Below are 55117 nucleotides of genomic sequence, written 5' to 3'. Positions count from 1 at the left end.
CTGCTGAAAGCCCAGTCTTCCTTTCCGCGTTCGATTTGAAAAGGGCAAGAGAGGCAAAAATTGTCGCATCTCTAAATTGCCCATGTGTCGCATCTGTATATTGCCGTTATACACATCGATTGCATAAGCATAATTATGGAACCTCGATACGAGCTTACGCGCTTATACGTTTCAGCTACATTAGTATTTCAGATTAGGCGCCGAATGAAGAAGGTGTCGCTGTATCGCGACACCCAAATATATAAAAGAAGCTGGTCCCCCTTTTATCGCGAAATAGCTAACTGTAGTAGCTTTGGCTTTTCCGCTTTACCGTTCCCGAATAACTTCCAAAGTGCCAAATTCATTTCCCCTGTCACCCATTCAAGCTCTCGCACCAACTCTTTCGACTGAACCCTTACCTTATTGACCCAACGTTCTATCTCTGTAATTGCGGCAACATCTAAGATGTCCTCAATTGTACATTGAACCTCACCATTTTGCAGCGACATTACGAGGGAGCCCTGTTCCATTACTTCGCTCTTATCCTCTTTCGTTACGAAAGTCGCCGTGCAGTATGTCCCAGGAATAGTTAATTCATAATCTTTTCTTTGAATTTCGAGCTTCGCAATATTTTGATCTATATGAGCGGCACACCTATAAAATCTAGACACTTCGCTAATCGGTCGGAAAGTCCAACCGTTCAGATAGACTGATAAACTACCATCGACTTTTAACCAAGTCTGACAACCCATTTTGCCACGGTAATTTTGAGTATTTAGTTGTATTGCTTTGTCGGATCCTGACTCTTCGTACAATAGTAAGTTACTAATCCTATTATATTCCGGTATTAAATACTTTTCTATAACTAGATCTTCGTGCAATTCACAGCATAACTTGAATGCGGTACTGTTCTGATCGTCAGCAAATATAGTGAGTGCATCTTCCGCCTCGTCGACCATCACTCTCGTTACACACCAAGCAGCAAAATACTCTTGAAACGAGCGATGAATAAAAAAGAAATAATCACCTTCCCTCGCTATCAAGTTAACCGCTTCGATCATGTCAATTTCAATAGAGCTTTTCTTATCTTGCCCTATACCTAAGTATTTCAGAGACTTTGACAAAATTTCGTGAAAATAATTGTCACCAAATGATACTTGTTTGTCTTGATGTGTCAAAAATGAGAATACCGAAAAGACCCGTTCAAAATCTATTCTATCTAATGCTCTTTCCCGTTCGAAGGCTTGTTTCATTGCGTCGTGCTTTCTGAAAAGGGCATCGAAACACTGCTTATAAAAAATACTTAACTTACTAGGAATTTCCGCATTTTCACCAAATGAAACTAGCATCATCAGTGCCAGAAGAGGGTTCGACAGAAATTCTACATGCTTGTTAAAGAATTCCTCATCAGCACGTTTTTGAAAAGCCGCTTTCGTCGATGGTTCAAAATCTATTCGATCAATCAACTCACAGAACTGTTTATATGTCAGACCTACTACTCTAGCGCATGTGAATCTAATCCAAGAAGAAAATCGCGGATCGTGACGACCTGTTACAACAACGCTGATTGACGGAAATCGCTCCGCCAGATCTAACACCTGTTCTTCAATGATTTTCTTGTCAGCACGGCTCAATTCATCAAATCCGTCCAACAATATTACAAATCTGCCGTCTGAAAGTAAGGCGTGGAACTGATCTTGTGAAAGTGACGCGTTGCCGAAGCAAGTTTTGAGTATATAATCTGTTAGCGATCCAACTTCCGACCGTATGTTTCTCATTTCAGCGAGGAGAGGTACCTTTTCACCCCGCTTTGCTAGAGTGCGCCATAGCGTTCTTACCAGCATCGACTTGCCAGACCCGCCAAACCCTTCAATTACAAAAGATTCACCATTTTCGAGGCGCGCCAGAAGTTCTTTCTCATCTATAGTGTTATTTTCAATCGCGAGAAATGGTTGCACATACACTGACTCAATAGAAACGTTTCTGTGTTGGTCAACAATCGTCCTAACTAGGCCGAGCTGATCAAACCTGCTCCTGAGATATTCGGAAAAAGGCTCATCAAAGCCTTTCAGCCGGAGAGTAACCGAACTCGAGATTGGCTCGACTAGATTTGATATCCACTTCATAATTTAACTCCGGCGATGACAAGAATTGTTGTGAGTGTCGGCACGATAAGGAGAAATAAAGATAACGCCGCAATTACTGCGATTGGCTTCCGTATCTTGGGTAATAGTTCATCTTGAACTTTGTAATTACAGTAATATAAATCTACTTGGCGCTCTTGAGCGGCCTGCCCCATCAGATGGCGTAATCTAAGGTTTGGCTTCAAGACTTCACGTGCGATAAGCACCGCTGATAACTTCTGGTCAACTACCAGATCTCTACCTAGATTTGCCACGACGTTCCTGTTTTCGGCAATTAAAAAATTAATATCCCCAAATAGGTGATTGACTAACTCTCTTGACTGTTCGACAGCTTCCGTTAGCTTCGTTGATGAATCAGCTATAACTATTAGTAATTCTTTTAACTCGGTATCTAAACGCGCCAAGCTTTCGACAGAGGCACAATAGGCTGCGTAGCTGAACGAATCCAATTTCAGTTTCATTTGCATTGGAGACATTAATTGAAACAGGAAGGTTGCAACCCCCATAAGCAAGAGTCCGAAGTAAAGGAACTCCATGGAGTGTTGATGTAACCAAGCAACAATTCCGTAACCCCCACTGATATAATCTTCATGAAACTTCAGATCTAGTCGTCTGCCCAGAGATTGGTTAAAAAGGATAAATGTACCAAGTATTGGTGTTAATATTGTTATTTTAGCCACAGAACTGTTGCATAATGCAGCTAATTCGGACCATTTCATATCTTAACCTCAACGTCATGAACTAAATGATATATCAATCATACTTTTGATAGATTTGCTTGGTACGCAAACTTGTCCATCCGAACACTGAAAATAACAGATCTATATTTTCCTCGATACATTTTAGATGAATCATATTATTTCCCTCTGCTCAGTTTATAGATGGGGCACAGAGGTGGAGTGATTATTTCCGACTCTTGGCCCCAGCTACCCAGTACTCTCATAGAAGAAAAACTTACTGTAACCAAATGGGGATTCTAGATTTTCAGTTTTATTTTTACTAGCTGACCGGCTGCACATTCGTCTTAGTTTTAATGGGGATATTTGGCGACTATTCAGGCAATGAGGTCGACCAAACTTCTCTTCAAATCACAGACTTTTGTACGTTTATCTTGTCATGGAAATATTCGAGACAGTAGCATGAGCCGTAAACTGCGGTTTGCCATTCTCTTTGGTTTCGCCATCTGGTAAGGAATATGCCTCCACCAATGGTCGTGTAGAAGCCGTATATCTGATCCCCAATTTACATCTGCCAGATCTATAGCAGTCTCGTTAAGTGTTAACTGATGCGAAAATGAGCCGCCTTGCGGCGGGCTTAGTCTTTCAGCTGCGTGTTCCGGGACGGTTCCAGATGACGGTGAAGAGATCCGGATCGTCCTGACCGGCTGTCTGTCCGAGATTGGCGTGGACGCGGCGCGGCAGTTCCGGGTTATCGAGCATGATCGTAATGTAGGGTGCTGCGGTGATCTTGTTGATGCGGATCCTGCCGGCACCGACTTTGGCCTGTCCGGACATTATCCGGAAGTCAGGTGCTCCGCTGATCCTGCTGACGGGCATTATCACAATCGGAGCGTTGAGGGTAAGAGTGGTGTGTTTGCCGTGATAGGAACCGTCTTCTTTGCGGATAACATGACCAATGTTGGCCATTTTCTTTGTCCTTTGACCGTCGGGTGAATTCCCGTCGTGCAAATCGAATGACACGCCGCAACAGCGGGCTCTGCAGGATGCGATTAAATCAATTTTGCAGCGTGAGCGGTCGCAAAGAAGACAAAGCCGGGGAAAATTGGCGCTGCTCTGGCATAATCGTCCTCTTGCAAAGCCCGCGCGGTGTGTCAGATTTTGCAATCGTCGGAATTCATGCCTGTCGGCCAAAGAACACAACGTCAGCGTCGTGAGGAGTTCATCCAATGAGACGAGCCGCTATGCGGCGCATCGGAACTGCACGCCACAGCCTATAGCCCGTTCTGCCCCAAGACGATAGTGAACGCTTTGATCGAGTCTGCGGGAGAGAAAGTGGAGTCGGCTGTTTCTCTGCAGGAGTCGCACCTTATTCGACTTTCGCCTCGCTGCGGTAATCTGATGTTAGAGCGTGCAAGAACTAATTCCCTAGCATGCAAAGTGATCAGACAACGGCCTTTTCAGGTGAAACCGGAAGGATGCTTCTGGTAAGCATCCTTCCGGTTTGCCGGGTTGGCACATGAGCCGAGGGTTTCGCTCACTTTGGGAAAAAAACGCGGGCCTGTTGTTGCATGGCCCCTTCGCATTCCCGTTCACATAATGGCAAAAGCGAACACAGCGAAAAATCGCAGTTTATAGCTATCATTATTGCCTTGTGTATTCGTAAGATACGACGATAACTGGTTATCATCCTATCCGAGCTGCCTTGACGGTTTTAACCGGAATGAAAAGACGAAGTGGACTTGAAGGCAAAGACGTAAATCCGAATCTTTCGGTATAGAGCCTCAGCCTTCGCGCAGTGTTCTTCTCGTCGCCGCAATCTAACACATCGAGCATTATAACGCTTATGCCTATCTGGTCGGAAATCATAACGATCCGTTCCATGGCATCAACAAGAAGGCTTTCTCCGAATCCTTGCCCCTGAAAACGACTGTCCACACCAATCATTGAAATATATGCGGCGGGGATTTTGCCGTGGCTTGGTCGGTTTTTGGCATAGTGTCCGGGAAGATCGCTGTAATTGACGGAATGAACATTGAGCGCATAAAAGCCAATCAGTCTGTTTGCGGCATCCGTCAGCACAAAGACACGAATTGCATCTGCTTTAGACAGCTTGTTCGCCGTAAGCTTAAGGAAATTATCAACTTGCGGCACGCCGCAAGAAAAAGCCGATCGATCATGTTTGGCTGGATCGAACGGCTCAATAATAATCAGATCATTACTACCTTGTGTCACCTGGAAACGACCGTCTTCCTATGCCGGGCAAACGCCGCCTTTAAATCTGCGGTCGGCTCCGGAGGATTATCAAGAAGCATAAAGAATGCTTCATGGTCTACGGGTTGCAAGAGCGTGTGCTCATGCGCAGCAATGGTTTCCATCGCTGCCTTGTAAGCCGCACTCATGGTGAAGACTGAATCATCTACACCGGAAAGAGCCGCCGCGCGCTGTATGGCCTTCTTGATCCGAGGCTTGGTGCGAAAGTTCATCCTTTCGCTGCTCTTTTCGTTAATATCGCTATCTTCTTCACGGAAAGCCAACATGTCAGCCTCCTTAAATTCGTTGTTACTGCCTTTTTGTACGCCAATCAGGCGTACAAGTCAATAGCAGGCGGTATCATGCTGCCGCGTGGGGCATCTCACCCGGCCAGCGCATGTCCGCACGCCAGACTCACACAACGCCTTTAGTAGCCGAATTAGGTCAATGGTTTCAGGCACAGCATCGATCTGATCTTCAAGGTCGTCAGCTGCCGATAATGGAAAGCCAGCAGAACGACCGTCGCCGATAAGGAAACTACTCACCCTGCAGAAAAGAATAACACTGGACTAAAACCTGTATCACTGATGACGACTGACATGCCGGAAATTTTAGTCAGTAGCTAATTTTTCTAATCGCAATTATGATCCGATCGTGACGATTTTTCACGAGAACCAAGGTTGGGTTGAAGCGCATAAGCCCATTCCTATTGATGAGAACGAGCCATTCTTTTTCCAGCAAATAATTTTTCATTCGCCAGACAGTATTGTAATTGACGGCGGCCCATTTTGCGACGGAATCGGAACTGACAATTGTGGCGTCGTCATAATGATTATCGATGAGGAAATCCAACATCCCAGGCCATTTGCTGCGCTTGAACACCGGGCTTGTTTTAATTTCTTTCACGATTCTTGAATTGACGCCGCTAAAGGGCCGGCCCCAGCGCATCAGCTTGTGGTGAACCATCGAAGAACACAAGCTTATGCTTTTATTTAGATTTTTCCTTCATTGCACTCAATTCTGTGGATAGGTTGTCTATGTTGGGCAATCAGACCTAATAGACTTTCGCCTATCTCCATTTCTAAATCTCAATACTCAAAGCCATAATCAATAGCAGTTCTTGCCTTATAGCGAGGACGACAGGGCCTTAATGAGCCTGCTAATGCCGAGCGGATGGCGCGAAACGCGCTGGATGGACGATATTTAAAGAACCGCATAGCGCCGAAAGCAAATGCAGCGATAATTAAAACCGTAAACGTCCACCACCGGATGTGAAAAAAGAACAATGGTAGAAAGAGTACAAAATACCCATCCAACATAAAGAAGGATGAACTTCGCATTGTTTCACGCCATTCCACCGTTCTGCCGAAGATGTCGGAGTGATGGCTCATTCTGCTGCCTCTTGCGACTGTAATTGAACCGCGTGAGGCATTGGCACGCCCTGCAAGAACAAAATACCGATCGTGTTGCCTGCATTGAGTTTAACAAGTGGACCTTTGGGCGCTAAACGCTCGATATCCTGGGCCATGCGCTGACCGACTTTGCCTGCACCTGCATAGAGCCCTTGCTCAAATCGCGGCTTTTGCTGGTTCATCATTGCATAGCCGGGGCCATAAATGATGGAGCGACCGCTTTTAGCAAGCGTTGATCCCAGCCCCTCGATGAAAGATGCGGCGATCAAAGGCGCGTAACGCGCAAAGTAACGCCGATCGACTTCGGATTGCACGGCTATCGATCCCGTAGCGGCATCCACGGCATAGGCTGAAACCTGCGTTTCCGAGCCATCGGGGAACACCATGCGGTTAAATTGAACGATCAACGCGTTCGTTGTGTCATTCTGTTTGATTTCGCCGATCATGCGGGCTTTATACAAAGGACCTTTTTTCATGATCTCGACAACAACGGGACCGGGTGTGTCGGAGTCGGTACTGTTTATGAGACGCGCAAAAGCAAATTGGCCAGCATTGATCGCGTTGTTGGGTGAAAAATCTTCGCCCCCTATTTGCTCCTGAGCTTTTTGTGTACGGTCAAGCACCGCCTGCTTACGCTGCGCGGGGGTCTTATAAAGATCCTGATTGAGAACAATGGTGTTTGTTGATCCGGCAACACCCCAACCCCGTTCATATTCGGTTGCCTTGGTAGCAATCCGGCTCGCTAACTGATTGATCCGCGAATAGTCCACTGCAGGCTGTGGCGACGCAGCCGCCTGTGTCGTAACGACTGGCGATCTTGCGTCTTGCTCAGGCTCATTGGCTGGAGCAACAGGCTTGCGGAAATTGGTCAGTGGTTTTGGTTTGTCGTCAATGTCGCGCAATGGTTCGTCAGGTGTTGCAACGAAACTCTCGCCGTCTTGCTCGGCCTTTTCTGCATTGCGACGATTGACCGTATCAAGCGTCTCTTTATAGCGCTGGCTTTCTGCGAGCTGCTTGCCTGCCGGTGTCGTATCAACCGAGGGTGGTCTGGATATGCGGGAATTGCCCAGCTCCTCAGTATGCATTGCTTTAAGCAAGGTGAGGCCAACCCCGCAAACGAGGACGGCTCCACCGATCAAATAGAAAGTCGAATTAAAACGTGCACGATTTTGGCGATTGATAACCGACTGTTCAAGACCGGACTTTGGCGCCTCTACAGTTGGCGTTACAGGTTCTGGGGCATTTTCGGTCAATTTGAAATCCTCACACGTTCGATTGTACCGTTGCGGGAAATGAGAGCGACGGGGGATTTTTTAATTCGATAAGCGTGAACACCGCCGGGACCGGTCAACACAGATGACCAGGATGGTGAAACAAGCGTGTCCTGTGTACGGAGAAAGTAATCACCGGAATAGGTCCACACATCTGTATCGGGGTCCGTGGTGCGAAGCTGAACGGCACCCTTTGGCAACCCTGCCCCTTGAACAAAAGCCATCATGACACCGTCGCTGGGTGCGACCTTGGCGGATACTGTCGTCGGGTTCACAGCCGCATTAGGGCCATAGCCTTCGACGGTAATATCCCGTCGTGCCAAGGCTGTGTTCTGACTGGTCTTAAGATTGAGAACGATTGGCCTGCTTTCTTCAACAAGAGAGACGATCAGGTTTGAATAGCCGTGCGATTGCAAGGCGCTGATTGCGAGCTTGTTTGAGCCTTCCTGAAGTGCGTAGACCTGAAACCTGTCGGCACGTCCAACAACATAAGACGCCACAGGCCATGCTTTGCCGGTGCGATCATAAAAACTGATAACGGAAACTGTGTTGGGAGCTGTGGATATCGCGGACACAGCTTGATCAGGCTTTAAGGATAGCCGGATGGCATCGCTCATCAGTCGGGGTTGTTCGCCCGATGGTGGCTCGGATGCTGCTTTCTCAATATCATCCACACGCTTGCGATAGTCACGGATCATCTCGGGCGTCATCGGCATCAAGGATTGAACGGCTGCGCCATAGGCGGTTATCACTTCTGGTGACAACGGCTTATCGAGTTCGTCCAGCGACTGCAAAAGCCGGTCTGTGCCGATGATAGGCGGCAACTCGTCTTTCTTGGAGCCGTTCTGACTGGGACGCGCCATGGGTGCTTGTCCGAAGCGGGTCGGATCCTGCTTTGATGAAGCCGGTGGGTCAGACTTGAGGTTTTGTGGCGAAGCTTTCTGCTCCGGCAAAACCGCAACAGGGATATTATGTGTCGATTGCGCAAATGCGGGACCAGCCAGCAGGTTCAACAGTAACAGCGCGGGAAGGATTGCGGTTCTCATGTTTATGCTCCGGGAGCTGCATTGAAGTTGGCAACGGCAATGGCGCGTGGATATTCGTTGGTCTTCATCCGGGTCAGCGTCATCGTCACCATGAAATTCTGTCCCGTGATCTGACTGGATGACTGATAGGTCACGCGTAAAGGCAGCTGCACGATCCAATTGTAGATGCCCTCAGGGTTCAGCCCTTCCCTGACGATTACCGCTCTTTGTGCAATGGCTGTCGTGTTCAGTCTCTGGTTTTTGACAAGATCGATCTGACCGCTTCGATTGAGGGCATCGACAAACGAGTTCCAGCCAACTGGCACCGCGAAATAGGGCTTCATGTCTTCAAATTCGGCCCGATAATTCGAGAAAGAATATGTAAGTGCCCGCGTTGCCGCTTCGGTTGCAAAGCTGGCAATTTCTGCCGGGCTCAAATATGGCTCAGTCAAAGGAATAAGCCGCGTAATGCTTCCAGACGCATTGGTGGCAAAATAGACGGGCGTGGGCCTTGATATAGCCAGGAGCGTTGCAGCCGTCGCACAAATAGCAGTTGTGGCTGCAAGGCTGATCGCAATAAACGTCATGCGCCGATAAGCAGAACGATAGGTTTCTGCTCTAATCAGTACAGATTCAACACGCCCATAATCGTTACTGCTCATTTTTTCCCCTGCCGTCGGCTTTTCCAGCACTCACAATGGCTTTGATCTTTTCCTCGCTGATCTGACCATAGAAAATCTGGTTACCCTGATCGGTCTTGTAGAGATAGAACGGAACGCTGTTTAAGCGGTTCTTGCGAAACCATTTGACGTTCTTTGTCATGGCCTTAATGACATTCTTGTCCATCTGATTGACGGGTAAGGGTGTGCGTTCCGGCTCACCGTTGAGCATGTCTTCACTGTGCTTGATGAATGTCTCGCCGGGGTTTTTGTCTTGAACAAAACTGACGGCGAGCTGAAACGATAAGGCAGACAGAACCGGTGTCGGGATGATGCGCAATTCAATCTCGCCACGATCCAAGTACGGCTTCAGCTCAACCAGTGACTTTGCGCAGAACGGGCAACGGGGATCGGCAAACATATAGAGGACTGGCGCGCCCTCTTCGAACCTGTTCGCCTGTATCCACATGGAATAGCTATCGGCCTGATCGCGCAGTTCGGCCAGTGTATTAAATGTTGGAGCCGATGGATCATCCATGCCGCTCGCAGCGCGTGCGTCAAAGGTGGCCGTTGTCGATGCTGGTGGTAAGCCACGAATTGTTGGCACAGTCTCCGCTTCTGGCACCGGTGGCTTTGTTGGCGGTACTTTATCGTTCCGCGTTGCAGACCTTGGCTTGAGTGGATCCACTGAAGTGAGTGACGCAAAAATATCTTCCCCTTCCGGACCGAAGATCTTGCCTCGGATCAGCAAGCCCTCCTCTGTCGTAAAAGCGATTTCAGGGCGTTGATCAGGCAACAGAATGGACCAGACTTGCAGACCACCCATTTTGAACAACAGTTTTGTTTTTAAACTCTCTTCGAATAATACCCTATGAGCATAATCAGATATTTGAGTATCAATCTTGTATTCTTTTGTATTTAGTTGAGCATTTGCGTTGCTTCCGTATCCAATAAGTAGAATAATTAATAATTTAACTCCCAATTTATTGCTCATTATATATATACTCATGTATTATATTGGAATTATCTTTAAATTGATGTATTAAAAATAAATATACAAGTTAAAACTGCCGCATTGATAATTTTTAGAACCGAACGATTTTTTAATCACGATTGAGAGGCAAGCATGAGTGTTGAGTGGGAGAACGGCGACGATAGAGATGGCTTTGCCTTGCAAATGCTTGCGGTTGTCGTCGTCTCAGCAATTATTTCCGCCATTGGCGGTTGGGGCCTGGCCAAGCTCACGCATGGACCCTCCCCCAAAATGGATCGCTCAGAGATAACAGCGCTCCAGCGAAAAACAGCCGCGTTTGAAGACAGTCTGAAACAGCAGGTTTTAGAAACGGCAACGTTGCGCCGTCAGCTGGCAAACCTCACCAGTGAAAACGGCATCATTGTCCGCCTTGTCGGGCATGTGAAAGCACTCAAAGAGCGTAACCAGCTGCTGACGGAAATCGTCATGCAACAACAGGAGAATGTTGGGAGCAGAACAGGGATTTCAGCAAACGGCCTCACCATGACGGGCGCCGAAGGAGCGGCTTTAAGCGAGCAAAACATCGCTTCACCCACCCGGCTTATGGTGGTCACGCCATCAAAGAATTCGAAAGCTGAACCGGAGAAAACAACATCCACGAAAGAGGCTGTTGAAGAGGGAGAATAATGCATGGAGGGACTTGCCGGACTGATGGAGCGTGCCGCAGCCCTCATGCCACCGTTTCAGTCTTTGGTGGTTGCGATTGTCTATTGTATTGGGCTTTTGTGCGCACTTAATTCTCTGCGTGGCTTTGCGGCTGTCAGTGACCGTAGCCTTTCACCCAGGGGCTGGTCTCAAGCTGGGTGGCAGGGGCCTGCATTTCTCTTCGTGTTGGCGGTGGCGTTTGTTTCGCTCTCGAGTGTCATGTCCGTATTTCTCATGTCAATTTTTGGCATGGATCAGACATACGCTGCCAGTGAAGCTTTTGCTTATGCACCTCAGCTCCTGAAGCCTGCCAATAACGAAATGGGGCGCAAGGTTATTATATCCGTAATAAGAATAATTCAGTTTATCGGATTAATCGCATTCGTACGCGGCATATATATAGCAAATCTATCGGCAATATATCCAAACAGAGGCATGATATCAAAAGGCATGACACATATTGTCGGCGGGATATTTGCAATGAATTTAGTAGCATTTCTTGAGATTTTAGAAAAGTTTTTACTCAATACTTAGAGGCCATTTTTTATGACGAAAACCCAGGCAATTTTATTGGCAAGCACCGCGACCATTGCCAGCGCACCGGCGGTGGCTGCATCTTCTGGCGGCGTTGGCGACATGGCATCAAACCTGCGCACCGAGGCGGTTGGACCTATCGCGGATCTGATCGGCTCCCTCGCTTTCGTCTTTGGTGTGATTGCAGGGATTATAGGCTTGTGGATGTTATTTCAACACCGCCGCAATCCCCATGACCCAAACAACAGCGTCGGCAAAGCAATTATGTCGTTTTTCGTGGCTGCGGGATTGATTGGCATCCCAAGCTATCTCGGCGTTGGGGTTGCAACCTTCTTTGGCTCCGGAGCCACAACCACATCTGTTGATGGCTCTTTGCGATCGATAAACTGATGGCAATCATACGCGATACACTGAATGGACTTGCTTATCTCCTGAGCGGGTCTGTTTTGCGTAAAACTTTGGAAAGCTACTGCCGTCTTGTCACCGTGACGGGCGACCACGTGCTGGTGGCCGATGACGGCTCGCTTGTCAGTCTATTCCGCCTGGAAGGCTGTCGGTCCATAAAAGGATCGGCAGAACTTTCAGAAGATGTAGCAAAGCTACGTTTGTCACTGGCGTCACAGTTCGGCACACGTGGTTTCACCCTGCAATTCTGGTTTGGTCATCTTCCTGATGTTGGCCTCGCGGAACTTGAGAATATTCTGGCGGGAACCCTCAACATTGCGCGGGGAGCTGAGCTTGATGTTAATGACCTGATCGAAGAGCGCCAAGCCCGTTTGCCCGACAAGCTGAGCGGCGAACGTGCCTATATCGTCTTGTGGTCACGGCCGACAATGCTGTCGCGCGAAGAAAGCCGTACTTCAGCGGCAGTCCTCAATGACGAGATCAAACAGCTTCCGCCCGCAGTAACAGCACAACTCCCCATACCGGCACTGCCGGCGCTTCTAACCCGGCATGACGCACTTGTTGAATCGCTTTCACGCGAGACTAAACGATGTGATTTTGATGTTGAATTGCTGAATGTTCGTGAAGCACTAGCCGAAATCAAGGGCGTTCTGAACCCGGAGTTTCTCGCTGCTTCAAACGACTGGACGCCAGTTTTGCCTGGAGATTATTTGCGGGCAAAAATGCCCAACACCGATATCGAGCTGCAAGGCAAGGATTTCTCGCATCTCCTATGGCCGTCGCTTACCTCACAAATCATGTCCGAAGACAGCACTCTGCTCAATGACCGCGTGTTTGAATTTGGTAGTAAAATCTATTGTGGCTTTGACATTGTTCTTGGTCCCGAACAGGTCGTGAATTTCAACGATCTGATCTCGCGCATTCTTGATCAGCGCCGCAAGATTTCATGGCGGGTCTCGATGCTCGTTGATAGCGGTGGATTTCAAGGGCAAGTTTTCAAAGAGAACTATGTCAACCTGTTGAGCTTTACAGGTCGCATCACCAATGGCCGCATTAAAAAGGCTTTCGAGACGGCACGAGCCAAGGACGGCGATGGTGAAACCGTTGTTCGCTGGCGGGCATCCTTTGCCGCATGGTGTGATCAGGGCGATGAAAAGCAGCTTTTGTCCGATATTGCGACTTTGCGCCAAACCGTACACGGTTGGGGTAATTGCCAGACAGATATGCAGGTTGGCGATCCTGTTGAATGTATCATGTCATCGGCATTGGGTATCAGTGCTGCCTCAACTGCGCCCGCTGCATCAGCTTATCTTTCCGATGTATTTGCGCTGGCTCCATTTGCGCGACCGTCCAGTCCCTGGCGCCGCGGATCGATCCTGTTTCGCACGCATGACGGGAAATTATGGCCGTATAATCCCGGTTCTTCGCGCCAACTTGGTTGGGTTGATATCATCGTGGGTCAGCCCGGCACTGGTAAATCGGTGCTATCAAACTCAATGAACCTGTCGATTGCACTGTCGCCGCAAGTCGGGCGTTCAAAAACCGGCACATCCTTGCTGCCCCGTATATCGATCATCGACATTGGACCATCGAGTGAGGGGTTCATCAATCTGCTCAAAGAAGCTCTGCCGCCTTCGCGTCGTCACGAGGTTATGCATCTCCGCCTGCAAAACCGTGAGCAATATGCAGTCAATCCGTTTGATCTCCAATTGGGCATGCGCAAACCATTTGCCTATGAACTGGAATATCTGGTCAACCTCATTTGTCTTTGTTGCACGCCAGATAACCGGGAGAGCCCATATGATGGCATCAGTGCTTTGGCGCGGGCAGCCATTCTGGAGGCTTACGAATATTATTCCGATAAAATCGCACCAAAGCGCTATGCAGCAACGGATAGTGTGGATGTTGATACGGCGCTTAAAATTCTTGGCTTTGAATTAGACAGTGCGACCACCTGGTATGAAGTGGTGGACTTCCTGTTTCGGAACGGCAGATATCACGAAGCCACACTCGCGCAACGATTTGCCGTTCCGGTACTGGCCGATCTCGTCAGCATGTCCAACAGGGAAACGGTCAAGGAACCGTTTCGTGAAATGCATGTGGAATCGACCGGTGAAACGGTTGTTGTTGCATTCCAACGCATGATTACAGCGGCGTGCCGCGATTTTCCGCTGCTTGCCTACCCGACCCGTTTCAGCGTGGCCGGTGCGCGTATTATTGCCTTTGATCTGGAAGCGGTTGCCACCAATTCGGGCGCTCACGCACATCGGCAATCGGCAGTCATGTACATGCTGGCCCGCCACACCATCACAACCGATTTCTGGCTGCATGATGATGACCTGAAGGATGACAGCATCCCGCCAAATATTCGCGCCTATCACGCACAGCGCGTGAGCGATAACAAGCAGATGCATAAGCGTCTGGCCTATGATGAGTATCATAGGACGGGAGGGCTGACCTTTTTTCGTAAGCAAAATCAGAATGATGCTCGTGTGGGACGCAAAACCGGTGTTCAGCAGGTCTATGCATCGCAGCTCATTGAGGATTTTGACAAGGAAGTTCAGGAGCTCGCGAATAATTTCTTCTTCTGCAATGTGCCAACTGAAAGTAGCATTCAAGCGCTCGGCAAGACCTACAACCTTTCGGAAACGGTCAAAAATGTATTGCGTGGCCTGAATGGCCCGATCTCGGGCCAAGGTGCGCCATTTGTTGCGATGATGAAGCTCAAAACGGGGCGCTACATTCAGTCTCTCGTCAATGATATCGGCCCGATTGAGAATTGGGCCCTCTCCACCACGCAAGATGATACCGCTCTCCGCGCGCTGCTCTACGAAACCTTTGGCCCAAAAATGGCACGCCGCGTTCTCGCAAAACGCTTTCCGACCGGAACCGCTACTGAACTCCTTGAAACGCGCAAAGCAGAAATGGAAGCGCGGGGGCAGACTGTAGATGACCGCGCCAAAGACAACATTATCCGAACGATTGCCGACGAAATCATAAGAGGGTTCCGTGATGTTTAAGACGATATTTTCAATTGCAATTGGTTTCACGCTTGTGCTGGCGGGAATGACGCCAGGTCAGGCAGACACGCCAAAAAAAGCAGGAAATGAGCAGCAGTTTCTTCAATATCAGCCCGATCTGACGATCAAATTTGATGGCTCGGACCCACAAGCAACCTCGGTCGCCCGGAAAATGTACGGACACCAGTTTAGATATGTGGAAGCAAAGCGGCTGTGGCTGAAAGAGCCAGATGCGGGCTTTGAGCAAATGGTCCTGAAGCTTTCAACGGAAAAAAGCTGCACGGATGATTGCCTTTATGCTGTTTTGTTTCACGACGACAAGCAATGGCTGGAACTATGGCGCGGCAAAGCGAAGAACCTTCAGTTTGGCCCGGTTGGAGATAATGGGCTTCGCGGCATCTATGACGGAACCCGTATGTGGAAATGGACGGGTGATGAATACTGGCCTCAGCTTGCCGAAACTAAATTCGACTTTCGTCCGATTAAACCCGTCGAGAAAGCAGCTGTCGATAAAGACCTCGCAAGAAAATCCGACGATAGACGCAGCGACACAAAATACTCTGTGCTTGACCTTCCGCTTAACGATGGAAACGGAGCAATCATATCAATCAGTAGCTTATATTATTGCGGTCAAACACTCTGCACAGTGTTTGTTCTCGACGAAAGGGCGAAAATCCTTGCAAAATACGGCTCGATGGAAGGTCAAGCTGGCGCTTCCTCTCTTCGCGACGCCAACAATAATCCATTAGTTGAAACTGTGAGCTTCAACGGGCTCAACCTTTATAAAATTGGCTCTGATACCCCTGCCTATGAAATTGCGGCACAAAAGCCCACAATTGCAGGGAAGAAGCGCAAATGAACCTTCGCGCAATTTCCCTCCCCACTATCATAACCCTTCCCTTATGCGTGACAGCTGTTTCAGCACTTGCTGATTACAATCAGGATGTCGCGAAATTCGAAGGCGGGGACTCCTACTCTGTGATGAACAGTAATGCATCCTCTGCACTCGGCAAATATCAGATCACCGCTGGCACGTGGGAGAACCTCGGATATCTCACCTATAACGGTAGCGGTAGCAAATCTGATTATTCGAACTATTCCTTCACGGATAAGGCCAAGAATTCGGGCGTGAGTTCGCTCAGTGATCTTAGGAACTCCTCGGCAGGTGCTGCTTTACAGGATAGAGCCAATCAGGAATTGGCATCAAGCAACTGGGCCACCATGAGCGATCAGACGCGTGGGTTGGTCGGGCAGACTGTCAATGGTGTGGTGATGAGCCAGGATGGCTTACTGCAAGCGGCGCACTTTTTAGGTGCCCAGGGCCTCAACGACTGGGTAGCTAGCGGTTTTGACCCAAGGGTATTGCCGCCAGCGTATTTGAAGGCGAATGGCTTCAAATCCTATGAGGAATTACAAGCCTATCTGATGAACCGCATAGCAGGTGGGGCCGGTAATAGCGCACTAGCCGGTGATCAAGGGACAGGTGGCGCCCCAATGTATCAGGATACTGCCGGTTTCCCTGGCATCGGCAGTGTGCGGCCTGTTCTCATACAAGAAAGACCGCCGTTTCAAGGTGAGAAAGGGACATTATGATGCGCAATTTACTTTGCAGCATGATGGTACTTGCTGCCTGCGTTCAGGCGAGTGCCGACCCGATGGACAGCCTGTTTGCCAATTCCGGCGAAGCTTGCCTTCCTGCTGTGAAGGTCAATCTTAAAGATGCTATCCGCAACGGTATTGAAGGTGAAGTAAAGCGGCGCGAACAGGCTTTAAAAATGCCCGCACCATTGGCGGGTTTAAGCTGTCTGGACAGTCTGATGGATGTCAATCTCGATACAGCCATCCAACTACCAAGCCTCAACAGCTTGTTCAACGGGGCGCTGTCAGACGCACAAAACCAAGTCTGTTCAATGGCGCGAGATCAAATCGCAAAAGTTACAGAACCGCTTCAGAATGCCTTTAGCATTCCGCCGATCCACGGATTAAATCTACCCGGTACTGGCGCAAATGGCGGACCTGATATCGATTTCGGTGTCAGTAACGGAGCTATAGGCCAATACGGCGCCGACATTGTGAACACTGGCCCTCGTGAGAACGCCCAAACCATAATGGACGAACTCTATCGCGGTCTTTACGGAGGAGCGATGTGATGAAGAAGCGCAACTCTTATATGGCCGCATCACTGTTCTCTATTTTGGCAGGAACCAGTGCAGCCTCTGCAGCCTGCGACTGCCGAAGCATCCGCAATATCGTCAATGATGGTGTTGAACGTGTCAATGAACATACAACCGATGTCGGCAAGTCAATTTCTCAGACCATCCTTGATGGCGTTGCGCAGTTAAGTGCCTATTCAAGGCGCTCGACCGAAGCCCAGAAGCGTATCACTGAAGCCGCTCAGGTTAATGATGTGACCCGCGAAAAGCAGATTGCACGTGGACTGGCAGAGAGTGGCCGCTATGATCCCGCTCCTTCTGCCTGCGCCGATCTTTCGGGGATATTCAGCATTGGCAAAGCTGGCGGTGGCATGGGTCTGAGTGGCAAGGACATTACCAATGCCTCCAGAAACTGGTCCTACGGCAATGAAGATATCGGCGCACCCGTTGCCCAAGGTGGTCTGGCCGTTGCCAACGCGATCATTACCGACCGTGACCGATTTAAGGGCACTGGCGGCTTCGCCGATCCGACTTCAGACGCACGTCTGATCACCGATGCGATAACCCTTGATACAACCAAAAAGGAAATCGCAGGCGCACAGATCCGCCTCGTTAACAATATTGTCGACCCAGTACCGGCAAAGCCGATCACAGCGCTTGAGGCAAAGTCCCCTGCTGGTAAAGCACAGATTGCGGCGCGTCAGGTTGATGCCAGTAGACGTTCAGCCGCACACGCAATCATGAGCTACCTCGGTGATCTGGTCACACCAACCGGCAGCTCAGAACTCGCGGCCTGGGCGAAAAAGGCCGCACCCCAAGGCTATCCCTATGCGATTGGAGATCAGGTCTCGCAGCTACAAGCCATGGACATTTTTGTCCGTTCGCGTTTTTCCAACGCGAGATGGCATGAACAGATTGCCCAGATGTCACCAGATGCCATTCAACGTGAACAATTGCTGGCAACAGCCCTGACCCAGCAAATTGAATGGATGCGGTTTGATCTAGAACGACGCAACGCAGTCGCGCTTGCAGCCCTCCTCTCATCTACTCTCGACGATCGCGATACCCAAGCGACCAGCATTCCGATTGCTCCGGGATCAGGCGGCACGTGAGTTCAGACAAGTCATGCTGGAGAGGGAAATTTATATGCAGGATAATGCCAGTAAGCGACGATTTGGATCTATCCGCAGCTATTTATCATGGCGCGGAAAAACATACCGGGACATCGGGCGCGGATCTCGTTTTGGATTAAATGCAAGCGCCGGAGGTTTAAATGCATTTCGTCTGCTCAATCGGGCTCAACAGGGCAGTTTTACGTTTCAGGACAAAGACGGCGGATATGAGCGATTCTGGCGGCTTGTCGGCACATTAGGTGAGGATGCGATACAGCAAGCACTTTATAAGTGGGATCGTGAAACCCTTATATTTCTGATGGCATCTGCGATTTTTATGGCGCTCATTCCCGCATTTTATTTCTTTTTCCACCTCACACCGACTGGCTTATTCAGCCTCCTGTTCCTGGCTATCGCATTTATCATTCTGGGATGTCGTGCCTCGTACCGGGCATGGCAACTGAAACAACGGCGAATGGGATCTCTGCGCGATTTCCTCTTTGGTCAGGACCTTGGGGCAACCGAAATCAGAGGGGTTGGCGATGATTAAGCGTCTCTTGGGCTTGTTAGCTTTCTTTGCCACGATGGCCGTTTCCAGGGCTCATGCTGCCTCCGAGATCAATGTTGTCGACATTATCAGCGGTAAAGGCGATACGCGCACAAACTCCTATCTGAACATGATTTTTGGCCCCCTGTTCGATGGGCCAAACAAGGAAACACTGATTTCCGCTCTCATATTCAATTTTAACGTGCTGTTCTTCTCCATCGGCCTTGTCATCTTCCTCTATAATATTGTGACCGCCACTGTTGATACGGCCAACGAAGGAGAGGTTCTGGGAAGCCGATATTCGACCGCATGGGTTCCGATCCGCATTGTCCTTGCAGCAGCAGCGCTCGCTCCTGTCATGCCAGGCGGTTATAATTCTGCACAGTATATTTCTGCCTACGCAGTAAACGTCGGTACCGCCGCCGCAACCTTCTTTTGGGATCAGACGGCAGACATAATCGTAGAGCAGAAAATTCCGGTTTTAGCAGCCGAAACGGATGGGCCGGATGGTCAGTTCCTGCAATCCCTGTTTCGTATGGAACTCTGCCGCGCCGTCTATAATCTGGAAGTCGCCAAGGGCGGTAACAACATGGATGGTGTTGCAAGGCACTGGGTTCTCCAATCCGGTGTCCACGTTCTTGATTACAGCCTGCCGACACAAGCTGGTGCCTGCGGAAAGATTACGCTGCCGACCGAGACTGTCGGCTTTCGTCGCATCGCCGAAACCGCTCAAACAGGTAAAGACGATCTCAACAAGAGCTCCAGTGACAAGTTCAATGATTTCCTTGCTGACATGCAGAAGAACGTAGACATGATGGCCGATGAATTTGCGCCCGTAGCCGATCTTCTGGCGCAAACCGTTTCCAAGCGACAGCCCCTACCCCCTTATCGCAACCTTGCTCTTGACATGAAGAAATGGCGCGAAGCTCAAAGCCAACTGCTGCGCAGGTTCATCGGCACAGATCGTCTCAATCAAGTCGCAAAAACAACCTTCAATCAGACTGAGGACATCACCGTCATAACTCCTGGCGCAAGCACGGATCAAAAACTCTCAATCAATGTGAAGAACGGTGGCTGGTCACAGGCGGGCTTTTATTATCAGCTGATATCGCGCATGTCGTCCGACGCCAATGCGGTCGGTTCAATGATGCCAAGCGTTACGCCGGGCGGCGCTATTGGTGGCGCGGCCAATCCGCATGGTCCTGTCGTCAATGCCGTGGCGTCTCAATATGCGGCTCAGAATAGTTACTGGTTCGGCTCTGCCGAAGGTGATGCCAAGAAATTCCTCAACCAAATTACCGCGACTTACAATGGCACGGTAGACTGGTGGAATGAATCCGTCACGCGCAGCGGTATCAGAGCCTTCACCAATGAGCGTCTGGCGTTTGCCGACAATGGCGGCGATTTGGCCAATATCCTGCCTCCATCAGGTGGCCTGTTGGAGAGCATCGCGCTTTTCGCACCAAACTCATCTGTCTCAGATCCCATGAATGCCATCGTACTACTCGGCATTCAATTGACGACACTTGCAGCGGTCACAACGGCAGCAGTTGTGTTCTTCGGTGCTATGCCGTTTGTGGGCGGTGCTGCCACTACGCTCGGGACAATTATTGGACCAGCCCTGCTGGCGTTGATGGCTTTGGGGAGCACAATGTCGTTTGTTCTGCCGCTGATGCCGTCCATCATTTGGGTTCTGGCAATCATGTCGTTTATTATTCTTATTATAGAGGCCATTTTTGCAGCACCACTTTGGGCCATCGCACATCTGTCTATGGGCGGACATGGCTTTGTCGGTTCTCACGCCCGCAAGGGTTATGTCCTGCTTCTTTCCCTGCTGCTGACACCCACGCTGATGATCTTCGGACTATTAGCTGGGATGATTGTATTTCGGATTGCTGGAAATGTGCTCAATGCCGGCATGTATTACGCCCTGACATCCTCGCAATCCCTCGTCGCAGATAGCTGGGCTAGCTTCGGTTGGTATGCAGGAATTCTGGTCGTCGGCATTTTTATGGCTTTTGTCTACATAGCCATTATTGAATTATCGTTTTCTCTGATCGCGGGATTTCCAGGTCGTGTATTCCGATGGTTTGATGAAATCGGCGATCAGCTCGACAGCCAGTCATCCTTGCGAGCCGGGTTAGGTGCCGCTGCGCAGTTTAAAGGAACAAATTTTGGTGTCTCGAGTACGACGATTGGTGCACTCGGCTGGAACCAACGTCGGTTGAATGCGAACAAAGGTAAGGAAAATTCGGACAGCGATAAATCGCCCTGAACTAAGGCAGACGTGCTTTTGGCGCGCTAGTCAAATGGCAAGCAATACTTACGAACCCACATTCCACATAGGAACATAATGGGAATAACCAGAAACATGACAATCTTGAGCCAGGTCATCGTACCCGTATCATCCAAGAGAATTCGCATTGGTCCAATTCCCATCGAGAGCCCAAAGACTAAAAGCAAGCCAATACCGGGTATCATGAATACAAATGCTATTGGCACGAAGATCAAAAATCGTACTGCCTTTTCCGTTTTTGATATCGGGCCATATGCCTCACGATCAAAGACTGGCTTAAGATATTTTGGAAACATAGCAATTCATCCCGGAACAGGTTTGGTTAGCATATCCCTCAATATATCATTTTAACTTTTGTCTCGGTCAGCCCAACATCTTGCCCAAAAGACCGTCCGTCCGCCTTTCGTAAAAAGCCGATCCCAAATGTTCGCGCGCGGTTGCTTCCGTCAGAAGCCCTTGTCTGATCTTGATATCAATGCTTTGGGGGAGTGACCGGGCAATAAGCCTGCCATCGTTCTTTGCGTCTTTAAAAACGTCGCTTGCAACCTTGGTCCAGTTATCAAACGGTGCTGAGGCAAAGCGATCGCGCGCGGCATCCGTGAAGATCATGAATTCGCGAATGGCAAAGCGACCGCTGTAATCGGGCGTCGGCACCAGATGCTGTGCCACCACGACTTTCAGCGATGTGATGAGATCATAAGCGCGGCTTGCTTGTTCATCCGCTGGAAACTCCAGTACCATGCGCCGCAAAGCTTCGGCGACAGACCCTGCATGGGTCGTCGTGTTGACGATATGCCCCTGCACTGAGGCCGCAAGACAGCCTGACATCGATTCATAATCACGGGACTCACCGACATTGATGATTTGCGGCGCACGACGCAAAGAGGCCCAGATTGCCTTGCCGAAGGTTGCGAAATTCCGTCCTTCGCCGATTTCCGACTGCGCAATGAAGGCTGGTGAAGCGAGATTGTTCTCCAGGACATCACGGAACGTATATTCAATCGGTGCCTGATAATCGATGATCTTGCGTGGGTTCTGCCTGTTCTCAAGATGCGAACGTGTAATCGCTGCCATCGTGGATGACTTCCCATGCCCGGTGCCGCCCACAATGGCGATCAACCCACTTTTGGGATTAAGATAATCGCGTATCTCGTCTTCAAGCTTCACGCTATCCAATGTCGGTGTTTTTAACGGCAATGAACGGATAGAGAGTTCGAAACCATCTGCACCATTAACCGAAATACCGGTGGCGTTAATGCGATAACGGCGTCTGGACGCGCGATTAATGCCGATCTCATAGGCAAAATCCAGCGCTCGACCTTGGCGGATAATGCCTGCTGCGTCCGCTGAACGCCACAGAGCCGACAGGATCATGTCGACTTCCGATGTGTGTAAACTACGCAATGAGCCGTAATACTGGCGGCCGTTGATCTGAACATGGATGCGGCTCTCCGACATAATGGAGAAGTCAGACGCGCCTCGATGGGACGCGGCTGCAAAAAGGTGGTCGATAAGCTCGCTATTGTTATCAAAACGCTGAGGTTCATGCAGCAGCAGCGGCACAAACGTGCCGCGGGGATCGTAAGGCTCGTGCGAAATTTTGCTCAAGTCGATCATTAGGTCTGCCTATTTATCGACGCGGCGCGTGACCGGTTTCCATTTTTTTGGATTGGTCACAAAGGTTGCGTCGTTTTCGATGCGAACCCTCCGCTGACCAATGAACAGTTCTGCACGCGTTCCTTTGGAACGTACTTCACTGGAAGAAATCAGCAGTGACTTGATCAGACCAGCCTCGACCAGACGGCGGTATTCGATCATACCGGCATAGTCGCGCCGCAACAGATTGAGATTGATCTGCAGCGCTTCATCTGCCTGCGAACGGCCTTCCTTCCACCCCTCGACCATATACTTGTCCCAGATGGCGCGCTCTTGCTTACCGACCGGCAGAAACTGCTCATCAGGTTCGGCCGCCTTATCAAGCGGCATCACCAGATAATCGCGCCATGTCGGAACGATGCCGACAATCCGGCCCGGCTTTTCGATACGATAATATTCGTCAGCCGCCACACTCTCACGCCCACCCTTGGTAATGGTCAGCGCTTCACTCGCTCTGGTAACAACAGGCGGCACCACAAATCCAGCTTCTTTAGGGGCGGCATAGACGACTGCGTTGAAATTGAATTCTTCAGATAATTCCGGCGACTTCTTTTCAAGCTCCGCCATGATTTCATAAACGCGGCGCTCGTAACCAGCCTGTGCCGCGTAGGATATCGCCGCATCGCGCAGGATCTCGGATCTTGCTTTTGCAACACCGGCACCGCTGCCGGCATTGCCGGTCCGCTTGGCAAACTGTTCAAAGGTTGAAGGCACATAGGATGCACCGGTCAATCGGTCAGGTCCGCCGATCAGAAGCGTTGGCGGCTCAATATCCCGCTTGGTTGTCGTGCAACCGGCCAAACCAAGGGAAAGAAAAACAACAGGGAGAGAAAGGCGCATTTACAGCCTCGCATCGTCAATATGTGGAACGGGGCTTTTTTCCGGTCGCTTGTAACGAACCGTCATGCTCTTGTGAGCTGGATCGATGGTCAGCCGAACCAAGCCCTGTGATTGCAAAAGCCCTTCCTCTAAAATCGCATAGGCCGTGTCGCTTGACCGTTTGACCGAGACAAGAACAGGTGCACCAGGGCGCTCCCCATATTTGCGAACACCGTAACCAATCTCAGCGGCAGTGTTTCTAATCAGATCCTCAATGGGTCCCTGAAAGCTGGCACGCATTGGCATGAACAAAGAGGTGTCGGATTGAGCCGATTCAATCATCCTGATCACACCAGTCGGCCGATGATTAAAGTCCGACTTTTCCAGGTAAACGAAATTCTTTTCTTCTTTTATAGTATCAATTTTTTGATCAATAATGGGACTTATCGGCTTTGTATCCATAACGGGTTTGTTGGTGCATCCGGTCATCAATACAATTCCGGCAATTAAAATATAACGCATAAATATACTCCTGCAATGGAGCAAATTAATCATAAAATCCAATGGTTTACAATGTTCTTAAACTTCAATTATTAGGGGGTAATTTCATGCCCGTGATATGATAACTGGCTTATACTCTGCGTCTGATTGATTGCTCGCCATTGCCACGTTGCCCGAATATCGCTGGCCTGAATCTGCAGCAACTGAGCGGAGCCACATTAAGATCAAGAGTTGCTACGACACGGTTGAACCGCTCGCTTTCCGTGGGATTTATTATAAACGCACCAAACCGCTCGTTGATCCCGGTCAGAAGCCCAGTGATTTCCTTGCGCGCTATCCGGCAATCACAACTGCTGAGAAACTTCCCCATGCCGGTCTCATCATCATGCAATTTGCTGATGAAACTTTTCGTCCCCGCCGACAAATCAGCAATCGGCATTTGCATTTTATCGCGGGAAGCCACTTCTGGACTTCCCTTCAAAAGTGGAGGACTTCTGTTAGACCAGACTGACAGGAGGCTTAGAATTGAAGCAGCGAGAATTTACAGAAGAGTTCAAACGCGAAGCCGTTCGGATTTTAACGACGAGTGGTCGAAGCATTTCATCGGTTGCCGAGGACCTTGGCATTGGCAAATCAACACTTGACCGTTGGCGTCGTAATTTTGCTGAGAAAGATTTACTCTCCGGTCCGCACGAAGACATGAGCCAGGAGCTTGCTCGGCTTCACAAAGATAACGAGCTTCTACGACAGGAACGAGATTTACAAAAAAAGCGACGGCCTTCTTCGCTCGGGAGACAAGTCGATGAAGTTTGCTTTCATCGATACGGAGAAGGTCCATATGTCTCTGTCGCGTTTGTGCGCCTTCGCAGAGGTGTCAGCATCAGTGGTTATTATGCATGGAAGCATCGCGTCCGTAGCCGCCCCCAGTTTGATGACATGGTTATTCTTGCGCATATTCGCAATCAAGTTGCACTGTCACGTGAAACCTATGGCAGCCCTCGAATGCATGTCGAACTGAATGAAGAGGCATTCGAGCAGGACGACACCGCACGGCGCGACTGATGCGTGAAAACGGTCTTAAGGCCCGTCAGAAACTCGCATCAAATGCACGGCCGACAGCAATCATGGTGAGCCTGAAGCTCTCAATCTTCTGGATCAGGACTTCGCTTGCGATGGACCAGATCAGAAATTGTTGTCGATATCAGTTACATATGGACTGCTGAAGGCTTACTGTATCTGGCAATTGTAGTCGATCTTTTCTCTCGTCGTATTACCGGCTGGGAAGCACGGAATCGGATTAAAAACGATCTGGTGATCTAGGTCCTGTTGACAAAGTGGATTCCCAAATCAGTTGAAGCATGATTCAAAACTGTCTTTTAGGAGGCGGGTTTGGCGCGTGGCGATCTGACGGATTTGGAATGGAGGATCATTGAGGGGCTGCTACCTACCGAGCGCGGCAGGAAGTCTCGGCCCTCTCATGACAACCGACGATATCTCAACGGAATGCTGCATGTTCTGCGGATCGGCTGCCCCTGGCGCGACATGCACAAGCGCTACGGCAAGTGGAACTCCATCTATGTTCGCTTCCGTCGTTGGGCGGAACAAGGCGTGTGGGATGGACTTCTCGAAACGCTTGTCGAGTTGGGGCTAACCGACGACTGGCAGCACATGATCGACAGCACCACGGTTCGAGGCCATTCACAGGCAGCGGGCGCTAAAGGGGGACTTATAAGGAGGCTTTTGGTCTATCACGCGGTGGCTTTACGACAAAAATCCACGCCCGCGCAGACGGTCAAGGACGCCCTCTCGGCTTCATCCTGACGGGTGGCGAAGCATCGGACTACAATGCCATTCCGGGCTTGCTAGCAATGCCAGTTGGCAAACCGAGAATGTTTCTCGCTGACAAGGGATATGACAGCGACTTCCTGCGCGAAGAACTGCTAACCCACGGGATCACGCCCGTTATACCGCCGAAGGCAAATCGAAAAGAGCCGCCCGTCTGCGACTTTCGGGCCTATAAGGATCGAAACCGTATCGAGCGCCTGTTCAACAAGCTCAAGCAGTTTCGGCGCGTAGCCACCCGCTATGATAAAACCGAACGGTCGTTCGCTGCTTTCCTTGCTTTGGCTGACGTTCGCGTCTGGCTGCCATCATTCACCGGGATGGTCCAAAACCCATGACCTTACCGGAGCCTCCCCAGTTCGGACGTCTTTGTAGGTCGAGCTGATCTTACTCAGCACCGTCTCATCGTCCGTATCGATCTCGTAGAATGTGCTGTCGACGGCTCGGATCGTAATCCATGTCTTGTCTGACTGCATCGGTCCGGAGCCGACAAACTCGCCCCAGATAACCTGCTGCGTCTTCTCGGCCAAGGCTGCTAGATCGGAGCCTGAAAGCCGGGCGTTGTCTTGCGCCAACTCCTCCAGTTGCTCGCCGCCGTCACCTGTGGCCTCAAACCATTCGTGCCCAGGCTTGGATGATTTGACGGTCGAAACTGTCCAATTTGCCTGCAAAGATCGAGGCGTCAAAAGCCGCAGTAAGTCTCTGAGATCAAGCGCGAGGACATTATCTTTGAGATCATAAATCCTAAGTATCGCCATGACGTCCCTCTGACGGCAGGATTCGCATTGGCAGCAGCACTTTGTCAACAGGACCTAGGCTTTGAAGAAGGCTATTGCAACCGGCAACCAAAGCCGGGACTGATCCAGCACTCGGACAGGGGAAGCCAATATGCGGGTTATGAGTATCGCAAAATCCTCAAAGCTCACAGCATGCTTCCATCTATGAGCGGCAAAGGAAATTGCTATGATAATGCAATGGTGGAAACCGTCTTCAAGACGATCAAGTCGGAACTGATATGGAGAACTGTGTTCCAGACCAGAAATGACGCACCTAAAGCCATTGGCGAATACATTGACGGCTTCTATAATCCCATCCGAAGACATTCGGCCCTCGGATACAGATCGCCGATCCAGTTCGAGATGATGAAGCGAAAAATAGTGTCAGAAGCTCTCCACTAAACACGGGCAAGTCCAACGGCATGACCAACTTGGGCGACCGCCTTGCGAGCTCGCCGCAGAAATCGTTCGCCTGCATAGGTGAAGGTTACACCGCCATGTCCACGGATGAAGAGAGCCGCGCCAATCTCGTCTTCCAAGTCTCTAGTACGGCGGCTGACGGCGCCAGAGTCAACCCCAAGATGCCGCCAGGCGCGGTGTATGCCGCCAAGCTCCGCCGTGGCGATCACATAGAGAAGATGGCGGAGCTCAAATCCGAGGTCATCTGCTCTTCGCATGCACACTCGCACTACTCGTCGTTGCCAGCCGTGGACCCGCCTTGGTATCGAAAACTTCTGGATTGGAACTATCAACTGCACCATCCCAACCACCACCCAGCGCCTTGTTGAGTGCGATGAAATAAATGGCGATATCTGCGCGGCTCTGGATCAATGCTCGCTCGGCGGTGTAGAGGGACCGGTCCGCGTCGAGCACGTCAAAGAAATCGACCTCGCCAGCTTCGTTGAGGGTACGCGACAGTTTGGCGGCCTTGCGATAGGAGGCGGTCGATGAAGTGAGTTTCGCATATCGCATGCGCGTCTGTGACAGCAACACGATGGAGTTCTCGACATCTTCCATCGCTTTGAGTACGGCCGCCTGGTAGGACACGTAGTATTGGTCGCGTTGGGCATTGGCGACTTCGACAGCCGCCCTGAGCTGCCCACCTTGAAAGATCGGCACGGTGAGCGTTGGCCCGAACGACCAGCCGATCGTTGACTTCTTGCCCAGGTCGCTCATGTTCAGCGCCGAGGTAGCGATGTTGCCAGTCAGGCTGATCGATGGATAACGGTTGGCTTCGGCCTGTCCGATCTTCGCGGTATATTGCGCAAGCTGCCGCTCCGCGAGGCGCACGTCCGGTCGGTTCACCAAGACATTGGCCGGGATGCCCGTCGAGACTGATATATTCGGCAACGGGATCGCGCCGGCCGTCTTCAACCGCTCCTCCAGAGCTGCGGGCGGCTGGCCAAGGAGGATGCTCAGGCGATGAACATTTTGGGCGTATGAAATCTGATACGTTGGAATATCGGCTTCTGTCGACATCGCCTGCGCATGCGCCTTGGCATCGTCGACGCTCGTGGCCGCACCAGCCTCGAGTTGCTTGCGGGTGAGTTGCGCGGTTTCGCCCTGGGAAGCGGCTGAGCGCCGGGCGAGTACGAGGAGCGCCTGATACTCGCGCGCCTGGGCATAGTTGGAAGCCACGTCCCCGATCAGTGTCACGAGTGTATCGCGCAGTTGCTCCTCGGCGGCCTGCTCCCTGTATTTGGCGGCCTCCAGGCCGCGCCGGTTGCCGCCGAAGAGATCGAGTTCCCAACTTGCATCGAAGCCACCCTGATACTGAGTATAGACGCTCGGATCGGAACTGCCGGCCGATGCGGTCGAGCGTGTCCTCGTCACCGAGGTCGAACTGTCGAGCGAAGGCAGAAGCACGCCCGTCTGCTGCTGATAGGCGGCGCGCGCCTCGCGAATTTTCGCTTTTGCAAGGGCGATATCGAGATTGCTGTCAACTGCCTCAGCAACGAGCTTGTTGAGCAACGGATCGTGAAGCTGCAGCCACCATTGCGAGAGCTGCGGCGGCTTGGCCAGCTTTTGCTCCTCCTTGCTTCCCCAGTGTGTCGGAAGTGTAAGTCGAGGTTGCTCGTAGTCCGGTCCGACGACGCAACCGGCAACAAGCAGTACGCTCGATAGAGCGAGCGCGACCTTCATGGTTCCGGCTGTCAGAATCGTCATATCATCATTTCTCTACTAGGAAGGCGTCGTAAACTTCTCGGAAGACAGCTGGCTGCAATGCAGCCGTATGTCCGACTGCTCAAACAATTGCGAAACAACGTGTCGCTCAGCCTGAGATGCTCCGGGGATTTGCTTATGCTTCTGCCGAATTAGTCGAAAGGGGAATGGCATAGCCTGCGCGGACCCTGAGACGGCTGGAAGGTATTGTCATAAGCGCTGCACGTGCGATACCGGTTTGCGCACCAGTCATAGGTGTCTTGGGTCGTATCTTGAATCGTATCGTCGCGAGTAGTCGGGTTGCGGTGGGGGCGGCGGCGGGCCAGGCGGTAACAGTAGTGGCGGTCCCAACGGAATAGGTAGAGGGACTTGCGCCAGGGCGATCGATGGACCTGCAAGCATAAATGACGCAGCGATGAGCAACTTCAGATTGTTCATGGAGATTACCTCAATTTTTCCAGCCTGGCACACGGCGGAGCTGATGCTTCCGAGAATTTCGACAGAGTTTCTGGTCCACCCAAGGCGGCTTAAACGGACGATCTGCCCGATCCCTAGCGACTGAATTTCAGATCCGGCTTGTCGCCATCCCAACCCTGAAGCCCTCCGGCAGCCTCGCGAAACCGAAGGCACTTCGTGCCCATCTTGCCGGAAAAGCACACTGTTTCGCCCTTGACCGCCCATGTGACGGACAGGGTGAACGGCATCGGGCCGCGCATGCTGCCGGTCCCGTCCTTCATCAGGGTGACCTTGAGAGTCTTGCCGTCCGGCGCCTTGGCGGACCAGGGATGCCCATCTGCAAGAGTAGCCACAACTTGCTGCGGAGACAGAAAAGCTTGTTCTTCCGCAGCAAACGTGGGGCGTGATGCGATGACGCCGACACACGCAGCTATAAGGCGAAGATTTACTTTCATTTTCCAGATTCCATCTTTTTTGAGTGGTCGGAGAATATTTAGCGAAACTGATGCTATTCTTTTGGACGCACCGTTATCTCTTGTTTGCGGTTAGGCGGTTTCTACTGGGTGGGCGCCGCACCCTTGTCGGTCCAGGCCGGTGGCAGGCCGAGCTGGTTGGCTGCCATGCCTTTGATACCCGGAGCTGCACCGAAAGCTTTGCACGCTTCGTATTTGGGACTACCGCCGAACGACGCACTGATTTTTTGCATCGACGGTATCGCCACCCCTTTGAAGGGATCTTGACCGGTGACCAGCATGCGGGTGAAGTCGGCACCAAATCCGGCTGACAAGGTGTAAGCATCTCCAACCTCTGAAACTCGAGCCTTGTTGGTGATCATGTTCGCGCCGCGCGACCAGAGCATCGCCGCTCTTTGCGATCCATCATGGCCGATTGCCTCGGCTTCTACTGAGAGCCCGCCGAGACCGATAGGAAGCCTGGGAATTGGAACGGGGAGCACCGCCGATGCGCCCAGGGACGCGACGGTAGAGGTTGCCGCCGCCGTCCGGTTGGTCGCGACGATACCGGTGACCTTGGCATGAACCGTGAGATCCGCCGGCTGGTTTGAAGCTACGACCTTGAAGCGATCGCTGAGGCCTATGCACAGCGCGCGGTCGATGGCGTTGGTAACGAGCGCCAGATCCGTTGCTTCAAAAGCGGCGCCGCCTATCTGCTGCGTCGTCGGCACAATGCGTACCGTCTTTGCGCTTAGGATCGCAGCCGAATCCACGCGCAATCTCGCATCGACCAGCATTCCCCCGGATGCCCTCATTCCCTCATACGAGGCGAGCGACGCTCCCTGCTTTAATGGGACGCTCGCGCAAGCGGCGACCAACGAGGACAGGATCACGCAAAGTACTGCTTGCGGAAATTTTCTTGATAACTGAAATCTGAAGGTCATCCACAATCTTCCGAACCGAATTCGCAGGCTCGGAATTTAGCGACATCAGCGTTAATCGCGGTAAAGGTGATGTAAAGTTGGGTAAAAGTTCGAGGCTGCCCATTGATCGTGACCGCAGCGCCACGAACCTTCCTGCGGCCCTGTGCTCAAAGACAGCGGAGTGGGTTCGACCGTCAGTCGAGCGTTACGCCGTTTTTGGGGATCTCGAGCGTGATCGCCAGGCCGCCGGCATCCGGCAGCGATGCGTGGACACGCCCACCATGTCGTTCGATCGCCTGCCTGGCGATCGCAAGGCCAAGACCATATCCACCTTGGGGACCTGCATCCTGTCCGCGGGAGAATGGCTGAAAAATTCGTTCGAGTTCGTCTTGCCTGACACCCGGCCCCTGGTCCGAAATACAGACCTTGAGGCGCTCCGCAGATGCCTCGCAATCAACTGTTATTTCCGAAAGCTCGGCCGTGTACTTAACGGCGTTGCGGACGATGTTTTCGAGCGCCCTGTAGATCAGTTCGCCCTCGACGTCGGCCAGGAATTTGCCGTCGACATTCGCTGTGATGGTAACCCCGCGCGCCTGCGCTTCGAATGCTGCATCACTCAGAATTTCGTTCAGGAGGTCGATCACATCAAGCGACTGCGTGTTGAGTGGCCTGCCGGAGTCGGCAGTCAGCCTCGCCAGCGTCAGGATTTCGCCCACCAGATCGTCTAGCCGTTCGACCTCCCGATCCATCCGGTCCAGCATGACATCGAGTTTTGCCGGGCTTTGCCGGAGAACACCGACGGCGGCCTGCAAACGGGACAGGGGCGATCGAAGTTCATGTGATACGTCGTGGAACAACTGCTGTTGTGCATCCTGAAGTTCCTGTAGCCTCGTCGCCGTGGCATCGAAGTCATGTGCAAGTGCGGTCACCTCGTCCTTTCGGCCGGCCATCTTGTCGCCGATACGAACATTGAAACGGCCATGGGCAAGCGCGCTCAAGCCGTCGCGAAGGTGTACGACGGGGCGAATGAGGTATCTTGCAAGTGCTGCCGCAGCTATCGCGCTCGAAACCAATACAGCGAGCCAAGGCATCCCCAGAGCAAGGTAGCCGAGGATGAAACTCGCTTGTCTCGGCACGGAGACCCAATAACAACTCCCATCTTTCAGGATCACTCTCGTCTCGCCCGCATTCATTTCTGCGCAGACACCGGGCTCAGCGGCCTTTGACATTGCCAGGCCAAGCGGCAGCGTTTCCTCGCTTGCAGTCACGAACTGTCGGGCAGCATCCTCCCCGTCATTTCGAAGCACGGTCGCGGTCAGATTCAAGACCATCTCCCGCCTTTGCTGTTCAAGTTCCTGAGCAAAGGGTTCCGTTTGCGAGAAATTGACGATCAGGATAATGACCCCGACGGTCGCCGCAAGCGCCAGCCAGATTATCGTAAAAAATTTCCAAAACAGCCGGGGCATGATCAGTCCAGAAGAAGTTGATAGCCCTGACCACGGACAGATTGGATCCATGATTGCCCATCTGCCCTTAGCCCGAGCTTCTGCCGGACGCTGCTGATATGGACGTCGATACGGCGATCGAACGGGGTCAATGGCTTTCCAAAGGCTCGTTTGGAAATGTCCTGCTTCGCCACGAGCTGGCCGGCGCTGCGGGCAAGCACTTCGAGCAGACTGAACTCCGTGCCCGTGAGTTCCAAAGGCCGTCCTTCCCACTCGGCGGCTCTGCTGCCTGCATGAATCACAAGCCGCCCGGCCTTCACGGCGTCGTTGGACGGGCCGCTTGTGGGTTGACCCGCCCGACGAAGGATCGCGCGCAATCTGGCAGCAAGCTCTCCCGGCGAGCAGGGCTTTGGCACATAGTCATCAGCACCGAGATTCAAGCCCGATATCCGATCGACGTCATCGCCTCTTGCGGTCAACATTAACACAGGGATCTGGCTAAGCTTTCTTATCCTTTGCAGAACTTCAATCCCGCTCATCCGGGGCATCATGATGTCGAGCACGATTATGTCCACGGAGTTACCAGCGGCGGCGGCAATGGCCGCGCGTCCGTCCGTGTCCGTCGCGACATCATATCCTTCTTCGGTCAGGTACTCCTGCAGAAGCGTGGTCAGTTCGACATCGTCGTCGATGAGGAGAACCTTGTTCATTTGTCTCGTCCGTCATTCATCCCTGCAGTCATACAGCATAAATGTGGCAGCGTGACCGAATTTTACCCAACTTAACACTAACTTGACCGCACTTAACGTTCGTCCGGCTATCTGAGAATGCGGTGCTTTCGGTCAAAGGCAGGAGCGCCCCGACCGGCATCTGCGCGGTTGGTCGAATGGACCCGTCCAACCCGAGCGGTGTGGGGAGAATGCACCGATGACTTGACCTAGGATTGTATCGTTGAGAAAACCGGCCATCCCACTTGCCGCCCTTTTCGGGGCGGCGCTCATACTACTTCCATTTCGCAGCGTTGCCGCGGATCAGCCCGAGGCGCCTGCCCTCACCGTCTCCCTGGCGATGCCGGCGCAGCGGGAGTGGCCGGAAACGGCCCCCGCGAGCGGCTGGCTGAAACCATGGCAAGAAGCGATCATCGCCTCCGAAACGAGCGGCCTTCGCATTACCGACGTTCTGGTCGATGTCGGCTCAGTCGTGAAAAAAGGACAGACGCTCGTCCAACTCTCGCAGGACAGCGTGCTAGCCGACCTCCGCAAGCAGGAAGCAGCGGTCAGGACCGCCAAGGCAAATCTGGCAAAGGCTGCGGCAGATGCCGACCGGGCGCGGCAACTGCGCCCGTCGGGTGCGCTTTCCAATCAGAATATCATCGAGCGGCTGACCACCGAGGAGACAGCGAAGGCAAGCCTCGAATCAGAGGAAGCCGCCCTCGAAAGCCAGAAGATCAAGCTCGGACAGACGACCATTACGGCCGTTGACGACGGGGTGATAACCTCGCGCTCTGCCGACCTCGGCACTGTCGTCGCCTCTGGCACCGAACTGTTCCGCCTGGTTCGCCAGCAGCGTGTCGAGTGGCAGGCGGAAGTTTCGGCGCGCTATCTTCCGCGCATCTCAGAAGGATTGAGCGTCGGCATCACCGGGCCGGATAGCCAACTCATTCAGGGTAAGGTGAGGCTCGTAGCCCCCTCGGTCAGCACCGGCACCGGCCGCGCCATCGTCTACGTCGCCCTCCCAACGGACGTTCGTCCGCGCGTCGGGCTTTATGTGACCGGCAATATCGAACTCCAGACCACTCCTGCCCTTACTGTTCCCGAGACGGCAATCGTGTTCCGCGACGGGATCAACTACGTCTTCGTGGTCGACCAGGACAAGCGCGCGCAAAGGGTTCGCGTGGAGACGGGCCGCCGCAACAACGGCGAAGTCGAGATCGTCTCCGGTGTAGACCAGCTATCGCAGGTCGTGACTTCGGGCGGAGCGTTCCTGTCCGACAATGCGCTTGTAAATATCGGGGAGGAAGGCTGATGAACTTCTCCGCCTGGTCCATCCACAATCCCGTACCGGCGATACTGCTGTTTGCGATGCTCACCGTCGGCGGGCTTCTGGCCTTTAAATATCTGCCGGTCCAGAACTTTCCCGATATGGATCTTCCGACCATCAGCGTGGTCGCCACGCTCGATGGTGCGGCGCCGACGCAGCTCGAGACCGAGGTTGCCCGCGTCATCGAGGACAATCTCGCCTCGCTGAGCCGTCTTGACCACATCACCACGACGGTGACTGACGGGAGCGTTTCAATCAGGGTCTCCTTCAAGCTGGAAAAAGACAGCGAAGAAGCCCTGAACGAGGTTCGCAATGCGGTGGACAGCGCGAAGGCCGATCTGCCGGCGCAGATGCAGTCGCCGAGCGTCACCAAGGTCACCGTGCAGAGCGCTGCGTTGGTGACCTATGCCATCCGTTCGACCCACCTCAACGAAACGGAGCTATCCTGGTTTGTCGACAACGACATGACCAAGGCACTCCTGTCGGTGCCCGGAGTGGGACAGGTCAGTCGCGTAGGCGGTATCGACCGTGAAATCCATGTCGACCTCGATCCGGCAACGATGGCGTCGCTGGGCGTTACGGCAGCCACGGTGTCTGCACAGTTGAAGTCGGTTCAGACGGATACGTCGGGGGGACGTGGTGAAGTCGGCGGCAACCGTCAGACGCTGCGCACGTTGGGCGCCGTGTCTTCGGTCGAAGACCTCCAAGGGCTCCGAATTCCCCTGGCCAACGGCCAGCAAGTTCGTCTCGACGATGTCGCAACCATCAAGGACAGTTATGCGGACCGGTCCTCGATGGCATATTTCGACGGACAGCCGGTCATTGCCGTCGAAATCAAGCGTTCGAACGGTTTCTCGGACACGGGCGTTGCCGCCAATGTCGAGGCGGCGATGAAGCAGTTCGCGGCCGCGCATACCAATGTGCAGATCGATGAGGCCTACAGCACCGTCGGGCCAATCATCGATAACTACAACGGCTCGATGCACATGCTGTTCGAGGGTGGGGTCCTTGCAATTGTTGTCGTCTGGCTCTTCCTTCGGGATTGGCGCGCGACGATCCTGTCGGCCGTGGCGCTACCGCTGTCGGTCATCCCGACTTTCCTCGCCATGTATCTGGCCGGCTTTAGCCTGAATATCGTGACGCTGCTTGCGCTCTCGCTGGTGGTCGGCATCCTCGTCGACGACGCCATAGTCGAGATCGAGAATATCGCCCGCCATCTCAAGATGGGCAAAAAACCGGTCGATGCCGCGCTCGAAGCGGCCAACGAAATCGGTCTGGCGGTCATTGCCACCACATTCACGCTGGTTGCAGTCTTTTTGCCGACAGCCTTTATGAGCGGTATACCGGGACTTCTCTTCCGTCAGTTTGGCGTCACCGCAGCCGTTGCGGTCCTCGCCTCGCTTGTCGTCGCGCGTCTGCTGACACCGATGATGGCCGCCTATTTCATGAAAGCCCAACCGCCGACAGAGGAGAAGGATGGCCGTATCATGCGCGCCTATATGGCCACTGCAAAGGCGGCTCTTAGGCACAGAAAGACTACGGTCTTCCTGACGGCGGCCGTAGTCGGGCTTTCGCTTTCCACCATCCCATTTCTGAAATCGGGCTTCCTGCCTGCTTCCGACGATGCGCGCACGCAGGTTACACTTACTCTGCAGCCCGGCGTTACCATCGAACAGACAGAGGCATCGGCCAGCAAGGCGGCGGATATCATCGGCAAGCTCGACGACGTCACGCATGTGTTCTCGTCAGTCGGTTCGGCATCCTCGGGTGGTGGTCCCGATGCTTCCACCACGAGCAACGTCGGCAGCGCCACGCTCGTCGTCTCCCTGACACCCATCGAAGACCGGGGTCGCAAGCAATCGGAGATCGAAAACGACATCCGGCGGGCACTCTCCGTTCTCCCCGGCATAAGGGTAGAGATTGGTGGCGGCGCCACAGGGACGAAGCTCGACATTACGCTTGCCAGTGACGATTCCACTCTCCTTGATGGTGTAAGCACGGCGCTTGAGGAGCAACTCCGGACACTCAGCGGTATCGGAGCGGTGACGTCTTCCGCATCGAGGCAGGCCCCCGAGATTCAGATAACTCCCGATTTCGCACGCGCAGCAGCCCTTGGGGTGACATCGAACGCAGTCGCCGAGGCAGTGCGCGTGGCAACAGGCGGCGACTACTCTTCCGCGCTGGCAAAGCTTAATCTGCAACAGCGACAAGTTCCGATCGTCGTTCGGTTCGCTCCAGAAACACGCACGAGCCTCGACGATATCAGGAACATCAGGGTGGTGGGAACGAACGGCAGCGTCGATCTCGGATCGATTGCCGACATTCGTATCAGCGGCAGTCCTTCCCAGATCGACCGCATCGACCGCATGCGCAACGTCACTCTTTCCGTCGAGCTCAATGGCCGAATTCTGGGCGATGTCAATCGCGAAGCACGCGCGTTGTCGGCTCTCCAGAACCTACCGGCGGGAGTGACCATCGTGGAGCAAGGCGAACTCCAGCGCAGTTCAGAGATGATGCAAAGTTTTGCTATCGCAATGGCGATCGGGGTGTTCTGTATCTATGCGGTTCTCGTGCTGCTCTTTCATGACTTCCTGCAGCCCTTCACCATCCTGATGGCGCTCCCGCTCTCGCTCGGCGGCGCGCTGCTACCGCTTGTTGTCACCGGAACCGCCTTCTCGATGTCGGTCGTCATTGGACTGCTGATGCTCATGGGCGTGGTGACGAAGAACTCCATCCTTCTCGTCGAATACGCGATCATGTCGCGCCGCCAGGGGATGTCCAGGTTCGATGCTCTCATCGACGCCTGTCACAAGCGCGCGCAGCCCATTGTCATGACTACCATAGCAATGGCGGCAGGCATGCTTCCGGTCGCGCTCAGCCTCGTGGGTGGCGACTCGAGCTTCCGCCAGCCGATGGCGATCGTGGTGATCGGCGGAGTGATGATGTCGACGCTTCTCAGCCTGATCGTCATCCCTGTCATCTTCACCTTCGTCGACGATCTGCTTGAGGCGTTCAAACGCCTTGTGCGTGGAGCCGGCTCACGCGATGAGACCCCCGATCGGGGGTCCATGCCTCCGACCATCGCGAGGTGATCCCCTATGAGCGATCTCGCCCAAAGAAAGAGTACTGTCAAGGATGAACGGTCCATGCGTAGCGCACTCGTCATAACGACTATCTTTGTCCTGATAGTCCTTGCATTCTCGAGCGTCTGGCTTCCAAAGCTTATGTGAACACAACATAACGCAATAGTTATTACTGAGACCGCATGCGATTGCGCGCGCTCCCGAGGAGTGTATACGGTGAATTTTGTTAACACCCACCCTATTGGAAAGAGTTATTATTTTACAATAATACTTATTATGTTATTTATACTTGCAGGCTGCACTACGAGACCAGGGGCAGAAACCCTTGTTCCTGTGTCGGCCACGACACCGGGAGCAAGATTGGTCAACGTTCTCGTTGCCACCGACCGGGCACCGGATGGCCCGGAGCAGATCGGGTATGGCAGTGGTCGGGCAGCCCTACGCTATGAAGAGCTGACCGTCTCTGTCCCCCCAGGTCACCAGCCGGGACGCATCGAGTGGTCTCGATCTCGATCACATGACCCTGCGGCTAGTTTCGTTGTTGTGCAGCGCCAACGACTGGACGAGGCTGCATTCAAGCTTCGCGTTGCGGAGCATTCGAAGGGAACAGGCCTTACAGGTGTCTTCGTGCATGGCTACAATTACAGCCTTCAAGAGGCAGTGTTTCGCGTCGTGCAATTGGGCGCAGATGTCAAAGGTGTGACGACTCCAATTCTGTTTTCCTGGCCGTCGGATGCAGCAGTTGCCGGCTATATTGCCGACCGCGATGCCGTTATGTATGCCCGAGATGATCTGGCACACGTTCTCAACGTCCTCAGCACCGTTCCAACAAGCCGAAAAATCGGCGTGATCGGCCACAGCATGGGTGGGTGGTTGGTTATGGAGACCTTGCGTCAACTTCGCTTACAAGGACAAAACGAGGTGATTGCAAGACTTGAAGTAGCTCTCGCCGCACCTGACATCGACATTGACGTATTTCGCAGGCAACTAGACGTGGTCGGCCCCCTTGAGCCACCGCTGACACTCTTTGTGTCGACAGATGATCGCGCCCTTGACGTTTCGAGACGACTGGCAGGCAACCGCCCACGGGTTGGTGCGGTCGATGTAACCGATCCCAAACTTCAGGAAGCGGCGCGACAAGTTAACGTACGAGTTATCGATATCTCATCCGTTAATGCAAGTGATCCGTCCAAACACGATCGCTTTGTCTATTTCACCGCGATGGAAGGTCAACGCCTGAGGGACGGTGCAGACATGCTCGGATCTCTACAGAAGACCGGCGCCTATGTCTTCAACGCAGCCGGAGCCACGATCTCAAGTCCATTTACGCTGGCTGGACGGGTTATCTCCGAACAATGATTGCGGTATTCGAATGTCGACGACAAAGCCGCACGTTACGATCACTCGCTCGGCATTGACCAAGGGCAACTCGCTGAGCTGGCAAAGGTCTCCCTGCCCGACCACTAACGAATGGAACTGCGGAGTGCCCATGTCCAACTACCTCATCATAGAACCATCTGCTCTGAACTCATTGCCCGCTTTGCGTCTGCTCGACATGGATAATCAGCCTGCGTTCTCCTCCGATCATGCGCGCAACTCCGTACGGGTGCCGATCGAGGTCTGGGAGGCCACGGCGAAAGCCGGAGAGACTTCTTTCGAGAACATAACCTAATGGGATCGCACCATTGGCGAGTTCGGCGCCGATGGTGATGTGCCGGCGGGCGCTTCAGTGACGCATAATACAAAGCTTGGCGAACCGTGGCTTTCCCATGCCGAAGGTCATCGCGGCATCATCCGCCGTTTCGGACGATTTCCGCAGCGCAACCCGATGCTTGGGCGCGAGACAATGCGGGAGGAAGCCGCGTTCCTGTGCGATGGGGGCTTTCGCGGATAGAGGCACGGTCGCTTGAACGACACGGCCAGGACAGCAGCAGGAGGAAACTGAGTACGGATCAAGATTAGGGGGTGATTGACGATATGACAGGTTTTCTAGTCCTGCAGGTGCAAGCAGCCATTTACTTCATCGCCATGGCGGCCATCTTTTATTTCAGGACGGCGATCGGGATCGGGGTCTTCTATTGCGTTCTCGGCGCGATGCATTTCCTCGAGACCTACCTAGCGGCAGTCTTCTTCATCGAGCTACCTTTCGGGCTAATCTCGCCGGGCTCGACGGTGATGTTCACGGGCAAGCTCGCCTTCTTTCTGCTGCTCTACATAAAGGAAGATGCCGAGAGCATGCGCCAGCCCGCTTACGGGCTGTTGATCGGCAACATCCTGATGGTGGTGCTGGCGATGATCCTGCGCATCTACAGCGAACCCGCAAGTCTGCCGGGCTACAATCCGGACCTTCGCTTTCTCGACCAGATCGGGTTCCTGATGATCTGGGGCACCGTACTGCTTTTCGTCGATCTGATTGCCCTGGTCGTCGTCTACGAGCGGATCGGCGCGCTGATCACCAACACGGTTCCGGGCCAGATATTCCTGAGTCTGGCAATCGTGCTGAGCTTCGATCAGATCTTCTTCTATGCGGGGCTTCATCTCTTGTCCGGCGTCCCGCTCTCGGCATTGTACGGTGGCTGGATCGCCAAGATCGCCGCCGCCGGATTTTTCAGCCTCATGCTGACACTCTATTTGCGCTTCGTCGAGACAAGCGCCATTCGTACTCTCCTGCACGACGCCGTCGATGTTTTCGATCGGCTGACCTATCGTCACCGCTACGAAAAGCTGGTCGAGCGGATCGGCAGGGACGCCCTGACCGGAGTGCAGGATAGGGGACGGTTCGAGACGAAAGGACCTGCAATGGTGCAGGCCGCCTTGCGAGCGGAGCTGTCGGTCAGCCTGATGATGATCGACATCGACCACTTCAAGGCGATCAATGACCGGCATGGGCACCCGCAGGGTGACAAGGTCATCCGGAAGGTGGCGGATACGATCATGCGCACCAAGCGCGAGGCGGACGAGCTATTCCGCTATGGCGGTGAGGAGTTCGCACTGCTCTGCCCCGAGGCGCCGCCGGGGGCGATGGCGATGGCGGAGCGCTTCCGCGAGGCCGTGGCAGCCGTTTCGCATTCCGGCCTCGACCGGCACGTCACCATCAGTATCGGTATCGCCACCTTTCCGGCGGGTGCGAAGGATTTTCGCGAGCTGCTGATGCGGGCTGACGCCGCGCTCTATGAAGCGAAGGCACTCGGGCGTAATAGGGTGTTCATTGCGACCGCAGCAGGACAGCGACCCATGCCGTGACTATCCTGGAGCATTTCAAGGGCGGCTCATCCGCCTAGACGTTCCGCTGAGGTGGCGTCGGTTGGGCTGTACCACAGTTTGGCATAAAGTGGCGTAACCGGCCGAGCGGGATCGGTCCTGCGGCAGATCGCGGTCGAACATCGGAAAAGGTCGCCGCCTCCTTGTCCTGACAACCAACCTCGACACTCAGCGCCCCATGGTAGATTTTCGCCGATATAATCCGGTTCATTGGGTAGACTCCTGTTCGCTCTCACGCGGTATTCTGAACCAAGTGACGTAGAGAGCGGGCAGGAAGAGCAGCGTCAGAACCGTTCCCACGATGATGCCACCCATCATGGCATAGGCCATCGGACCCCAGAATATCTCCCGGGAAATCGGAATAAGCGCCAAGGTGGCTGCGGCCGCGGTCAGCATGATCGGCCGCATGCGATGCTCGGTCGCTTCCACCACGGCTTTCCATGGCGGCACTCCGGCACTTCGCAACTCCTCGATCTGCACGATCAGGATGACGGAATTTCGGATCAGTATCCCGATGAGGGCCAACACGCCCAGCAGCGCAACGAAACCGAGCGGCGCGTTACTGAGAAGCAGCGCCGCGACGACGCCGATGAGTGCCAGCGGGGCAACCGAGAAGACCAAGAACATCCGATGGAAGCTTTGGAGCTGGATCATCAGAAGCGTGGCCATGGCGAAGAGCATCAGCGGTGCGACGGCGACAATGGGACCGGTGGCCTCGCCGCTTTGCTCGACGGATCCACCAACCTCGACGGAATATCCCGTAGGCAAATTTTTCGTGAAGGATTCGACCTTGTCGGCCAGAGCTGTCACGATGGTAGCCGGCTGGGTCGCGTCTGTGACCGCAGCCTTGAGCGTGATGGTCGGAACCCGGTCGCGCCGCCAGATCGTTGGTTGTTCAAGTTCGTAACGGAACCTAGCGACGGATGACAGCGGGATGGTCTGGCCGCTGCTGCCTGCGAGCTGCAGGTTGAGCAGCGTGTCGATCGATCCGCGCTCCCTGGCTTCGGCTCGGCCAATGACGTCCACCAGATAGATGTCGTCCCTGACCTTGGTGACCGTCTCGCCTTCGACAACGCCATTCAGTGCCGAGGCGATATCCTCTGAGGACACGCCGAGTTGACGGGCCTTATCCTGAAGCACGTCGATCTTAACGACCCGAGCCGGTTCGTTCCAGTCGAAGGCGAGATTACTAAGACGCGCATCCGAGCTGACGATAAGGCCCAGTTTCTGCGCAACGTCGCGGACAGTCTGGATGTCCGGACCGGATACACGATACTGAACCGGCTTGCCGACCGGCGGCCCGATATCGAGAAGTTTCACATTGGCGTCGGTGCCTGGGAAGGTTTTTTGCAGATAGGCCTGCAAATCCTGCCTGAGCTTGTCGCGGGCCTCGAGGTTTTTGGTCACGATGACAGTCTGCCCGAAGGAGACGGTCGACGGCTGAACGTCGAACGATAGAATGAACCGCGGCGCACCGGTTCCCACATAGGTCGACCAGTGATCGATATCGGGATTGTCGGCAAGTTTCTCACGTTCGAACTGAGCCATCTGGCGATCTGTCTCGGCGATGGAACTGTTTTGCGGAAGATTCCAATCGACTATCAGCTCGGGCCGATCGGAACTCGGAAAGAATTGCTGCTGCACCAGCGACATGCCGCCGAGTGAGCCGGCGAAGGCAAGCATGGTCGCTGCGATTGTCAGCCAGCGCCACCGCAGGCAGAACAGGAGCATGCGCGAGAAGGCTCTGGCAAACCATCCCTTGTGCTCGGCATGTTTCTTCATCGTTTTCGGCAGGATCGTCACGCCGAGAAGCGGCGTGAACAGGACCGCAACAATCCAGGAAACGACAAGCGATACCGCAATGACGACGAACAGGGTGAAGACGAACTCACCGGCGCTGCTCTTGTTGAACGCCACGGGTATGAAACCCGCCACGGTGACGAGCGTGCCGGTGAGCATGGGAAAGGCCGTCGAGGTGTAGACGTAGGTCGCGGCCTTTCTCAGGCTGTCACCTACCTCCAGCCGCGCCACCATCATTTCGGTGGCGATCATGGCGTCATCGACCAGAAGGCCAAGGGCGATAATCAGCGCCCCAAGCGAGATGCGCTGAAGCGAAATCCCCGTGTAAAGCATCACCAGGAAGGTGATGGCGAGGACGAGCGGGATGGAGATCGCCACCACCAGCCCGGCTCTCCAACCAAGGCTGATGAAGCTGATGACAAGCACGATGGCGACCGCCTCGAACAAAGCGTGCGTGAAGCCCGACACGGCCTCGTCCACAACGGCTGGCTGATCAGACACCCGTTTCACGGATGCGCCGGCCGGAAGTTCCTGAGCGATCAGATGCACCGTCTTTTCGAGCGCTTCACCAAATTCCAGGAGGTTGCCGCCCGCCTTCATGCCGACTGCAAGAGCAATCGCCGGCTTGCCGCTGAAGCGGAACAGGGAGGTCGGCGGATCCGCATAGTCGCGCGTGATCGTGGCGATATCCGTCAGCGGAAAGAACCGGTCGTTGACGCGCAGATTGATCGCCTGCAGGGTTTCCTCGGAGACGAAGCTGCCACCGACACGCAGGGCAACACGTTCTGGCCCGGCCTCGACGAAGCCGGATTGGGTAACTGCGTTCTGGGCCTGAAGTGTTGAGACGATTTCGGAACGGCTGATGCCGAGAGCGGCCATCTTGCGGGTGGAGAATTCGAGATAGATCACCTCGTCCTGTGCACCGACGATATCGATTTTGCCAACATTCGGGACCGTGAGGATTTTCGTACGGGCATCTTCCACGAGGTCGCGCAAATGCCTTTGGCTCAATCCGTCCGCCGAGAAGGCGAAGATATTGCCGTAAACATCGCCAAACTGGTCGTTGAAAAACGGGCCGACCACGCCGGATGGCAAAGTGCCCTGGATGTCGGCGACCATGTCACGCACACGCGACCATGTGGGGGTGACGTCGCGCGCCTTGGTCTCCGGCAACAGGTCGACGAAGATCACGGTCTGACCTGCGGTGGTGAGGCTGCGTGTATGATCGAGATTGTCGAGCTCCTGCAGCTTCTTTTCGATACGGTCGGTGACCTGCTTAGTCACCTCTTCCGCGGAGGCGCCCGGCCACTGGGCCTGGATCACCATCGTCTTGATGGTGAAGGAGGGATCTTCTTCACGGCCCAGATTCATGTAGGCAAAAATGCCCGCGAGAGAGAAGGCGATCATGAAGTACCAGATGAGGGAGCTATGCTCGAGCGCCCAGTCCGAGAGGTTGAATTTTTTCACGGGCGCGGTTCCTTTTCAGATTTGACCTTCTGTCCGTCCCAGAGTTCGTTTACACCGGCGACGACAACATCTTCGCCCTCCCGCAAGCCCGACAGGACCCGAACGTCCGAGGTATCTGCGCGCTGGAGATCGAGATGAACTGGCCGCGAGGAAATAGTTTGCTTCGCCGGATCGATGACCCAGACGCTGTTGGCACCGTCCTTCGCCAGGACTGCTGAAGAGGGAAGCAAAATTACGCTTTCCAGACGGGCGCTTACTGCGGACGCTGTCACGACCGACCCGAGCCGAAACACTTCGGGAGCGTCTTCAACGGCGATCTTCAGGCGGTAGGTACGGGTGTCGCTATCGGCCTCGGGTGCAATCTCGCGCAGAATGCCGGGAGTGCGGAGCGTGTTGTCGAGCTGGAGAGCGATGTCGAACCGCGTTCCCAGGCGCATCGCACCAAGCAGGGTCTCCGGAACATCGACTACCACGTCGCGTTGTCCGAGCTGCGCCACCTTGATGACGGATTGACCGGCCGTGACAACCTGCCCGATTTCAGCCGATGTGGCTGTCACGACACCGTCGAACTCGGCTTTCAACTGCGCGTAGCCGAGTTGCTCGCGAGCTTTATCGAGACTGGCCTGTGCTTTGGCGACGCCGGCCTGTGCCGACTTCAGACCCTGTCGGGCCAGCTCCAGATCGGCGACACTTCCGGCATTGGTGGTGGCAAGCGTCTGCTTACGCTTTTCCGTGACGTCGGCGTACTGAAGCTGTGCCTGTGCATTGCGCAGGTCCGCCTCAAAGCCTGTTACGACGAGTTGGAGAGCGAGGGGGTCGATTTCGGCCAGAACGTCTCCGTTGTGAACCAAATCGCCAACCTCGACCTTGCGCGAGATAACTCGGCCCAAGGTCCGAAAGGCCAGATCGGTTTCGATTCGCGCCTGCACAACGCCGGCGAAGCTCGTTACCACCGGCGGCTCGGTCTTGACGACGACCGACTTGACTAGGCGCGGCGCGATTTCAGGGCTCGCTTGGACCGTCTGGTTGTCGGCAATCAAAACAAAAGTCAGTCCGAGCGCGGTCCCGGCGAATAACACCACCGGCGCGGTGGCAAATATTGAAAGGCGTGTCATATTAGTTGAGCTCCCAAGCCACCGCTCGGCCGTCTTCGAGAAACTTTCCACCCTGCGTGACGACAAGATCGCTGGAACCGATCCCGCCGGTTACGACGACGTCGCCGGTCCGGTAGCGGGACACGGTGATTTTGCGGATCGAAGCGGAGTGATTTTTTGTGTCTATGACCCATACAGCGGGTTCGCCCCCGGCCGATGTCATGGCGCTTGACGGCAGGATGAAGCCCTCCTGCGGCGGAGAACGGAATTCCCCGACCACAGGAGTGCCCAGAGGCCACTGTGCGTCGTGCGGAAGCGCGACCTTCACCCGGATCGTTCCGGCTTTCGTGTCTATGGTCGGAGAAATTTCCCTGATCGTTGTCAGCGCATTGCGCGTCCGGTCGCCGACCGGCGCGACATCGATTTCAGTTAACGGCCGACCATCCAGGAAGAAGGACTCGAAGACGTTGAAAACAGCCTCTCGCGGGCCGTCGTGAGCGAGCGTAAAGGCCGCCTGCGCGGCGGAAACGACTTGCCCGACTTCGATGTTGCGGGCGGTGATGACCCCATCCGCGTCGGCCTTGAGTTCCGTATAGGACAAGGTGTCGAGCGCGGTTGCGAGTGACGCTTCGGCCGATTGCAGGGAGGCTTGTGCGGTCAGCATTTCGCTTTGCGCCTGATCGTAGGTCGAGCGCGAGATTGCGCGCGTTCGCAACAGCGCCTCGTACCGCTTGAAAGCTAAAGTTTTCTGCTCGATCGTCGCCTTCGCCGAATCGAGCCCAGCCCGAGCTATGCTTACATCCGCCTTCTGCTCGGAGTTATCGATGCGCGCGAGCACGGCCCCCTTGGACACATGCGATCCTATGTCCGCGCAGCGTTCGATGACCTTCCCCTCCGTACGGAACGAGAGACTGGTCTGTATCCGAGCCTTCACCTCGCCGGTAATTTCAGCGCTTGGCTGGTAACGTGTCTGCGAGACGATAAAGGCGCGCACTTGCAGAGGCGGAGCCGTACGGTCTTCAGCCCTGGCGCCTTGGCTGGCCAGTGCGAGCGAGGCAAAAGAAAATACGATTGATCGGAAGAGGTGCATGGGCGTCGTTACCGATTTGCAATTATGAGAACGGTGAGCTAATATCACTGACTATCGGGTTAGTCAATGAATTCGAGCACGCGAACCCACGACACAAGAGGGCAGAAAAAATGATCGGAAAAACCGGAAGAAAAATCACGCGCGCGGAACAGAAGGCGCGACGACCCCAGGAGATACTGGAGGCCGCGTTCGAAGAATTCACCGCAAATGGCTATACCGCGACGCGCCTGGAAGACGTGGCCGCCCGCCTGAGCGTCACCAAGGGTACAATCTATCTCTACTTCCCGACCAAGGACACACTCTTCGAAGCGATGATCCGGCACATGTCGGCACCGTTCGCCGATCTTCGCGCTTCGGTTGCGATGCTGGAAGGGTCCTGTTCCGATCGCTTGCGCGCCTTGTTGCGCCTTACCTACACGACAGTCGGAAGCGACAGAAAGATGCGGGAATTGCTGCGTCTGTCATTGGCGGAAGGAGCGCGCTTCCCGGAGATCGTTGACCGGCACCACGACGAGTTCATTGCACCCATGCTGGACGCCGTAGGCGCCCTAATCAGCCAAGGGATGTCGTCAGGAGAGTTTCGTTGGGCGCCTGCAGCAATCATGGCCGAGGTAGTGGTGAGCCCAATCCTTCAGACGACGGTGCTACGCCTGATGTTCGCGGATCGGCGAACATTCGACGACGCAGCCATCATCGAGGCCCACATTGATCTTGTTCTCAACGGCCTCTTGCCACGTCCTACCGGCTAGACGCTATCAATCACTTTCGCGGAATGAAAAGCACAGTAGATGCCTGGATTGAAAGTGATCGGGTATTGCTTGACCCTAAGTTCTGAGGATCGTGGGCATGTGCGAGTCAACGTTTCGAACGTGCGCCACCTTCGGAGGGGCAATACTCAGCCGAAACCGTTAGCCTCCGATAGAAATTTGATGGTGCGGGCGGCCGGGGTCGAACCGGCACCCCTCTCGGAACTGGATTTTGAATCCAGTCCCTAAAGGATGCACCGGGACACCAAATCCGCCGTTTTATATCCGGGACCAACACACCCTTCTACTACGACAAGTAGCTCCGCCCATAACGATCGTGATCAAGTCTTTCATGTGCGGGTCACAACGTTATCTGAGGCTACCCAACATGACCGATCAGAAATATTTCACACCAGAGGAGGTCACAGAGCGCTACCGCGGCACGATTTCAGTTGGTACGCTTCGAAACTGACGATCTATGAGGATCGGTCCCGCCTTCGAGAAAGTGGGCAAGTCAGTTCTCTATTCCGCCAACGAACTTGAAGCCTGGGATCGGAAGAATGTGGTGACGTGACGTGCGTCAAAACGACTCGGGCTGAGAGACGGGGGTCAACGATGATAAATACATGGCTTGAAGATAGGATATGTCGAATGTTGCCTGGGGGCCAATCCCCTCATACAGTTCGATCAGACGTTGTGCGAGCTTTGGATGTTCTGCTTGTTCAAGCTGCTCAAAACTTGTGGCGCTTAATAAATTTTTTAAAGTAATACCGTCAGCAAGAGTAAATGGCATTAATGTCGGCCAAGAATGGCATCGATCCTCAAACCTAGCTCGTCAACTTCAATCTCACCAGCAATGTACGCATCAAACACCGGCTGGCATGCTTGGTTCGGACGAAGTCCTTCCATTGCGTTTGAACGAAACGCACGGCGAACGATCTTGCGACGGCGCTCCATTTCTTCCGCAGTGATTGCCGGGGTATTTTGCTTGAGGGCGTGAGCCATAATGTTTCCTCTTAAATGTTAAATGGCGAGCATCCTTCGGCTCATTCAATCTCTTATAACATCAACCTACTTTGGCTGACGCGCAACACGGTGATAATACTTGTCGCGCGTGATATCGCCAGCCACATAACCTACTTTCGCCTCTTCCGGGAAATAGTCATGCACATAGCCAGCCCATCTATTGCACGGGCCTGATCAGCTGCGCGTTTTCCCTTGGCTACTGCTTCTGCAGACCTATCTGGCCGAGAGGCAAAAACACTCATCCACATATCTCCTCTCGAGATTGACCCTAGCATGAAAAGCCACGAAAAGCCAGCAATAGTGGGGTTTTATCGCCTTTTGCACGATGAAGAAGCCTGCCTTAAAGATCATGCCCGCCATCCAATGACTGGGTAATATTCTGATGCAGGCTCATTGCTCGCAATTGCCAATTTGCCCGACTATCGCTGGCCTGAACCTGTTGTAACAGAGTGGTCACATGCTCTGCCACTACAGGATCAAGGGTTGCAACCATACGGTTAAACCGCTCGCTTTCGGTGGGACTGGCTTTAAACGCGCCAAATCGCTCGTTGATTTCAGTCAGAAGCCCGCTAATTTCCATCCGCGCTTTTCGGCAATCGTCACTGTTGAGCAACTTCGCCATGTCGGTCTGATGATCATGCAATTTGCTGATGAACCTTTTCGTCCTCGCCGACAAATCAGCAATCGGCGTTTGCATCTTGTCGCGGAAAGCCTCTTCCTGTCGGGTCAGGTTGGCTGTGAGAGTAGTGTAACATCGCGCGTAATCGTCAAGCGAACTTGAGACAAATCGCAAGCCAGCCAGAGCCGCCTGCCGTGCTTCGTTTGGTCGGCCAAAGATTGATGTCTTACCTAATAACTCTCCAAAATCCTGGGGTCGTATTTCCATGTCAGCCAGATGCTTGCCAATTGTGCCACCCTGTTGCACGTGGCTGATAAAAAGATCAGCAACATTCCCATGATCGACAAAGCACTTGGCAAAGTCCTGTCGCACCGTGCGTTCGAAACGCTTGGCGTCCGGATCAGCCAAAACCAGACGCGATACGGTTTCCGGCACACTCTGATTAAAGACGGTGAGTGCCGGTATCAGCGGCTTATCCGGTACATGCCATTGGTCCCAGTCCCTCTCATAATCGGCAAGAATCCGATCCTCTTTTCTGTCAGTGAGAACAACACTGGCAATCTCAACCTGGCTGACAAAAATGCTTGCACGCGACAAATAATGCAGCTTTGGCCAATCCTGCTCGATCCTAGCCCAATCGACCTCAGAGAACTGCGACAGGGCAAGTGCAAGCTTCGCTGGATCAAACTCAGCACCAGCAGCGACAACAGTCGCAGGCGGCAACACTTCGCGTAGCTGTTCCAAATACTGCCTGACATCGGCTGCACCGTGACCGTCATTGATGGCATTGCGGCAAGACAAAGCGGCACTCGTCCGAGCACTTTTGCTATCCACACGCTCGGCATGATCAAGGCTCTGCTGCAGCCGCGCTGCGACCTGTCGGACACGATCTGACATCTCAGGATAGCGACGACCAGAAACCACTGGCGGCAGGTGCCGACGCGAATTGGAGGGCGACGTTAGAGGGTGGTCATTCACAATACCCGGCACCTGTGTTGGCTGTTGTACCCGTTGCGATTGCTGTTTAGGAAGCAGTTTGTGTCCAACAGATTGCAAGCGGCTCACGACCGTCTCAAGTCGCCTCTTCCAGTGGCTGACAATGTTCTGAAGTGCGTAACGCCAATCCTGATCTGTTCCGATATCGCGCCGCTCCATGAAGGAACGTAAGGCATCGCCATAATCCTGCGTGTTACGATGCAAAAACGTAACGTCCTTTTGCCGATCACGTGAGAGTGCCTTGGAGAAACCCGCCCTGTCGCCAAACTCTTCCAAATTCACATAGATGCGTAAATCGTCACGATGACGGGTCAGAGCAACATAAGTGAGCTGTGCATCCATCGTCTTCGATGCATAGACAAATGTCTGACCGACCGTCTTGCCTTGCGACTTATGAATGGTCTGCGCGTAACCATAATCAATGGCATTGTAGCGCTGTGTACTGAATTCAACGATTGAACCACTATCGGTTTCAATCGTCAAAACGCCTGTTTTGGACTGATAATCCGCAATAAAGCCGGTCGAGCCGTTTCGCAACCCGGTTTCAAAATCTCCTTCGAGACAAATGATCTTCTCACCAATCGAAAAACTCCTGTGGCCCTTGCTGGTCGTAACGTCGAACCCGTTCTGCAGCGCCCCTTCGGACTTAAGCTCCATCCGCGCAAGCACGTTCAATGCATCGACGTCCACATTGCGATGGCTCAGAATAAGGGCATCATTGCCTGCCCGCCAGCTCTCGCACCATTCCTTGATGAGCGAGGTTTTGGCTTGTGCTTCATCACGTGAATAAACAATGTTGCCAAGAGCATTATAGACATAAAGCGCATCTTCGGCCTTGCCATTGGCGAGCATTAAAGACGCATTACGGTGATGATCATTGTGCTGACGAATGATGCCGGTCAGTTCCCGATAGCCGACATAATCCGCGATACCACGAAACGCAGCCCCTGACATAATGGGTTGTAATTGGCGATGATCGCCAAGAAGAATGAGCTTGGCATCGGCTTTCTGCACATGTTCAATGATCATCCGCATCTGATCTGTGGACACCATGCCAGCTTCATCAAGCACAAACACGTCGCCGCTTTGCAGCAGCCGTTTGCCTCGAGCCCAATTCACCTCCCAGGAGCGAATGGTTCGACTGCTAATTCCGCTCGATTGCTTCAAACCATCGACAGCAACACCCGCCAGAGCTGCACCAAAAACCCGAGAGCCATTGGCTTCATAGGCTTGCCGAACAACATTCATAACTGTCGATTTACCCGCCCCGGCATAACCAACAATCACCGAAATTCCCGCACGATCCGTCGCGTATCGGATTACCGCAGTCTGCTCATCGGAAAGTGCTAAACCGGCCTGACGTTCACAGACAGTTCTCGCCTTGCTGACGCGATTTTCAGAGACATAGAATGTGTCGCTCTCGTCAAGTTTACCGACACTCTCGATGATGCTGTGTTCATTCTCAAACACCGCACGCGTGGTATAGATTGCTGGACGGACTTCCTTATCTGTGACCGGATCATAAACCGGCGCACAGATCGCAATCAGATTTTCTGAAGCACCGATGCGCAGCTTCACTCTCTGAAACGCCTCGCGACTGTCGGTATATCTAAACACCTCCCGCGCAACATCCTTATCAGTAAACACTGAGTGTTGTGTGGTCAGTTTCTGCAAGATCAGTTCCGGGTTCTCCAGTACTGATTGCGCGTTGAGTGCCGCAATTTGCTTGTTGCGCTCAACGCGGTCCGAAGTTCCCCCACTTGCATGAATTACGTTGGCCGCAACCCCGACATGCTCTGTTGGAATGAGCGCCAGCCCTTGTTCCTCATATGAGCGATGATCAACGAGGACATCAAAGCCGTGCAGCGCCAGATGCTGGTTTTGGATATCTGCCCAGGCCACGCGCATGTCCTTTAATTCAGGCTTGCCGATTCCAAAGCGCGCATAGTCGATCTTGCCGCCCTCACCGCGTCGGACCTCCCCACCCTCGTCAAAGATCGGCTGCAACACCTTGCCAAAGCCAGTCTCTGTCAACGGCCGTGTCTGGACCATGATATGAACATGCGGATTATTCGGCACATCATGATAGGCCCAATCGGCAACTAGTCCACGTGATGTCAAACGCTCGGCAACGAAAGCGCGTACCAAATCAATATTCTGCTTAACGCTCAGTTCCAGCGGCAATGCCATTTCAATTTCATTGGCATAACGCGAATTCGCTCTCACATTGAGATGTTCGACCTGCGACCAGAACTTTTGTGATGGCTGATCACCGGAGAGTAACAACAACTCTTCAATCCACCGTGGCGCATTCTGAGGTATCGCAAACTCTGTGTGAGCGACGTGAGACTTCTTCGAGAAGTCTTTCCATTCCCCTGTCGCTTCATTCAGGATCGTGGCACCGCGACGATAGGCGATCGCGGCAACGGCACTTTGTCCCCTAGCTGCACTGATCTCCTGAACGCGTAAATGATAGATCGCCATGGCAAGCAAAATAAGAGATCACGAAGCTTCGCGGTATCGCAAGACAGCGTCCCCAATTTAAAGCCATGCAGTTTTGCAAAAAACTGCTAAGTGCGCCCTTAGCGAACCGGGCTCGCTTCGCTCGCGACGGTTCCGGGACTGGTGCACTGGGGCGGCCCGCAATGAAAGATATAGTACAGAGCGCCACCCATCCACCAAAGGTACAGAGGCAAGCCGCCAGTAGGGTGGTTCGCCGTGATCCGAGCACAAGATCGTCAGCCGAATGACAACAGCGCAGACAACAAACTCTCGTACTGAAAACGTGGATTTTTCCGTGACCTTTACGTTCGGGTGGAACCCTCGCCGCTACATTAGCTTCTAAGCACGATCGAGATGGTCGTTTAGGGCGCATCGAGCGCACCTTAACGACCGACCTTCGCCAGCCCTACAGCGTCATTTGAGTTACGCGGGCTGTCTTCGGTTATCGGCGCTCTATTCTGCAATGTTTCACCATTTTCTAGGGAATGAACAATCGATTGTTTATCTCTAAAATCAAGGCCTCCACTGTTTCAAAACAAAGGAAGTCTCAGTAATGGCACGATTGAAAACCAACAAATCCGTTTCGCAGATTAAGGCAGAAATTGAGCGTCTCAACGCCGAACTTGAAGCCGCAAAGACCATTCAGGCACAGAATATCGGTGCGCTCGCAATCGATGCAGGCCTAGCAGATGTGCCGTTATCTGATCTTAAAAATGCCTTTGGAGAACTGGCTACACGATTTCGCGCCGATGCAAATCAGTGAGCTGTCGCGGCTTAAAAACAGGCTCCTTCGACAGAAAGGCAGATTGTCGATGCTGAAAAAATCTGATCGTTCCAAAGATGCACATGAGAAAATCCAGCTGGGCGGTCTCGTCGTCAAGGCGGGGCTGCGTGAGGCCGATAAAGCCTTTTTGCTTGGCGTCCTCGTGATGGCTTCCCAGCAATTGCACGACGAAGTTTTTGTCCGCGACATGACGGCTCTCGGCAAACAAGCCTTTGCCCATGATTGAAAAAGAACCCGCTCCCCCGTGGGGCGCGTATCTGTTTATCGGTACGTCACTCACGCTTATTTCAATCGGCGCTTTTGTCTTCGGCTATTTGTTTCGCAACTGGCCGCAAGCGCAGACACAGCTCTCATTTGCTGAGGGCTTGTCCTGCTATCTGCCGCATTATCCATCGCATTGCGCTGCTTTGATTGCCGATCACCGCGGCATTCCACCGGCAAAAATGCTCAATTATCAGATCATTATTGCGTCCCCGATGATTGTGCTTGTCGGGCTGGCTTCATCTATATTCTGGTATCATTTTATGCGCATGAGACCGCGCATAGTGCTAAGCGGTCTGTCAGTTGGCACCATGCGAGACTTGCTTGCTGCTGCGCGGATAGAACAGAAATCCAGCAAATTCCCAGATGTGCCGGGCTTGCATATGTTCAACGGCTGGCATCTTTCATTGAACCGAGAAACACGGCATTTCAATATTATCGGTGCGATTGGCGGCGGCAAAACCATTCTCATGACAAGGCTTATTCATGCAGCCGTTAAGCGCAATGACAAACTGCTGATCTTCTGCCAGAAAGGCGATTACACAAAGATCGTGCCGCAGAATGCTGTGAACGGGGTGAAGCATAGTCCGATCTTACTTGCCCCAACTGATTGCCGCTCAGCCGTCTGGAATATCGCAGCCGATCTGGTCGTTTCTCAAGAAGCCATCGAGCTTGCCAATCGACTTGTGCCGGAATCAAGCAACCGCTTTTTCTCCGATAGTGCGCGTGCGATCCTATCCGTTTGCATTATCAAACTGATGGCAACCAAACCGAAGCGATGGACCTGGGCCGATCTGCTGGAAGAAACCCGCAAGGACAATGACACGCTTCTCGCCACCGCCTTAAAATACGGGCGCGGTGCCAATCTGTTTCTTGAAGCTGATTTCCGACAGCTCATGTCCACGCGAGGTACGCTTGAAGCGCATATGGGCATGCTCAATATGCTTGCTGCTGCCTGGCCGAGTTATGAGAGTAAAACACTGTTTTCCATCCGTGAATGGCTGCAGGACAAAACAAGTTTCGGCTCCGTCATCATTCGCCATGATGGACAGTTCTCCGCGCTGTCCGATGCATGGATTTCCGCGCTTTATGCCATTGCAATCAACACTGTCACTGACAGCAAATCGCTCAATGACAATGATCTGCGCCGGATCTGGTTCTTTCTCGATGAATGGGCGCAACTGCCACATATTCACCAATTCCAGACTTTCGTCACAGTCGGCCGTTCCAAAGGTGTTTGCGTCGTATTAGGCCTTCAAGATGCAGCACAGGTCTCCGAAAAATACGGGCAGGATGCTTTAAAAACCCTGATGGCGAGCGTCGGAACCACCATCATGGTTCAAGTCAATCATGGTGAAACTGCACTAACGCTGGAACGCTACTTCGGCAAATCCACCTATACGGAATGGAAGCGCAAACCGCTTGGGAGCCAGGGCGGTATGCAATGGGCCGATCAGCGCTTTGAAGAAGCGCCGTTTAAATCCACCGAATTCAGCTCACTGCTCGGAACCGATAAAGACGGCGTGCGCTGTCTGGTCTCTGGCGTCGGCCAATATCTTTATAAGATCGCAGTACCGCTCGATCCAAAATACGCAACCGAATATAGACAAGCGTCCGCACCTGCAGAATGGACGACAACATTCAAGGTCGATGGAACTCTCAGCACCGATACAGAGATTGAGGCTTATATCGCCGCAGTCAAGCAACGACAAAAGCCGCAATAAACGTCGATCGGTGTTCGCCAATAACAGCGGATAGAGATCGTAAAATTATCAACCTCACTGGCTTTTAAATAAAAATGGTCTGGCCGGATTAATCCGGCCAAAACCGTTTACGCTTTGAGCTCCGCCATCTTCTGCGACAGCGTCCACAGTGCTTTGTTCAGCCTGATATCCTGATCGATGCCATTAACAGCACGGGATTTAACACGGCGCGGGCGGCCGCATGCATCACGGCTCATGCCACGTAATCCGCCCTTTAAGCAGTTTTCTTGCACAGTGTTAAAAACCGTCCACAGATCGTTTGCCTTGTCATCATGGCGGCGCGGGATGAGAAGTTGAGCGGGTTTGATGGGTGTACGGGTTACGCCCTCTGCATTGCCAAAACGCAGCATGTGTGCGGCATCGGCAAAGATCGCCTGCTCATCTCGG

At 53.4% G+C, this 55117-nt stretch carries 49 protein-coding genes and 3 pseudogenes; 23 read left to right on the top strand and 29 right to left on the bottom strand.

Features of this window, described 5'->3' with window-relative positions:
- Positions 1–263: 263 nt before the first annotated feature.
- From QSJ70_RS26020 to QSJ70_RS25970, 11 genes are all read right to left on the bottom strand, one after another.
- Positions 264–2105: an NACHT domain-containing protein gene (locus tag QSJ70_RS26020; protein WP_285540946.1), complete on the bottom strand. Its 1842-nt coding sequence runs from the start codon at positions 2103–2105 to the stop codon at positions 264–266.
- Positions 2102–2842, bottom strand: a complete 741-nt coding sequence (locus QSJ70_RS26015) for a hypothetical protein (RefSeq protein WP_285540944.1) — start codon at positions 2840–2842, stop codon at positions 2102–2104. Before QSJ70_RS26015 ends, QSJ70_RS26020 begins: the two co-directional genes overlap by 4 nt.
- 603 nt (positions 2843–3445) lie before the next feature.
- On the bottom strand, positions 3446–3769 hold the full coding sequence (locus QSJ70_RS26010) for a DUF736 domain-containing protein (protein WP_285540942.1): 324 nt from the start codon (positions 3767–3769) through the stop codon (positions 3446–3448).
- Between the two features lie 717 nt (positions 3770–4486).
- On the bottom strand, positions 4487–5035 hold the full coding sequence (locus tag QSJ70_RS26005; protein ID WP_285540938.1) for a GNAT family N-acetyltransferase: 549 nt from the start codon (positions 5033–5035) through the stop codon (positions 4487–4489).
- On the bottom strand, positions 5032–5340 hold the full coding sequence (locus QSJ70_RS26000) for a type II toxin-antitoxin system TacA family antitoxin (protein WP_285540937.1): 309 nt from the start codon (positions 5338–5340) through the stop codon (positions 5032–5034). The genes QSJ70_RS26005 and QSJ70_RS26000 overlap by 4 nt, the downstream gene beginning before the upstream one ends.
- Positions 5341–5668: 328 nt before the next feature.
- A complete protein-coding gene (locus tag QSJ70_RS25995) occupies positions 5669–6019 on the bottom strand; it encodes a hypothetical protein (protein WP_285540935.1) in 351 nt (116 codons plus the stop codon).
- Positions 6020–6141: 122 nt separating this feature from the next.
- Positions 6142–6444, bottom strand: coding sequence for an IcmT/TraK family protein (gene icmT / locus QSJ70_RS25990; protein WP_285540933.1), 303 nt, complete (start codon positions 6442–6444; stop codon positions 6142–6144).
- A complete protein-coding gene (locus QSJ70_RS25985; RefSeq protein ID WP_285540930.1) occupies positions 6441–7718 on the bottom strand; it encodes a TrbI/VirB10 family protein in 1278 nt (425 codons plus the stop codon). Before QSJ70_RS25985 ends, icmT begins: the two co-directional genes overlap by 4 nt.
- Entirely contained in the window at positions 7715–8782 is a 1068-nt protein-coding gene (locus QSJ70_RS25980) for a DotH/IcmK family type IV secretion protein (protein WP_285540928.1), read from the bottom strand. The genes QSJ70_RS25985 and QSJ70_RS25980 overlap by 4 nt, the downstream gene beginning before the upstream one ends.
- A 2-nt stretch (positions 8783–8784) precedes the next feature.
- Positions 8785–9423, bottom strand: coding sequence for a type IVB secretion system apparatus protein IcmL/DotI (locus tag QSJ70_RS25975; RefSeq protein ID WP_285540927.1), 639 nt, complete (start codon positions 9421–9423; stop codon positions 8785–8787).
- Positions 9413–10414 (bottom strand): thioredoxin fold domain-containing protein, encoded by a 1002-nt coding sequence (locus QSJ70_RS25970; protein ID WP_285540926.1) that lies wholly within the window; start codon positions 10412–10414, stop codon positions 9413–9415. Before QSJ70_RS25970 ends, QSJ70_RS25975 begins: the two co-directional genes overlap by 11 nt.
- Before the next feature lie 132 nt (positions 10415–10546).
- Here QSJ70_RS25970 and QSJ70_RS25965 point away from each other — a divergent pair, with 132 nt between their 5' ends.
- Genes QSJ70_RS25965 through QSJ70_RS25920 form a run of 10 tightly spaced genes read left to right on the top strand, consistent with a single transcriptional unit; the run spans position 10547 to position 21144 of the window.
- A complete protein-coding gene (locus QSJ70_RS25965; RefSeq protein ID WP_285540924.1) occupies positions 10547–11080 on the top strand; it encodes a hypothetical protein in 534 nt (177 codons plus the stop codon).
- A 3-nt stretch (positions 11081–11083) separates the two neighbouring features.
- Complete coding sequence (locus QSJ70_RS25960; RefSeq protein ID WP_285540923.1) at positions 11084–11632, top strand: hypothetical protein; 549 nt, start codon at positions 11084–11086, stop codon at positions 11630–11632.
- 12 nt (positions 11633–11644) lie between these two features.
- A complete protein-coding gene (locus QSJ70_RS25955; RefSeq protein ID WP_215780712.1) occupies positions 11645–12022 on the top strand; it encodes a hypothetical protein in 378 nt (125 codons plus the stop codon).
- Entirely contained in the window at positions 12022–15057 is a 3036-nt protein-coding gene (locus QSJ70_RS25950; protein WP_285540920.1) for a putative type IV secretion/conjugal transfer ATPase, read from the top strand. Before QSJ70_RS25955 ends, QSJ70_RS25950 begins: the two co-directional genes overlap by 1 nt.
- Complete coding sequence (locus QSJ70_RS25945) at positions 15050–15916, top strand: hypothetical protein (protein ID WP_285540918.1); 867 nt, start codon at positions 15050–15052, stop codon at positions 15914–15916. Before QSJ70_RS25950 ends, QSJ70_RS25945 begins: the two co-directional genes overlap by 8 nt.
- Positions 15913–16650, top strand: a complete 738-nt coding sequence (locus QSJ70_RS25940) for a hypothetical protein (RefSeq protein ID WP_285540916.1) — start codon at positions 15913–15915, stop codon at positions 16648–16650. The genes QSJ70_RS25945 and QSJ70_RS25940 overlap by 4 nt, the downstream gene beginning before the upstream one ends.
- Positions 16647–17207, top strand: coding sequence for a hypothetical protein (locus QSJ70_RS25935; protein WP_285540915.1), 561 nt, complete (start codon positions 16647–16649; stop codon positions 17205–17207). The genes QSJ70_RS25940 and QSJ70_RS25935 overlap by 4 nt, the downstream gene beginning before the upstream one ends.
- Positions 17207–18322, top strand: coding sequence for a conjugal transfer protein TraW family protein (locus tag QSJ70_RS25930; protein ID WP_285540914.1), 1116 nt, complete (start codon positions 17207–17209; stop codon positions 18320–18322). The genes QSJ70_RS25935 and QSJ70_RS25930 overlap by 1 nt, the downstream gene beginning before the upstream one ends.
- Positions 18323–18356: 34 nt before the next feature.
- Positions 18357–18872, top strand: a complete 516-nt coding sequence (locus tag QSJ70_RS25925) for a hypothetical protein (RefSeq protein WP_285540912.1) — start codon at positions 18357–18359, stop codon at positions 18870–18872.
- Positions 18865–21144: a DotA/TraY family protein gene (locus QSJ70_RS25920; RefSeq protein ID WP_285540909.1), complete on the top strand. Its 2280-nt coding sequence runs from the start codon at positions 18865–18867 to the stop codon at positions 21142–21144. Before QSJ70_RS25925 ends, QSJ70_RS25920 begins: the two co-directional genes overlap by 8 nt.
- A gap of 384 nt (positions 21145–21528) precedes the next feature.
- On the opposite strand, the gene QSJ70_RS25915 is transcribed toward QSJ70_RS25920, so the two are convergent.
- Genes QSJ70_RS25915 through QSJ70_RS25905 form a run of 3 tightly spaced genes read right to left on the bottom strand, consistent with a single transcriptional unit; the run spans position 21529 to position 24162 of the window.
- Positions 21529–22782 carry a type IV pilus twitching motility protein PilT gene (locus QSJ70_RS25915; RefSeq protein ID WP_285540907.1) on the bottom strand — a complete coding sequence of 418 codons (1254 nt, stop codon included), beginning with the start codon at positions 22780–22782 and terminating at the stop codon, positions 21529–21531.
- Between the two features lie 9 nt (positions 22783–22791).
- A complete protein-coding gene (locus tag QSJ70_RS25910) occupies positions 22792–23661 on the bottom strand; it encodes a type IV secretory system conjugative DNA transfer family protein (RefSeq protein ID WP_285540905.1) in 870 nt (289 codons plus the stop codon).
- Positions 23662–24162 carry a DotD/TraH family lipoprotein gene (locus QSJ70_RS25905; protein ID WP_285540904.1) on the bottom strand — a complete coding sequence of 167 codons (501 nt, stop codon included), beginning with the start codon at positions 24160–24162 and terminating at the stop codon, positions 23662–23664.
- Between the two features lie 486 nt (positions 24163–24648).
- Here QSJ70_RS25905 and QSJ70_RS25900 point away from each other — a divergent pair.
- Both QSJ70_RS25900 and QSJ70_RS25895 read left to right on the top strand, forming a co-directional pair.
- Positions 24649–25458 (top strand): annotated as a pseudogene (locus QSJ70_RS25900) (IS3 family transposase); the annotation flags it as partial.
- A gap of 72 nt (positions 25459–25530) precedes the next feature.
- Positions 25531–26321 (top strand): IS5 family transposase gene (locus QSJ70_RS25895; protein ID WP_285540903.1). Its coding sequence is split into 2 segments (ribosomal slippage): positions 25531–25861 and positions 25861–26321, totalling 792 coding nucleotides; the frame shifts between segments, so codons are not numbered across the junction.
- On the opposite strand, the gene QSJ70_RS25890 is transcribed toward QSJ70_RS25895, so the two are convergent.
- Complete coding sequence (locus tag QSJ70_RS25890; RefSeq protein WP_285540902.1) at positions 26292–26741, bottom strand: hypothetical protein; 450 nt, start codon at positions 26739–26741, stop codon at positions 26292–26294. The genes QSJ70_RS25895 and QSJ70_RS25890 overlap by 30 nt on opposite strands.
- Positions 26742–26822: 81 nt before the next feature.
- Between QSJ70_RS25890 and QSJ70_RS25885 the strand changes: the two are divergent.
- A pseudogene (locus QSJ70_RS25885) lies at positions 26823–27161 on the top strand (integrase core domain-containing protein); the annotation flags it as partial.
- Here QSJ70_RS25885 and QSJ70_RS25880 read toward each other — a convergent pair.
- The 7 genes and pseudogenes from QSJ70_RS25880 to QSJ70_RS25850 form a co-directional block, all read right to left on the bottom strand.
- On the bottom strand, positions 27158–27436 hold the full coding sequence (locus QSJ70_RS25880; protein WP_285540901.1) for a LysR family transcriptional regulator: 279 nt from the start codon (positions 27434–27436) through the stop codon (positions 27158–27160). The pseudogene QSJ70_RS25885 and the gene QSJ70_RS25880 overlap by 4 nt on opposite strands.
- On the bottom strand, positions 27420–28925 hold the full coding sequence (locus QSJ70_RS25875; RefSeq protein ID WP_285540900.1) for an efflux transporter outer membrane subunit: 1506 nt from the start codon (positions 28923–28925) through the stop codon (positions 27420–27422). Before QSJ70_RS25875 ends, QSJ70_RS25880 begins: the two co-directional genes overlap by 17 nt.
- Positions 28926–29074: 149 nt before the next feature.
- Positions 29075–29170, bottom strand: a pseudogene (locus tag QSJ70_RS25870) (BA14K family protein); the annotation flags it as partial.
- A 303-nt stretch (positions 29171–29473) separates the two neighbouring features.
- On the bottom strand, positions 29474–29833 hold the full coding sequence (locus QSJ70_RS25865) for a hypothetical protein (RefSeq protein ID WP_285540899.1): 360 nt from the start codon (positions 29831–29833) through the stop codon (positions 29474–29476).
- A 101-nt stretch (positions 29834–29934) separates the two neighbouring features.
- Positions 29935–30774: a DUF3313 domain-containing protein gene (locus QSJ70_RS25860; protein WP_285540898.1), complete on the bottom strand. Its 840-nt coding sequence runs from the start codon at positions 30772–30774 to the stop codon at positions 29935–29937.
- 173 nt (positions 30775–30947) lie between these two features.
- On the bottom strand, positions 30948–32219 hold the full coding sequence (locus QSJ70_RS25855; protein ID WP_285540897.1) for a HAMP domain-containing sensor histidine kinase: 1272 nt from the start codon (positions 32217–32219) through the stop codon (positions 30948–30950).
- A 2-nt stretch (positions 32220–32221) separates the two neighbouring features.
- Positions 32222–32908, bottom strand: a complete 687-nt coding sequence (locus tag QSJ70_RS25850) for a response regulator (RefSeq protein ID WP_285540896.1) — start codon at positions 32906–32908, stop codon at positions 32222–32224.
- A 241-nt stretch (positions 32909–33149) separates the two neighbouring features.
- On the opposite strand from QSJ70_RS25850, the gene QSJ70_RS25845 reads away from it, so the two are divergent.
- The 6 genes from QSJ70_RS25845 to QSJ70_RS25820 all read left to right on the top strand — a co-directional run bounded on the left by QSJ70_RS25845 (position 33150) and on the right by QSJ70_RS25820 (position 40564).
- On the top strand, positions 33150–34223 hold the full coding sequence (locus QSJ70_RS25845; RefSeq protein ID WP_285540895.1) for an efflux RND transporter periplasmic adaptor subunit: 1074 nt from the start codon (positions 33150–33152) through the stop codon (positions 34221–34223).
- The gene (locus QSJ70_RS25840) at positions 34223–37330 is read left to right on the top strand and encodes an efflux RND transporter permease subunit (RefSeq protein WP_285540894.1); all 3108 of its coding nucleotides are present in this window, start codon (positions 34223–34225) and stop codon (positions 37328–37330) included. The genes QSJ70_RS25845 and QSJ70_RS25840 overlap by 1 nt, the downstream gene beginning before the upstream one ends.
- Before the next feature lie 351 nt (positions 37331–37681).
- The gene (locus QSJ70_RS25835) at positions 37682–38680 is read left to right on the top strand and encodes an alpha/beta hydrolase (RefSeq protein WP_285540893.1); all 999 of its coding nucleotides are present in this window, start codon (positions 37682–37684) and stop codon (positions 38678–38680) included.
- A gap of 130 nt (positions 38681–38810) precedes the next feature.
- Positions 38811–38993, top strand: coding sequence for a hypothetical protein (locus QSJ70_RS25830; protein WP_285540892.1), 183 nt, complete (start codon positions 38811–38813; stop codon positions 38991–38993).
- A 57-nt stretch (positions 38994–39050) separates the two neighbouring features.
- Complete coding sequence (locus tag QSJ70_RS25825) at positions 39051–39215, top strand: DUF924 family protein (RefSeq protein WP_502871725.1); 165 nt, start codon at positions 39051–39053, stop codon at positions 39213–39215.
- An 83-nt stretch (positions 39216–39298) separates the two neighbouring features.
- The gene (locus tag QSJ70_RS25820) at positions 39299–40564 is read left to right on the top strand and encodes a GGDEF domain-containing protein (protein WP_285540891.1); all 1266 of its coding nucleotides are present in this window, start codon (positions 39299–39301) and stop codon (positions 40562–40564) included.
- Between the two features lie 225 nt (positions 40565–40789).
- Here QSJ70_RS25820 and QSJ70_RS25815 read toward each other — a convergent pair whose 3' ends face one another.
- From QSJ70_RS25815 to QSJ70_RS25805, 3 genes are read right to left on the bottom strand one after another with little or no spacing between them, the layout of a single operon-like run.
- A complete protein-coding gene (locus QSJ70_RS25815; RefSeq protein WP_285540890.1) occupies positions 40790–43849 on the bottom strand; it encodes an efflux RND transporter permease subunit in 3060 nt (1019 codons plus the stop codon).
- On the bottom strand, positions 43846–44964 hold the full coding sequence (locus QSJ70_RS25810; RefSeq protein ID WP_285540889.1) for an efflux RND transporter periplasmic adaptor subunit: 1119 nt from the start codon (positions 44962–44964) through the stop codon (positions 43846–43848). Before QSJ70_RS25810 ends, QSJ70_RS25815 begins: the two co-directional genes overlap by 4 nt.
- Position 44965: 1 nt before the next feature.
- Positions 44966–46033, bottom strand: coding sequence for an efflux RND transporter periplasmic adaptor subunit (locus tag QSJ70_RS25805; protein WP_285540888.1), 1068 nt, complete (start codon positions 46031–46033; stop codon positions 44966–44968).
- A gap of 110 nt (positions 46034–46143) precedes the next feature.
- Between QSJ70_RS25805 and QSJ70_RS25800 the strand changes: the two genes are divergently transcribed.
- Complete coding sequence (locus QSJ70_RS25800; protein ID WP_285540887.1) at positions 46144–46782, top strand: TetR/AcrR family transcriptional regulator; 639 nt, start codon at positions 46144–46146, stop codon at positions 46780–46782.
- 577 nt (positions 46783–47359) lie between these two features.
- Here the strand turns inward: QSJ70_RS25800 and QSJ70_RS25790 are convergent.
- The 3 genes from QSJ70_RS25790 to traA form a co-directional block, all read right to left on the bottom strand.
- Positions 47360–47572 (bottom strand): hypothetical protein, encoded by a 213-nt coding sequence (locus tag QSJ70_RS25790; RefSeq protein ID WP_285540886.1) that lies wholly within the window; start codon positions 47570–47572, stop codon positions 47360–47362.
- Positions 47572–47784 (bottom strand): antitoxin VbhA family protein, encoded by a 213-nt coding sequence (locus tag QSJ70_RS25785; RefSeq protein ID WP_285540885.1) that lies wholly within the window; start codon positions 47782–47784, stop codon positions 47572–47574. The genes QSJ70_RS25790 and QSJ70_RS25785 overlap by 1 nt, the downstream gene beginning before the upstream one ends.
- Before the next feature lie 361 nt (positions 47785–48145).
- Positions 48146–51904 (bottom strand): Ti-type conjugative transfer relaxase TraA, encoded by a 3759-nt coding sequence (traA, locus tag QSJ70_RS25775; RefSeq protein WP_285540884.1) that lies wholly within the window; start codon positions 51902–51904, stop codon positions 48146–48148.
- Between the two features lie 571 nt (positions 51905–52475).
- Between traA and QSJ70_RS25770 the strand changes: the two genes are divergently transcribed.
- Genes QSJ70_RS25770 through QSJ70_RS25760 form a run of 3 tightly spaced genes read left to right on the top strand, consistent with a single transcriptional unit; the run spans position 52476 to position 54691 of the window.
- Positions 52476–52685 (top strand): TraC family protein, encoded by a 210-nt coding sequence (locus tag QSJ70_RS25770; RefSeq protein ID WP_215780744.1) that lies wholly within the window; start codon positions 52476–52478, stop codon positions 52683–52685.
- A gap of 49 nt (positions 52686–52734) precedes the next feature.
- Positions 52735–52932 (top strand): conjugal transfer protein TraD, encoded by a 198-nt coding sequence (traD, locus tag QSJ70_RS25765; RefSeq protein ID WP_285540883.1) that lies wholly within the window; start codon positions 52735–52737, stop codon positions 52930–52932.
- Positions 52925–54691: a type IV secretion system DNA-binding domain-containing protein gene (locus tag QSJ70_RS25760; RefSeq protein WP_285540882.1), complete on the top strand. Its 1767-nt coding sequence runs from the start codon at positions 52925–52927 to the stop codon at positions 54689–54691. Before traD ends, QSJ70_RS25760 begins: the two co-directional genes overlap by 8 nt.
- A gap of 107 nt (positions 54692–54798) precedes the next feature.
- Here QSJ70_RS25760 and QSJ70_RS25755 read toward each other — a convergent pair.
- The coding region (locus tag QSJ70_RS25755; protein WP_285540881.1) for a DUF932 domain-containing protein at positions 54799–55117 on the bottom strand (319 nt) is incomplete at its 5' end.

The organism is Brucella sp. NBRC 12950, assembly GCF_030268145.1.
In the GTDB taxonomy this organism is placed as follows: domain Bacteria; phylum Pseudomonadota; class Alphaproteobacteria; order Rhizobiales; family Rhizobiaceae; genus Brucella.
The sequence above is the reverse complement of the archived record's forward strand: the minus strand, read 5'-3'. Positions and strand labels throughout refer to the sequence as shown.

What these genes read in the sequence shown, in the direction of transcription:
- QSJ70_RS25955 (WP_215780712.1), top strand. Translation starts at nt 11,645, where the DNA reads ATGACGAAAACCCAGGCAATTTTATTGGCAAGCACCGCGACCATTGCC.
- QSJ70_RS25905 (WP_285540904.1), bottom strand. Translation starts at nt 24,162, where the DNA reads ATGCGTTATATTTTAATTGCCGGAATTGTATTGATGACCGGATGCACC.
- QSJ70_RS25840 (WP_285540894.1), top strand. Translation starts at nt 34,223, where the DNA reads ATGAACTTCTCCGCCTGGTCCATCCACAATCCCGTACCGGCGATACTG.
- QSJ70_RS25915 (WP_285540907.1), bottom strand. Translation starts at nt 22,782, where the DNA reads ATGATCGACTTGAGCAAAATTTCGCACGAGCCTTACGATCCCCGCGGC.
- QSJ70_RS25810 (WP_285540889.1), bottom strand. Translation starts at nt 44,964, where the DNA reads ATGACACGCCTTTCAATATTTGCCACCGCGCCGGTGGTGTTATTCGCC.
- QSJ70_RS25950 (WP_285540920.1), top strand. Translation starts at nt 12,022, where the DNA reads ATGGCAATCATACGCGATACACTGAATGGACTTGCTTATCTCCTGAGC.
- QSJ70_RS25865 (WP_285540899.1), bottom strand. Translation starts at nt 29,833, where the DNA reads ATGAAAGTAAATCTTCGCCTTATAGCTGCGTGTGTCGGCGTCATCGCA.
- QSJ70_RS25850 (WP_285540896.1), bottom strand. Translation starts at nt 32,908, where the DNA reads ATGAACAAGGTTCTCCTCATCGACGACGATGTCGAACTGACCACGCTT.
- QSJ70_RS25790 (WP_285540886.1), bottom strand. Translation starts at nt 47,572, where the DNA reads ATGCCATTTACTCTTGCTGACGGTATTACTTTAAAAAATTTATTAAGC.
- QSJ70_RS25770 (WP_215780744.1), top strand. Translation starts at nt 52,476, where the DNA reads ATGGCACGATTGAAAACCAACAAATCCGTTTCGCAGATTAAGGCAGAA.
- QSJ70_RS25935 (WP_285540915.1), top strand. Translation starts at nt 16,647, where the DNA reads ATGATGCGCAATTTACTTTGCAGCATGATGGTACTTGCTGCCTGCGTT.
- QSJ70_RS25880 (WP_285540901.1), bottom strand. Translation starts at nt 27,436, where the DNA reads ATGCGAAGAGCAGATGACCTCGGATTTGAGCTCCGCCATCTTCTCTAT.
- icmT (WP_285540933.1), bottom strand. Translation starts at nt 6,444, where the DNA reads ATGAGCCATCACTCCGACATCTTCGGCAGAACGGTGGAATGGCGTGAA.
- QSJ70_RS26010 (WP_285540942.1), bottom strand. Translation starts at nt 3,769, where the DNA reads ATGGCCAACATTGGTCATGTTATCCGCAAAGAAGACGGTTCCTATCAC.
- QSJ70_RS25875 (WP_285540900.1), bottom strand. Translation starts at nt 28,925, where the DNA reads ATGACGATTCTGACAGCCGGAACCATGAAGGTCGCGCTCGCTCTATCG.
- traD (WP_285540883.1), top strand. Translation starts at nt 52,735, where the DNA reads ATGCTGAAAAAATCTGATCGTTCCAAAGATGCACATGAGAAAATCCAG.
- QSJ70_RS25995 (WP_285540935.1), bottom strand. Translation starts at nt 6,019, where the DNA reads ATGGTTCACCACAAGCTGATGCGCTGGGGCCGGCCCTTTAGCGGCGTC.
- QSJ70_RS25930 (WP_285540914.1), top strand. Translation starts at nt 17,207, where the DNA reads ATGAAGAAGCGCAACTCTTATATGGCCGCATCACTGTTCTCTATTTTG.
- QSJ70_RS25855 (WP_285540897.1), bottom strand. Translation starts at nt 32,219, where the DNA reads ATGCCCCGGCTGTTTTGGAAATTTTTTACGATAATCTGGCTGGCGCTT.
- QSJ70_RS26015 (WP_285540944.1), bottom strand. Translation starts at nt 2,842, where the DNA reads ATGAAATGGTCCGAATTAGCTGCATTATGCAACAGTTCTGTGGCTAAA.
- QSJ70_RS25925 (WP_285540912.1), top strand. Translation starts at nt 18,357, where the DNA reads ATGCAGGATAATGCCAGTAAGCGACGATTTGGATCTATCCGCAGCTAT.
- QSJ70_RS25760 (WP_285540882.1), top strand. Translation starts at nt 52,925, where the DNA reads ATGATTGAAAAAGAACCCGCTCCCCCGTGGGGCGCGTATCTGTTTATC.
- QSJ70_RS25960 (WP_285540923.1), top strand. Translation starts at nt 11,084, where the DNA reads ATGGAGGGACTTGCCGGACTGATGGAGCGTGCCGCAGCCCTCATGCCA.
- QSJ70_RS26020 (WP_285540946.1), bottom strand. Translation starts at nt 2,105, where the DNA reads ATGAAGTGGATATCAAATCTAGTCGAGCCAATCTCGAGTTCGGTTACT.
- QSJ70_RS25920 (WP_285540909.1), top strand. Translation starts at nt 18,865, where the DNA reads ATGATTAAGCGTCTCTTGGGCTTGTTAGCTTTCTTTGCCACGATGGCC.
- QSJ70_RS25945 (WP_285540918.1), top strand. Translation starts at nt 15,050, where the DNA reads ATGTTTAAGACGATATTTTCAATTGCAATTGGTTTCACGCTTGTGCTG.
- QSJ70_RS25800 (WP_285540887.1), top strand. Translation starts at nt 46,144, where the DNA reads ATGATCGGAAAAACCGGAAGAAAAATCACGCGCGCGGAACAGAAGGCG.
- QSJ70_RS25830 (WP_285540892.1), top strand. Translation starts at nt 38,811, where the DNA reads ATGTCCAACTACCTCATCATAGAACCATCTGCTCTGAACTCATTGCCC.
- QSJ70_RS25890 (WP_285540902.1), bottom strand. Translation starts at nt 26,741, where the DNA reads ATGGCGATACTTAGGATTTATGATCTCAAAGATAATGTCCTCGCGCTT.
- traA (WP_285540884.1), bottom strand. Translation starts at nt 51,904, where the DNA reads ATGGCGATCTATCATTTACGCGTTCAGGAGATCAGTGCAGCTAGGGGA.
- QSJ70_RS25940 (WP_285540916.1), top strand. Translation starts at nt 15,913, where the DNA reads ATGAACCTTCGCGCAATTTCCCTCCCCACTATCATAACCCTTCCCTTA.
- QSJ70_RS25820 (WP_285540891.1), top strand. Translation starts at nt 39,299, where the DNA reads ATGACAGGTTTTCTAGTCCTGCAGGTGCAAGCAGCCATTTACTTCATC.
- QSJ70_RS25910 (WP_285540905.1), bottom strand. Translation starts at nt 23,661, where the DNA reads ATGCGCCTTTCTCTCCCTGTTGTTTTTCTTTCCCTTGGTTTGGCCGGT.
- QSJ70_RS25785 (WP_285540885.1), bottom strand. Translation starts at nt 47,784, where the DNA reads ATGGCTCACGCCCTCAAGCAAAATACCCCGGCAATCACTGCGGAAGAA.
- QSJ70_RS25805 (WP_285540888.1), bottom strand. Translation starts at nt 46,033, where the DNA reads ATGCACCTCTTCCGATCAATCGTATTTTCTTTTGCCTCGCTCGCACTG.
- QSJ70_RS25980 (WP_285540928.1), bottom strand. Translation starts at nt 8,782, where the DNA reads ATGAGAACCGCAATCCTTCCCGCGCTGTTACTGTTGAACCTGCTGGCT.
- QSJ70_RS25965 (WP_285540924.1), top strand. Translation starts at nt 10,547, where the DNA reads ATGAGTGTTGAGTGGGAGAACGGCGACGATAGAGATGGCTTTGCCTTG.
- QSJ70_RS25970 (WP_285540926.1), bottom strand. Translation starts at nt 10,414, where the DNA reads ATGAGCAATAAATTGGGAGTTAAATTATTAATTATTCTACTTATTGGA.
- QSJ70_RS25860 (WP_285540898.1), bottom strand. Translation starts at nt 30,774, where the DNA reads ATGACCTTCAGATTTCAGTTATCAAGAAAATTTCCGCAAGCAGTACTT.
- QSJ70_RS25975 (WP_285540927.1), bottom strand. Translation starts at nt 9,423, where the DNA reads ATGAGCAGTAACGATTATGGGCGTGTTGAATCTGTACTGATTAGAGCA.
- QSJ70_RS26000 (WP_285540937.1), bottom strand. Translation starts at nt 5,340, where the DNA reads ATGTTGGCTTTCCGTGAAGAAGATAGCGATATTAACGAAAAGAGCAGC.